At 32.9% G+C, this 57534-nt stretch carries 60 protein-coding genes and 1 pseudogene (2 of these 61 only partly in view); 34 read left to right on the top strand and 27 right to left on the bottom strand.

Translation table 11 applies throughout. The annotated features are described in order from the left end of the window. The 3 genes in view from MK851_RS03820 to MK851_RS03810 are tightly spaced (at most 58 nt apart) and all read right to left on the bottom strand, a layout consistent with a single transcriptional unit that may run on beyond the window. Window positions 1–399, bottom strand: partial view of a DUF3352 domain-containing protein gene (locus MK851_RS03820; protein ID WP_320241585.1) — the 5' portion only. The gene continues 1593 nt to the left of window position 1, outside the view; 399 of the gene's 1992 nt are visible here — the first part of the coding sequence; its start codon is at window positions 397–399; its stop codon lies off the left edge, out of view. A gap of 16 nt (window positions 400–415) precedes the next feature. Next, window positions 416–2059 (bottom strand): acyl-CoA carboxylase subunit beta, encoded by a 1644-nt coding sequence (locus tag MK851_RS03815; protein WP_115900681.1) that lies wholly within the window; start codon window positions 2057–2059, stop codon window positions 416–418. A gap of 58 nt (window positions 2060–2117) precedes the next feature. Continuing rightward, window positions 2118–3596, bottom strand: a complete 1479-nt coding sequence (locus MK851_RS03810) for a helix-turn-helix domain-containing protein (protein WP_320241690.1) — start codon at window positions 3594–3596, stop codon at window positions 2118–2120. 156 nt (window positions 3597–3752) lie between these two features. Here MK851_RS03810 and aceB point away from each other — a divergent pair, with 156 nt between their 5' ends. The 3 genes from aceB to MK851_RS03795 all read left to right on the top strand — a co-directional run bounded on the left by aceB (window position 3753) and on the right by MK851_RS03795 (window position 8888). Beyond that, window positions 3753–5348, top strand: coding sequence for a malate synthase A (aceB, locus tag MK851_RS03805; protein WP_320241582.1), 1596 nt, complete (start codon window positions 3753–3755; stop codon window positions 5346–5348). A 174-nt stretch (window positions 5349–5522) separates the two neighbouring features. Beyond that, on the top strand, window positions 5523–7154 hold the full coding sequence (locus MK851_RS03800) for an isocitrate lyase (protein WP_320241581.1): 1632 nt from the start codon (window positions 5523–5525) through the stop codon (window positions 7152–7154). A gap of 438 nt (window positions 7155–7592) precedes the next feature. Further along, window positions 7593–8888, top strand: coding sequence for a phosphatidylserine decarboxylase (locus tag MK851_RS03795; RefSeq protein ID WP_320241580.1), 1296 nt, complete (start codon window positions 7593–7595; stop codon window positions 8886–8888). A 100-nt stretch (window positions 8889–8988) separates the two neighbouring features. Here MK851_RS03795 and MK851_RS03790 read toward each other — a convergent pair whose 3' ends face one another. Then, window positions 8989–9366 carry a cupin domain-containing protein gene (locus tag MK851_RS03790; protein WP_320241579.1) on the bottom strand — a complete coding sequence of 126 codons (378 nt, stop codon included), beginning with the start codon at window positions 9364–9366 and terminating at the stop codon, window positions 8989–8991. 11 nt (window positions 9367–9377) lie between these two features. Continuing rightward, complete coding sequence (locus MK851_RS03785) at window positions 9378–10337, bottom strand: helix-turn-helix domain-containing GNAT family N-acetyltransferase (RefSeq protein ID WP_320241578.1); 960 nt, start codon at window positions 10335–10337, stop codon at window positions 9378–9380. 157 nt (window positions 10338–10494) lie between these two features. Between MK851_RS03785 and MK851_RS03780 the strand changes: the two genes are divergently transcribed. From MK851_RS03780 to ettA, 13 genes are all read left to right on the top strand, one after another. Next, complete coding sequence (locus MK851_RS03780) at window positions 10495–10845, top strand: DoxX family protein (protein WP_320241576.1); 351 nt, start codon at window positions 10495–10497, stop codon at window positions 10843–10845. After that, window positions 10845–11255: an OsmC family protein gene (locus MK851_RS03775; protein WP_320241574.1), complete on the top strand. Its 411-nt coding sequence runs from the start codon at window positions 10845–10847 to the stop codon at window positions 11253–11255. The genes MK851_RS03780 and MK851_RS03775 overlap by 1 nt, the downstream gene beginning before the upstream one ends. Continuing rightward, entirely contained in the window at window positions 11256–11786 is a 531-nt protein-coding gene (locus tag MK851_RS03770; RefSeq protein WP_320241572.1) for an NAD(P)H-dependent oxidoreductase, read from the top strand. A gap of 17 nt (window positions 11787–11803) precedes the next feature. Next, on the top strand, window positions 11804–12235 hold the full coding sequence (locus MK851_RS03765; protein ID WP_320241570.1) for a (4Fe-4S)-binding protein: 432 nt from the start codon (window positions 11804–11806) through the stop codon (window positions 12233–12235). A gap of 2 nt (window positions 12236–12237) precedes the next feature. Then, window positions 12238–12519, top strand: a complete 282-nt coding sequence (locus MK851_RS03760; RefSeq protein WP_320241568.1) for a GNAT family N-acetyltransferase — start codon at window positions 12238–12240, stop codon at window positions 12517–12519. A 95-nt stretch (window positions 12520–12614) separates the two neighbouring features. After that, window positions 12615–12863, top strand: a complete 249-nt coding sequence (locus tag MK851_RS03755; RefSeq protein ID WP_320241565.1) for a glutaredoxin family protein — start codon at window positions 12615–12617, stop codon at window positions 12861–12863. A gap of 57 nt (window positions 12864–12920) precedes the next feature. Beyond that, window positions 12921–13361 (top strand): MarR family winged helix-turn-helix transcriptional regulator, encoded by a 441-nt coding sequence (locus MK851_RS03750; RefSeq protein ID WP_320241562.1) that lies wholly within the window; start codon window positions 12921–12923, stop codon window positions 13359–13361. Between the two features lie 80 nt (window positions 13362–13441). Continuing rightward, window positions 13442–13744 carry a phosphoribosylpyrophosphate synthetase gene (locus tag MK851_RS03745; RefSeq protein ID WP_320241559.1) on the top strand — a complete coding sequence of 101 codons (303 nt, stop codon included), beginning with the start codon at window positions 13442–13444 and terminating at the stop codon, window positions 13742–13744. A gap of 169 nt (window positions 13745–13913) precedes the next feature. Beyond that, window positions 13914–14345, top strand: a complete 432-nt coding sequence (locus MK851_RS03740) for a hypothetical protein (protein ID WP_320241556.1) — start codon at window positions 13914–13916, stop codon at window positions 14343–14345. Between the two features lie 133 nt (window positions 14346–14478). Beyond that, a complete protein-coding gene (locus MK851_RS03735) occupies window positions 14479–16503 on the top strand; it encodes an NADPH-dependent 2,4-dienoyl-CoA reductase (protein ID WP_320241553.1) in 2025 nt (674 codons plus the stop codon). 142 nt (window positions 16504–16645) lie between these two features. Next, window positions 16646–16822 carry a CAL67264 family membrane protein gene (locus MK851_RS03730; RefSeq protein WP_099216284.1) on the top strand — a complete coding sequence of 59 codons (177 nt, stop codon included), beginning with the start codon at window positions 16646–16648 and terminating at the stop codon, window positions 16820–16822. Between the two features lie 30 nt (window positions 16823–16852). Continuing rightward, window positions 16853–17146 carry a four helix bundle protein gene (locus MK851_RS03725; RefSeq protein ID WP_320241550.1) on the top strand — a complete coding sequence of 98 codons (294 nt, stop codon included), beginning with the start codon at window positions 16853–16855 and terminating at the stop codon, window positions 17144–17146. 203 nt (window positions 17147–17349) lie between these two features. Next, the gene (gene ettA, locus MK851_RS03720) at window positions 17350–19041 is read left to right on the top strand and encodes an energy-dependent translational throttle protein EttA (RefSeq protein ID WP_303507539.1); all 1692 of its coding nucleotides are present in this window, start codon (window positions 17350–17352) and stop codon (window positions 19039–19041) included. Window positions 19042–19474: 433 nt separating this feature from the next. Here the strand turns inward: ettA and MK851_RS03715 are convergent, their stop codons facing one another. From MK851_RS03715 to argS, 4 genes are all read right to left on the bottom strand, one after another. Continuing rightward, window positions 19475–19663 (bottom strand): hypothetical protein, encoded by a 189-nt coding sequence (locus MK851_RS03715; protein ID WP_303507537.1) that lies wholly within the window; start codon window positions 19661–19663, stop codon window positions 19475–19477. 94 nt (window positions 19664–19757) lie between these two features. Further along, window positions 19758–20204, bottom strand: coding sequence for a hypothetical protein (locus MK851_RS03710; RefSeq protein ID WP_320241547.1), 447 nt, complete (start codon window positions 20202–20204; stop codon window positions 19758–19760). A gap of 63 nt (window positions 20205–20267) precedes the next feature. Next, window positions 20268–21656: a dihydrolipoyl dehydrogenase gene (gene lpdA / locus MK851_RS03705; RefSeq protein WP_320241544.1), complete on the bottom strand. Its 1389-nt coding sequence runs from the start codon at window positions 21654–21656 to the stop codon at window positions 20268–20270. A gap of 33 nt (window positions 21657–21689) precedes the next feature. Next, window positions 21690–23462, bottom strand: coding sequence for an arginine--tRNA ligase (gene argS, locus MK851_RS03700; protein ID WP_320241542.1), 1773 nt, complete (start codon window positions 23460–23462; stop codon window positions 21690–21692). 121 nt (window positions 23463–23583) lie between these two features. Here argS and MK851_RS03695 point away from each other — a divergent pair, with 121 nt between their 5' ends. Both MK851_RS03695 and MK851_RS03690 read left to right on the top strand, forming a co-directional pair. Next, window positions 23584–24099 carry a YkgJ family cysteine cluster protein gene (locus tag MK851_RS03695; protein WP_320241540.1) on the top strand — a complete coding sequence of 172 codons (516 nt, stop codon included), beginning with the start codon at window positions 23584–23586 and terminating at the stop codon, window positions 24097–24099. A 44-nt stretch (window positions 24100–24143) separates the two neighbouring features. Continuing rightward, window positions 24144–24974: a sterol desaturase family protein gene (locus MK851_RS03690; RefSeq protein ID WP_320241538.1), complete on the top strand. Its 831-nt coding sequence runs from the start codon at window positions 24144–24146 to the stop codon at window positions 24972–24974. 49 nt (window positions 24975–25023) lie between these two features. Here MK851_RS03690 and MK851_RS03685 read toward each other — a convergent pair whose 3' ends face one another. Continuing rightward, window positions 25024–25254 carry a hypothetical protein gene (locus MK851_RS03685; RefSeq protein WP_320241536.1) on the bottom strand — a complete coding sequence of 77 codons (231 nt, stop codon included), beginning with the start codon at window positions 25252–25254 and terminating at the stop codon, window positions 25024–25026. A gap of 267 nt (window positions 25255–25521) precedes the next feature. On the opposite strand from MK851_RS03685, the gene MK851_RS03680 reads away from it, so the two are divergent. The 3 genes and pseudogenes from MK851_RS03680 to MK851_RS03670 form a co-directional block, all read left to right on the top strand. Further along, complete coding sequence (locus tag MK851_RS03680; RefSeq protein WP_320241534.1) at window positions 25522–26052, top strand: hypothetical protein; 531 nt, start codon at window positions 25522–25524, stop codon at window positions 26050–26052. Window positions 26053–26118: 66 nt separating this feature from the next. Next, the gene (locus MK851_RS03675; protein ID WP_303507517.1) at window positions 26119–26898 is read left to right on the top strand and encodes a hypothetical protein; all 780 of its coding nucleotides are present in this window, start codon (window positions 26119–26121) and stop codon (window positions 26896–26898) included. 243 nt (window positions 26899–27141) lie between these two features. Next, window positions 27142–27633, top strand: a pseudogene (locus MK851_RS03670) (IS982 family transposase); the annotation flags it as partial. A gap of 122 nt (window positions 27634–27755) precedes the next feature. Here MK851_RS03670 and MK851_RS03665 read toward each other — a convergent pair. Then, window positions 27756–28013 carry a hypothetical protein gene (locus MK851_RS03665; protein ID WP_320241532.1) on the bottom strand — a complete coding sequence of 86 codons (258 nt, stop codon included), beginning with the start codon at window positions 28011–28013 and terminating at the stop codon, window positions 27756–27758. 109 nt (window positions 28014–28122) lie between these two features. Continuing rightward, window positions 28123–28701 carry an adenylosuccinate lyase gene (locus MK851_RS03660; RefSeq protein ID WP_303507513.1) on the bottom strand — a complete coding sequence of 193 codons (579 nt, stop codon included), beginning with the start codon at window positions 28699–28701 and terminating at the stop codon, window positions 28123–28125. A gap of 45 nt (window positions 28702–28746) precedes the next feature. On the opposite strand from MK851_RS03660, the gene MK851_RS03655 reads away from it, so the two are divergent. From MK851_RS03655 to MK851_RS03640, 4 genes are all read left to right on the top strand, one after another. Continuing rightward, window positions 28747–29454 (top strand): toxin-antitoxin system YwqK family antitoxin, encoded by a 708-nt coding sequence (locus MK851_RS03655; RefSeq protein WP_320241529.1) that lies wholly within the window; start codon window positions 28747–28749, stop codon window positions 29452–29454. A gap of 88 nt (window positions 29455–29542) precedes the next feature. Beyond that, window positions 29543–30793, top strand: coding sequence for a tRNA 2-thiouridine(34) synthase MnmA (gene mnmA / locus MK851_RS03650; RefSeq protein WP_413788380.1), 1251 nt, complete (start codon window positions 29543–29545; stop codon window positions 30791–30793). Between the two features lie 68 nt (window positions 30794–30861). Beyond that, a complete protein-coding gene (gene tnpA, locus MK851_RS03645) occupies window positions 30862–31308 on the top strand; it encodes an IS200/IS605 family transposase (RefSeq protein ID WP_320241527.1) in 447 nt (148 codons plus the stop codon). Between the two features lie 111 nt (window positions 31309–31419). Continuing rightward, window positions 31420–32358 (top strand): NAD(P)H-dependent flavin oxidoreductase, encoded by a 939-nt coding sequence (locus MK851_RS03640; RefSeq protein ID WP_320241525.1) that lies wholly within the window; start codon window positions 31420–31422, stop codon window positions 32356–32358. 429 nt (window positions 32359–32787) lie between these two features. Here MK851_RS03640 and MK851_RS03635 read toward each other — a convergent pair whose 3' ends face one another. Continuing rightward, complete coding sequence (locus tag MK851_RS03635; RefSeq protein ID WP_320241523.1) at window positions 32788–34353, bottom strand: hypothetical protein; 1566 nt, start codon at window positions 34351–34353, stop codon at window positions 32788–32790. 132 nt (window positions 34354–34485) lie between these two features. Here MK851_RS03635 and MK851_RS03630 point away from each other — a divergent pair, with 132 nt between their 5' ends. The 5 genes from MK851_RS03630 to MK851_RS03610 all read left to right on the top strand — a co-directional run bounded on the left by MK851_RS03630 (window position 34486) and on the right by MK851_RS03610 (window position 39860). Beyond that, window positions 34486–35661 (top strand): 2-isopropylmalate synthase, encoded by a 1176-nt coding sequence (locus MK851_RS03630; RefSeq protein ID WP_320241521.1) that lies wholly within the window; start codon window positions 34486–34488, stop codon window positions 35659–35661. Further along, window positions 35661–37043 carry a 3-isopropylmalate dehydratase large subunit gene (gene leuC / locus MK851_RS03625; RefSeq protein WP_320241519.1) on the top strand — a complete coding sequence of 461 codons (1383 nt, stop codon included), beginning with the start codon at window positions 35661–35663 and terminating at the stop codon, window positions 37041–37043. Before MK851_RS03630 ends, leuC begins: the two co-directional genes overlap by 1 nt. Then, complete coding sequence (gene leuD, locus MK851_RS03620) at window positions 37043–37624, top strand: 3-isopropylmalate dehydratase small subunit (protein WP_320241517.1); 582 nt, start codon at window positions 37043–37045, stop codon at window positions 37622–37624. Before leuC ends, leuD begins: the two co-directional genes overlap by 1 nt. Window positions 37625–37635: 11 nt before the next feature. Further along, on the top strand, window positions 37636–38751 hold the full coding sequence (gene leuB / locus MK851_RS03615; RefSeq protein ID WP_320241515.1) for a 3-isopropylmalate dehydrogenase: 1116 nt from the start codon (window positions 37636–37638) through the stop codon (window positions 38749–38751). Window positions 38752–38993: 242 nt separating this feature from the next. Then, entirely contained in the window at window positions 38994–39860 is an 867-nt protein-coding gene (locus MK851_RS03610; RefSeq protein WP_303507496.1) for a M57 family metalloprotease, read from the top strand. 62 nt (window positions 39861–39922) lie between these two features. Here the strand turns inward: MK851_RS03610 and MK851_RS03605 are convergent, their stop codons facing one another. From MK851_RS03605 to MK851_RS03590, 4 genes are all read right to left on the bottom strand, one after another. After that, complete coding sequence (locus MK851_RS03605) at window positions 39923–40291, bottom strand: nuclear transport factor 2 family protein (RefSeq protein WP_303507494.1); 369 nt, start codon at window positions 40289–40291, stop codon at window positions 39923–39925. An 11-nt stretch (window positions 40292–40302) separates the two neighbouring features. After that, on the bottom strand, window positions 40303–41046 hold the full coding sequence (locus MK851_RS03600) for an SDR family NAD(P)-dependent oxidoreductase (RefSeq protein ID WP_303507492.1): 744 nt from the start codon (window positions 41044–41046) through the stop codon (window positions 40303–40305). After that, window positions 41036–41245: a tautomerase family protein gene (locus MK851_RS03595; RefSeq protein ID WP_115900639.1), complete on the bottom strand. Its 210-nt coding sequence runs from the start codon at window positions 41243–41245 to the stop codon at window positions 41036–41038. Before MK851_RS03595 ends, MK851_RS03600 begins: the two co-directional genes overlap by 11 nt. Before the next feature lie 117 nt (window positions 41246–41362). Beyond that, a complete protein-coding gene (locus MK851_RS03590; RefSeq protein ID WP_303507488.1) occupies window positions 41363–41926 on the bottom strand; it encodes a Crp/Fnr family transcriptional regulator in 564 nt (187 codons plus the stop codon). A 234-nt stretch (window positions 41927–42160) separates the two neighbouring features. Here MK851_RS03590 and MK851_RS03585 point away from each other — a divergent pair, with 234 nt between their 5' ends. Then, the gene (locus tag MK851_RS03585; protein ID WP_320241508.1) at window positions 42161–42862 is read left to right on the top strand and encodes a DNA-binding domain-containing protein; all 702 of its coding nucleotides are present in this window, start codon (window positions 42161–42163) and stop codon (window positions 42860–42862) included. A 242-nt stretch (window positions 42863–43104) separates the two neighbouring features. On the opposite strand, the gene MK851_RS03580 is transcribed toward MK851_RS03585, so the two are convergent. The 3 genes from MK851_RS03580 to hutI form a co-directional block, all read right to left on the bottom strand. Further along, window positions 43105–44112, bottom strand: a complete 1008-nt coding sequence (locus tag MK851_RS03580; protein WP_320241505.1) for a formimidoylglutamase — start codon at window positions 44110–44112, stop codon at window positions 43105–43107. Window positions 44113–44153: 41 nt separating this feature from the next. Continuing rightward, window positions 44154–44456: a GIY-YIG nuclease family protein gene (locus MK851_RS03575; protein WP_303507481.1), complete on the bottom strand. Its 303-nt coding sequence runs from the start codon at window positions 44454–44456 to the stop codon at window positions 44154–44156. 159 nt (window positions 44457–44615) lie between these two features. Then, window positions 44616–45848 carry an imidazolonepropionase gene (gene hutI, locus MK851_RS03570; protein WP_320241500.1) on the bottom strand — a complete coding sequence of 411 codons (1233 nt, stop codon included), beginning with the start codon at window positions 45846–45848 and terminating at the stop codon, window positions 44616–44618. A gap of 49 nt (window positions 45849–45897) precedes the next feature. Between hutI and MK851_RS03565 the strand changes: the two genes are divergently transcribed. Beyond that, window positions 45898–46323 (top strand): DUF3995 domain-containing protein, encoded by a 426-nt coding sequence (locus MK851_RS03565; protein ID WP_320241497.1) that lies wholly within the window; start codon window positions 45898–45900, stop codon window positions 46321–46323. Window positions 46324–46366: 43 nt separating this feature from the next. Here the strand turns inward: MK851_RS03565 and MK851_RS03560 are convergent, their stop codons facing one another. Beyond that, complete coding sequence (locus MK851_RS03560; protein WP_320241495.1) at window positions 46367–47101, bottom strand: NAD(P)-dependent oxidoreductase; 735 nt, start codon at window positions 47099–47101, stop codon at window positions 46367–46369. 677 nt (window positions 47102–47778) lie between these two features. Between MK851_RS03560 and MK851_RS03555 the strand changes: the two genes are divergently transcribed. Then, window positions 47779–49185, top strand: a complete 1407-nt coding sequence (locus MK851_RS03555; RefSeq protein WP_320241493.1) for a glycosyl hydrolase family 18 protein — start codon at window positions 47779–47781, stop codon at window positions 49183–49185. A gap of 82 nt (window positions 49186–49267) precedes the next feature. Here MK851_RS03555 and MK851_RS03550 read toward each other — a convergent pair whose 3' ends face one another. From MK851_RS03550 to MK851_RS03535, 4 genes are all read right to left on the bottom strand, one after another. After that, complete coding sequence (locus MK851_RS03550) at window positions 49268–49618, bottom strand: hypothetical protein (protein ID WP_320241491.1); 351 nt, start codon at window positions 49616–49618, stop codon at window positions 49268–49270. A gap of 785 nt (window positions 49619–50403) precedes the next feature. Beyond that, window positions 50404–51027 carry an FMN-dependent NADH-azoreductase gene (locus MK851_RS03545; protein WP_320241489.1) on the bottom strand — a complete coding sequence of 208 codons (624 nt, stop codon included), beginning with the start codon at window positions 51025–51027 and terminating at the stop codon, window positions 50404–50406. A gap of 66 nt (window positions 51028–51093) precedes the next feature. Continuing rightward, entirely contained in the window at window positions 51094–51675 is a 582-nt protein-coding gene (locus MK851_RS03540; RefSeq protein WP_320241487.1) for a Crp/Fnr family transcriptional regulator, read from the bottom strand. 167 nt (window positions 51676–51842) lie between these two features. Continuing rightward, window positions 51843–52316, bottom strand: a complete 474-nt coding sequence (locus tag MK851_RS03535) for a nucleoside deaminase (protein WP_303507457.1) — start codon at window positions 52314–52316, stop codon at window positions 51843–51845. Window positions 52317–52532: 216 nt separating this feature from the next. On the opposite strand from MK851_RS03535, the gene MK851_RS03530 reads away from it, so the two are divergent. Further along, the gene (locus MK851_RS03530; RefSeq protein ID WP_303507455.1) at window positions 52533–54038 is read left to right on the top strand and encodes a hypothetical protein; all 1506 of its coding nucleotides are present in this window, start codon (window positions 52533–52535) and stop codon (window positions 54036–54038) included. A gap of 200 nt (window positions 54039–54238) precedes the next feature. On the opposite strand, the gene MK851_RS03525 is transcribed toward MK851_RS03530, so the two are convergent. Further along, the gene (locus MK851_RS03525) at window positions 54239–55378 is read right to left on the bottom strand and encodes an NAD(P)/FAD-dependent oxidoreductase (RefSeq protein WP_303507453.1); all 1140 of its coding nucleotides are present in this window, start codon (window positions 55376–55378) and stop codon (window positions 54239–54241) included. A gap of 5 nt (window positions 55379–55383) precedes the next feature. After that, window positions 55384–57534: the 3' portion of a LodA/GoxA family CTQ-dependent oxidase gene (locus tag MK851_RS03520; RefSeq protein WP_320241486.1), read on the bottom strand. Its footprint extends 1038 nt past the window's final position; the window shows 2151 of its 3189 coding nt (coding positions 1039–3189); its start codon lies off the right edge, out of view; its stop codon occupies window positions 55384–55386.

Raw genomic sequence — 57534 nt, 5'->3', positions numbered from 1 at the left:
TCTTTTTAAAAAGATGAGTTTAGAGAACTTTTGTAAATCAGCAACGTATAGTAACCCATATTTTCTGGGACTAAATACATGTACTGAAATAACCAGATTACGTTCCCCTATAAAGTCAAAAATTTCCTTTTTTGCTTTAAAGGTTTCATCTAAACTATTGAGCCCTTCAGATAGTTTATTGATTTGTTGATTGGATTGAAGATGCGTCCAAATTTCACTTGAGCTTATTTCATCCCAAGTGTCAATAGGTCTTTCAGTATCAACTATAAAAACAGCATCATCAGGAACTAAGTAAATAGACTTGATATTATCATTTTCAGATAAGGTAAAAATATAAACTTGATAGACAACAAAGCCAATAACAAGGGCAATAATGCCCCAAAACACTCTTTTTTTCATGCTACTTCCTGTGCTTTTAAACCTGTAAAACTCCCAAATTGAATTTCTTTTCAATAGGTGCGTGGTCAGCAGCTTCAATTCCCATAGAAATCCAAGTTCTAGTATCTAGTGGGTTGATAACTGCATCTGTCCAGATTCTTGCCGCAGCATAATATGGAGATATTTGATTATCGTATCTCGATTTTATTTTATCGAATAATTCCGCTTCTTTTTCAGGAGTAATTTTTTCGCCTTTTTTCTTTAAGGCAGCTGTTTCAATTTGTAACAATACTTTTGCAGCAGAAGCTCCACTCATTACTGCTAACTCAGCACTTGGCCACGCAAAAATAAGACGCGGATCATACGCTTTACCACACATAGCATAGTTTCCTGCTCCATAAGAGTTACCTATAACTACCGTAAACTTAGGAACTACAGAGTTGCTTACTGCATTCACCATTTTAGCTCCGTCTTTAATAATACCGCTGTGTTCAGATTTACTTCCTACCATAAATCCAGTAACATCTTGTAAGAAAACTAACGGAATTTTCTTTTGGTTACAGTTGGCAATAAATCGTGTAGATTTATCGGCTGAATCGTTATAAATTACCCCACCAAATTGCATTTCGCTAGGTTTAGTTTTTACTCCTTTCGATTTTACAATTTTACGTTGGTTAGCAACGATACCTACTGCCCATCCATCAATACGAGCATATCCTGTAATAATGGTTTGACCATAGCCTGCTTTGTATTCTTCAAATTCAGAATTATCTACCAAACGCTTGATGATTTCCATCATATCGTATTGCTCATTACGAGCTTTTGGTAAAATCCCGAAAATATCATCTTCATTTTCTTTTGGAGGAAACGCTTCTTTACGATTAAATCCAGCTTTGTCATAATCTCCAATTTTATCCATTAGGTTTTTAATGGTGTCTAAAGCATCTTTATCATCTTTTGCTTTATAATCGGTAACCCCAGATACTTCACAATGTGTAGTTGCTCCACCCAATGTTTCATTATCAATAGTTTCACCAATAGCAGCCTTAACTAAATAACTACCAGCTAAGAAAATACTTCCTGTTTTATCTACGATAAGCGCTTCATCACTCATAATAGGTAAGTAAGCACCACCAGCAACACAACTTCCCATAACGGCAGCAATTTGGGTAATTCCCATGCTACTCATTACAGCATTGTTTCTAAAAATTCTTCCGAAGTGTTCTTTATCAGGAAAAATCTCATCCTGCATTGGTAAATAAACTCCAGCAGAATCTACCAAATAAATAATAGGCAATTTATTTTCAATAGCTATTTCTTGAGCTCTTAAGTTTTTCTTTCCTGTAATAGGGAACCAAGCACCCGCTTTTACCGTAGCGTCATTAGCAACAACAATACATTGCTTACCACTAACATATCCCATTTTTACAACCACACCACCAGAAGGACATCCACCGTGTTCTTGATACATGTCTTCACCAGCAAAAGCAGCGATTTCAATAGAGTTAGATTTGTTGTCTAATAAATAATCAATACGTTCACGAGCGGTTAATTTTCCTTTCTCATGATGTTTGTCAATACGTTTTTGTCCGCCACCTAATTTAACTTTGGCAAAGCGTCTACGTAAATCTGATACTAAAAGTTTATTGTGGTCTTCGTTTTTGTTGAAGTTAAGATCCATGGTAAGTTATTTGTTTGCGTGTGCTAAAATAAGAAAAAGGACGTATAAAACAAGGTGTTTACCTATACGATTGAATGATGTTTTCAACAGTTTTTTCTATTTCTTTGTTTCTAGATTGTTTTAGTAAAATATACGGTTCAGCTACACGTTCATTACAGTTTTGTACAGCACAAGTTTCACAGGTAATACCAACTGTTTTTTTAGTGAAAGTATCTTCATTAAAAAAATGAAGCTTGCGTTTTAAATGTGGAGAAAGTAACATGCCTATACTCACACTGCGATTAATCTTATTCTTAAAAGGATCAGCAGTAGCTGCAGATAGTACTAAATATTCCTTTTGAGAGTTTTCGTATGATGATATTTGAATTCCATAAGCCGAATTTTTTTCTTCTGAAACTTCTAAATCTTGTATCGTTTTAATGGCAATCCACCTTCTACAATAATGTTCGTTATTACGATTGGCGTGGGGTGACTGTTGTTGTGTAATATGTAGTTCTTTTGAAAGTCTATGTGCTGGAGAACCTTCTTTATGTGTAAAACGTAAAAAGAATAGGTTTTTAATGTTAAAATATTTTGGTAAAATGTTAGTTAAACGTTGATAAAACGTTTCGTCAGAACAATTATAACTTCTAATAATTTTATGCAACTGTAAAGGTTGCCAGGTTTCTAAAGAAAAAAGTTGTGTTAGTTTTTGAATTAAATCATCTTTCGGAATAATTAAAGCACCCGCAAAATAAGAAGCAATAAAATTATTTAATACTTCATCAAAGCTGTCAAATTTAATCCATGGAAATGTATATAACCTGTTTTCTATCTGCAAATAATTATAAGCTATTTCTTTAGCGAAAATGAATGTTTTTTGTGCTTCGTTTATATCGTTGTATATAAGAAGTGTTTTGTTTTTTGGAATATAGATGTTTCTGAGTTCAGATAACTTTTGATGTTTAGATAGTTCTTTACTATCAATAGTGTAACTATATTCCTCAATTAAAATCTCTTTTAAATCTTTTGAAGTAATAGGAGCATTTGGATTAATTTGATATGCTTTGATAAAGTTGGTAACCTTCGTTTCAATATCCTCAAAATAGTTGTTATGTGCTTCTTGGTACGAACGCAATGCAGCAAGAAAAAAGCTCTCTCTTGTTAAATTATAGTTTTGAGAAATCTTAATAATAGTACTAATAAACGCATTAACCTTTGCAGGAGCGTTGGCAATGATGTCAATTAGATTATTTTCTTTAATACCAAATAGGTCAAGAGGAATCTCTTTTAAAATTTTAGATTGTAAAATTTCACCAATTGGTGCTAAGTTTTTATCTAACTTTAAGGAAACTAAATGGTCATAAGGTACTTCTAGTTTCTCGGAAAGAATAACAATTTTATCAGTTTTTGGGTACTTTTTTCCCTTTTCAATTTCGTTTAAATACGATTTTGATAAACCTGTTAGTTTGGATAATCCAAAGAGTGATAGGTTTTTATCTGTGCGTATTTGTTTCAGTTTTAATCCAAAAACTAATCTGATATATTCTTCTTCCAAGGTGTTTTTATTAAAAGATTCGTAATTCAAAGGTATAAAAATTAGCGAATTAATAAAAATTAGTGTTTTTAATATTTTTAGCGAACGTTCGCTTTTTTATTTAAGTTCTTTTTTTTAATATTGAACTGTAAATCAATAAAAAAAAAATAAATAGATATGAATCAAGATGTTTTAGCAAAAGAAATTCAATGTGTAGGTTTTGATCAAACCGAGTATAAAAGTGTTTTGACCAATGAAGCCAAAGCATTTTTAATTCAACTTCAAGAAAAATTTAATACTCAAAGACTTCAATTATTAGCTGAAAGAGAAATTGAACAAGCTTATTTTGATGCAGGAAACTATCCTTCTTTTCCTTTGGAAACGAAAGAGATTAGAGAAAGAGATTGGGTGTGTGCTCCGTTACCTGAAGACTTGTTAGATAGGAGAGTAGAAATTACAGGGCCAGTAGAACGTAAAATGATTATCAATGCTTTAAATTCTGGAGCAAAAACATTTATGGCAGATTTTGAAGATAGTAATTCACCAACTATTCAAAATATTTTAAATGGTCAGGTGAACTTACGAGACGCAGTAAATAAAACAATTTCATTTTATAATGCAGCAAAAGATAAAAGCTACGAGTTAAATGAGAAAGTAGCTACCTTGTTAGTAAGACCAAGAGGGTTACATTTAAATGAAAAACATTTGTTGATTGATGGCGTAGAAATGTCAGGTTCTTTGGTTGATTTTGGGTTGTATTTCTTCCATAATATCAAAACGTTACAAGAGCAGGGAAGTGCAACCTATTTTTATTTACCTAAACTAGAACACTATAAAGAAGCACGTTGGTGGAATGATGTTTTTATATTTGCACAAGAGTATTTGGGCGTACCACAAAAAACAATTAAAGCAACAGTATTAATCGAAACAATCACTGCAAGTTTTCAGTTAGATGAAATTATTCATGAGTTAAAAAATCACATGGCGGGCTTAAACTGTGGACGTTGGGATTATATTTTCTCATACATTAAAAAGTTTAGAAACCATACCAATTTTATAGTACCAAATCGCTCACAAGTAACGATGAGTAGTCCGTTTATGAAAGCGTATTCGTTACGAGTTATTCAGTCGTGTCATAAACGAGGTGTACATGCTATGGGAGGAATGGCAGCACAAATTCCAGTAAAGAACAACGATGAGCTAAATAAAGAAGCCTTTGTAAAAGTGAAGAACGATAAAGAGCAAGAAGTAAAAAATGGACATGACGGAACTTGGGTTGCACACCCAGGATTAGTAGAGGTTACGATGGATGTTTTTGATAAAGTAATGCCAAATGCTAACCAGATAGATAAAAAGTTAGAAGACTTATTTATTTCTGAAGAAAATTTAGTTGAATTACCGGAAGGTACTATAACTGAAAAAGGAATAAGAGAAAATATTAATGTTGGAATTTTATATATAGAATCTTGGTTAATGGGACAAGGAGCTGCTGCTTTGTATAATTTGATGGAAGATGCAGCAACTGCTGAAATCTCTAGAACGCAAGTATGGCAATGGTTACATAAAAGCGTGATGTTAGAAGATGGTAGAACATTTACTGAAGGAATGTACAAGCAATTTAAAAAAGAAGAATTAAAAAAAATAAAAAGTTATGTAGGTGAAGACAGGTATAACAACGGAAAGTTTGAATTAGCTATTCAATTGTTTGATAAGTTGATTTTAAACAAAGAATTTGTTGAATTCTTAACCTTACCAGCGTATAAATATTTATAGAGTAAGCCGTTTAGGTGTATGCTTAAAAGATATTTGTAGAGAAAAGCAATTTAAATTAAAGACTAAACTTAAAATATTTAAATCTCGATTATCGAGAAAAAGCCCTCAAAAATGCGGCAACATTTAAGAGGGCAAGCTATCAATAAAATTAATAACCTTATCAATTACAAAATTATGAAAAATTTAGCACACGCTAATTATAGTTCTGCTTTACAAACTGTGAAAGAGTTAAAAGAAAAGTACGGAACGACATGGAACTCAGTTTCTCCTGAAAACGCCGCTAGAATGGTAGCGCAAAACCGTTTTAAAACAGGTTTAGATATTGCTAGGTATACCGCTGCTATCATGAGAGAAGATATGGCAGCTTATGATGCAGACTCATCTAATTATACGCAATCATTGGGGTGCTGGCACGGATTCGTAGCACAACAAAAAATGATTGCAGTAAAAAAACATCACAAAACAACAAGTAAACGTTATTTATATCTTTCAGGATGGATGGTAGCAGCTTTGCGTTCAGAGTTTGGACCATTACCAGATCAATCAATGCATGAAAAAACAGCAGTACCATCATTGATTGAAGAAATTTATGACTTTCTACGTCAGGCAGACGCTATTGAATTAAACGATTTATTCCGAAGGTTAGAAAACGGAGAAGATGTACAGAGTGAAATTGATAATTTCGAAACACATATAGTTCCAATTATTGCTGATATCGATGCAGGTTTTGGAAATGAAGAAGCTACATACTTATTAGCGAAAAAGATGATTCAAGCTGGTGCTTGTGCTATTCAAATAGAAAACCAAGTTTCAGATGCCAAACAATGCGGACATCAAGATGGAAAAGTAACCGTGCCACATGAAGATTTTATAGCAAAACTAAATGCAATTCGATATGCCTTTTTAGAGTTAGGTGTTGAAGACGGAGTTATTGTTGCAAGAACCGATTCGGAAGGAGCAGGATTAACTCAAAAACTACCAGTAAGTCAAGAACCAGGAGATTTAGCCTCTCAGTATTTAGCGTTTGTAGAAGCAGAAGAAATTACGATTGATGAAGCAAGAGAAGATGATGTGTTATTAAAACGTGATGGAAAGCTAGTACGTCCTGTGCGTTTAGCAAACGGGTTGTATAAGTTTAGAGAAGGAACGAATATAGACAGGGTTGTGTTAGATTGCATAACAAGCTTACAAAACGGAGCAGATTTATTATGGATTGAAACACCTACACCTCATGTGGGACAAATAGCAAACATGGTAAATAAAGTGAGAGCAGTAGTACCAAATGCAAAATTAGTATACAACAACTCACCATCATTTAATTGGACGTTAAACTTCCGTAATCAAGTGTATGATGAAATGGTTGCTGAAGGTGAAAACATGACAGGGTACGACAGAAATAATTTAATGAATGCGGCTTATGATGGTACAGAATTGTGTCACAGAGCAGATGATAAAATCCGTACTTTCCAAATAGATGGAGCAAGAGAAGCAGGAATTTTCCATCATTTAATAACCTTACCAACATACCATACGACAGCACTACATATGAACGATTTAACCGAGGGTTATTTTGGAGAAGATGGTATGTTAGCATATGTTAGAGGGGTGCAACGACAAGAAATTAGAAAAGGTGTATCGTGTGTAAAACATCAGCGAATGGCTGGTTCTGATTTAGGTGATGATCACAAAACATTTTTTGCAGGAGAGATGGCATTAAAAGCGGGAGGAGGAAAAAATACATCTAATCAGTTTGAAGTTAAAAATGAAAATAAAGTAGAATTACAAAAAGCATCAGTTATTGCTTAATTTTATGTAATGCAGCTGTTTTTTAACTGTATAAAAATTTTAATTTTTCTTCTTTTTTAGTTACATAGTTTTATGCTGTTTTGAAGTAGAACTCCACTTGTACAAGTGGAGTTTTTATAGAGATAACTACTTCAAATACCATTTATATTGTTGTAAAACATAATTAACCTGTTTTTTTATTACTTGAATTACTGCTTTTGTGTTTGAAAATCATCGGCTTATGGGCTTTTCTCTAAGATTAATGGATAAAATCTTCAAATTTGAATAATCTGATAGTATGATTAATGATGGTTACTATATCATAATTTTTAGGGGGATTAAATATTTGTAGTGTAACGATATGATATTTAATGAGCTATTATCAATTTTTATTTGGACAGGTGGTATCCGAAAAACCTCTAATAAAAGAGTAGGAGTTATGTAATAATTTAACTAATTATGGAAACAGGTACAACTATTAAAACTCATAAAGCAGTTGTTGAACAACTGAAAAGTATTTTAGATGGTAACCCAGCAATGGCAAAAAGTCTTGGAGATTCATTAAAAAAAGCGGTAGAATTATCAAAAAATGGAAGCCCAGATAAAACGATACCACCTTTAAATAAAGACCTTTACAAAGCAATTGATAAAGAATTTAAAGGAAAAGGATGGCCAGAAACCGTCGCTGCATATTATGATTACTTAGATATTTATGTACAGATGATTCCCAATGAAAGTAGGGATCCAGAATACCCTAATGCTTGGACGAGTGATGGAACTAAAAACGGATACAATCAAAAAGTATACGATTTACTTTGTCAATCCTATTGGTTGATTGATCAAACAGATTCAGAAGGAAAAACGATGCAAAGTTATCCTGAGTTTGCTAATTGGTTAGTGAGTTTTGCAAATGCTTGGGGAACTTTCTTAGATACGGAAGCTTCTTTAACAGACGAAACGTTACAATCATTTAAAGATGATAAAAATGTTCAAGGTGAAAGTGTTTATAATTTTCCTTTGTATTCTGATAATGAAAGTAGTTGGAAAACGTTTAATCAATTTTTTTATAGAGAATTTAATCATGCGGATCCTAAAACGGGAATTTCTCCTTTACGTCCTATAGCGGATCCAAATGACAATACGACTATTGTTTCTCCTGCAGATTGTACTTTTAAAGCATATTATCCAATTGATAAAAAAGGGAATGTAGATAAAATTACGTTGAAAGGAACGCATACTATTGGTAGCGTAGATGAGTTGTTGGAGTATAGTAAGTATGGAGAAAGTTTTTATGGAGGTACATTTATTCATTATTTCTTAAGTCCTTTTGATTATCATCGCTTTCATACACCAGTTAGTGGAAAAATTTTAGAGATTCTACCAGTAGAAGGAAAAGTGTATTTGAATGTTGAAACAGCATCTGATGGGCAGTTTGATGCTCCTGATGGTGGAGAAAACGGATATGAGTTTTCACAAGCTAGAGGATTAGTAATTATGGATGCGGGTACTGAAGTAGGAAAGGTTTCTATTTTACCAATAGGAATGTGTCAGGTTTCTGGTGTAGATATGTATACTGAACTACAAGGACAAACAGTAGTGAAAGGTCAAGAGTTTGGTAAATTTAGATTTGGAGGTTCAGATATTATTATGTTATTTGAAAAACCACCTCATGAGCTGTATATGTTCCAAAGAGATCCTTCGCTAGTGCCTATTCATTTTCAATACGGACAAACTTCAGTTTATTGGAATAAGTAGTATATTTTAAAGGAAAGGTAGTAGTTTTTGACTAACTACCTTTTTTTATTGTAATAGTTTTTTAATAAAGATGAATGTATGTAGTATTTATGGTGATACATTAATGTCTTTGATTCTCAATAGATTTAGTAATAGGAGTTATTACCTTTCCAGTATGTTTGGTAGATTTTGTTTCAATAAGCATAATTAAACAGTCTATAGAAGAACTAACTCTATGATTAATGCCCTTAGGAACTACAAACAAATCCCCTTTTTTCATTGTAAAACTAGGTTGATCTTCTAGCTCCATTAAAAGGTTTCCGTCAATAATATAAAAAAGCTCATCCTCATTTTCGTGATTATGCCACGGAATATCCTGTCCGTTAATTTTAGCGAGTTTAACATATTCATTGTTAACTTCAGAAACTATTTTAGGAGAAAAGTAATCTTTTAGCTTTTCAGCTTCTTTTTGAATATTAATTGTTTGAGTTGTATCCATATCACACATTATTAAAACTTTGTTTTTAGTTCCATTTTAATATTACAGCGCTCATAAGGACAACCTTCTTCCACAGGAATTTCTAAAAAGCCAAATTTTCTATAAATATAAATAGCGTTTTCAAGTTTCGTGTTTGAGTATAAAACTAATTTATCAAACTGTTTATCTTTTGCAAAATCAATACAATGTTGCATGAGTTGTTGTCCTATTTTGTAATCCCTGTGTTTTGGTGAAACAGCCATTTTTGTTAATTCATAAACATTAGGTTCATTCATAGGCATCAAAGCAACAGTGCCTACAATTTCATCATTCAATTTTGCAAAGAAAATATGTCCGCCTTTGTTAATAATATATGTATGAGGGTTACTCAAAACTTCCTTATCATAAGGTTCTACGTAGAAAAATGTTTGTAACCATTCAATATTTAAATCATAAAAAGAAGTGCTATACTCTTCTTTAAATGTGGTAATTGCTACTGTGTTTTTTGTTGTATTCATTTTTATGTGTTCTATAATAGCTTCGCTGAAAGATTTTTTATTAAACTTAGTATCTAATTCATTTATAAGTTCGGTTAATGATTCAGACTTAATGTTCGTGTACTTTTTAATAATGTGTTCAATACTGTTCCAAATAGGAGTTACATTCTCTATAAGTTGCTTTCCTTTGTTAGAAACGAAAATAACTTTTTTTCGCTTATCCAATTTGTCTTCTTTAAGGGTGATAAGTCCTTTTTTATAAAGCTTATTAATAGCTTGTGTTGTAGCAGGTTGTGATGTTTTTAAGCTATTGGTAATCTCAGTATTAGTAACACCATCTTTATTTTTAATAATTTTAAAAGTAGGAAATAGGTAAGGGTCAAAATCAATATTAAACTCATCGTACACCAATTGTGTTTCACGCATCATGTAATCACTAGTTCTTTTTAACCTAGAACCTAAACCAATTTCTCCTAATCCTTTTAAAGCATCCATAATAAAAACATAAGTACTTATATAAACACAAATATATATATGTTTTCTTGATTTAAAACAAACCTTCTGTAATCAAATAAATACCTAGATAATATATACCATGGAAAATAATTAAATATTTTTTATATATTTGTACAGAAATTTAACAACAAGTAAAATGAAAAAAGACAAAATTATTTTTTATGTAGCTACAGGGTTATTAACATTATTAATGTTTTTTTCAGCAGGAATGTATTTTTTTAACCATGCAGAAGTAGCTAAAATGTTTACAGCTTTTGGGTATCCAACATATATTATTTATCCGTATGCAATAGCTAAATTATTAGGGGTAATAGCCTTGTGGTTTTTAAGAGGGAAGTTTTTAAATGAATGGGCGTATGCAGGTTTTTTCTTTGCATTTACCTTAGCTTTTTTTGCTCATCTTATGATTGGAGATGGAGAACAAATAGGAGCTGTAATAGCACTAGTACTATTAATAGTTTCGTATATTTATAGTAAAAAAATATAATGAGCAATAATCCAACAGCAACAGTTACTTTAACTGAACGAAATTACTTAGCAGAAGGTAAAATGAGAAATCATTTTGCCGTTATTGATGAACCTTTGGATAAAGGAGGAGACGATAACGGACCAACCCCAGTAGAATATTTATTAACTGCAATTGGCGGTTGTGTATCAATAACACTACGAATGTACGCAGAAAGAAAAGGGTGGGACTTAGGAAGAGTTACAGTAAATGTCAGTCAAAAAGAACAATTAACTCCAGAAGGAATAAAAAAATCATTAGTAGAAGAAATTTCTTTTGAAAAAGAAGTTACTGATGAGCAACGCACTAAACTATTAGAAATTGCAGGCAAATGTCCTGTAGCTAAAATGGTGAAAGGAGCAACAGAAATTGATACAAAAATAACAACATAAATGAAGAAAATAATCGCTTTTGCAGGAAGTAATAGTAAAAAATCAATTAATAAACAATTAGTAATATACGCATCAGTTTTACAACAAAAGGCTGAGGCTTCTGTATTAGATTTAAATGATTATCCATTACCTATATATGGAATTGATGAAGAAATGGAGAATGGTATACCAGAAAATGCAGTAAAATTTCTAGAAAAAATTAAAGAAGCAGACGGTATAATTGTATCGTTAGCAGAACATAATGGGAATTTTACTGTAGCATTGAAAAATATAATAGATTGGATGTCGCGTATAGAGCAAAAAGTATGGCACAACAAACCTATGTTGTTGTTATCAACCTCTCCAGGAGCTAGAGGAGGGGCATCTTCTATGGAAATTGCAAAAAATGGATTTCCACATATGGGTGCAAATGTTATAGCCGATTTTTCTTTACCAAAATTTTATGATAACTTTAAAAGTGGAAAGATTGTAAATGAAGAGTTTGATATAAAAATAAAAGAAGCAGTTGCAACTTTCCAAAAGGCAGTATAAACATAAAATTTTAAATTATGTCAAAAGCAAAGGAAATTGTAAAGAACTACAGTAATAATGATATTACTGTAGTATGGAAACCCAATAAGTGTATCCACTCAAAAAAATGTTGGAAAGGCTTGTTACAAGTTTTTAATCCGCAAAATAGACCGTGGATTAATATGGATGGGTCAACTACTGAAAGAATAAAAAAACAAGTAGAAGAATGCCCTTCAGGAGCGCTGTCGTACATTTCAAAAGAGGAAGGTAATCAAGCTGCAGCTCACACAGAAACTAAAGTAGAAGCATTAGAAAACGGCCCTTTATTAATCTACGGAACTCTGCATGTTACGAATCCAGATGGTAGAACAGAAAAGAAAAATAAAACAACAGCTTTTTGCAGGTGCGGAGCTTCTCATAACAAACCATATTGTGACGGTACACATGTAAAAGTTGAGTTTAAAGGATAATTATGAAAATACAACAAGAAGATAACGGTAAGAAAGGAGAGTTCTTTATCGAAATTGATGGAAATAGAGACGGATTAATGACATATACATGGGCAGGAGATGATAAACTAATTATCGATCATATTGAAGTAGGAGATAGTTTACGAGGAAAAGGAGTAGGCTATAAGTTAGTAGCAGCTTCTGTAGAGTTTGCTAGAACTCAAAACATTAAAATCCTTCCATTATGCCCATTCGCTAAATCAGTTTTTGATAAAAAGTCAGAATATTCAGATGTTTTAGCGTAATAAAAATTCCTTTTCAGTATTTGTAAATAATTTATGTTCCTTGGTATATAAATGTTGTTTTTGTATTTTTGTATTCTAAAAATAAGGAAGTTAAAATGAAGATAGTTTTATACGGTAGAAAAGGACATGCACATACAGTTGCATATAAAAACTTTCTAAAATCTGCAGAAGTACCGTTTGAGTACAAAGATGTTTCTATAGATGAAGAAGCAAAAAAACACAGCAAAGAATTGTATGAAGGACAAGTAAAGTATCCAACTTTATTTGTTGATGATGAAGTGTATTTAACACCCTCATCAGATACATTCAATAAGTTAATGCAAGACTTAAAATTAAAAGGATAATCTTATTTTAGTTAAACAACAAAACAAGGCTAGTAGCTAAGGCTAATAACCAGAACAATGGGAGATATTTCAAAAGACATCAATTCAAAGTTTCAAAATGATAAAATCAAAGCTTTTATCAATATTAAATACACTGCTAATTGGATAAGCAGTAAAGAAAATGAGTTTTTTAAACAGTACAGTATTTCATCACAACAATTTAATATTCTTCGTATTTTAAGAGGAGCTAAAGAAGCTATAAAAGTTCAAACAATAAAAGATAGAATGATAGAACGAGCTCCTAATGCTACAAGGCTAATGGATAAACTGTATGAAAAAAAATTAATAGACCGTGTAAGGTGTGAACATGATAGAAGAGTAGTCTATATAAGTATTACCCAGCAAGGAAAAAAGCTATTAAAAGTAATAGATGATAATTTACATTTAGACTTTATTGATAATTTAACAGAAGAAGAAGCCACTCAACTTAGTGATTTATTAGATAAAATAAGGCAGTAAACTTTAGTATTATCTATAAAACAACTAGGAAATCTAGTTTAAATATTGTATCTTTTAAGAAAGTGAAACAGATAGAAATTATGTATACATACGATACACTTTCGGAAGCATTAAAAGATTTACAAAAAAGAGGATTTACTCTTGATTTTAACCTGAGAGAAAATGAAATAGAGAGTAAAAATACTCGAGAAATTTTCTCTCCGGATTTCTTTGAAGTAGTTGAGATATATCGATTTGAAGGAATGAGTAGCGCAGGAGACAATTCTGTTGTGTATGCAATTCAAACAAAAACAGGTATTAAAGGAGTTTTAGTTGATGCTTATGGAGTGTATGCTAACTCTCTTTCTCTAGAAATGATTCAAAAATTGAAAATAGTACGATAATAAAAAAGAGTTATTCTCCTTATCAAATTAAGGTGTTTTCCTTATATAATAAATAACCTTTTACCTATGAGTTTCTAAATAGGGTTAAGATATATTTGGGTTGATTAATTAACCCAAACTAAATTTTATGAAGACTTTAAAAACCCTAATGTTTGTAAGTATCTTTTTTATGGTATTTACATCATGTCAAAATGAAGAAACTGTACTGCCAGGTGAAAGCCAAACAGAAGCAGTAGATGCTAAGGCTGCAAAATCCAGAGATGATCTTAAATTAGATTATCATGAAGATTACGGAGTAGTCAAAGCGGATGAATACCCAATGAATCCAGAAGGAGTTAAAGAACCTACTTTAGACTTATTTTTAGAAAAAGGAAATCTTAAAAAAGAAGAATTAAAAAGCTATCGTATTGTAAAAGATGAATTTTCTGGTATAGGTTTGGCTGAACATAGAATGGACGATGGTAATGTAATACAAGTACCACATGAGTTTCAAAGGCAGCCAGTTTATAGATTTGAAGCGGAATTAAATGACGGAACAAAAGTTAGAATTATAATAATTATAATATGTTCAAATGGTTTAATTATAATCATTTGGTGGTAATAAAATAACTGAATAGTTCTAAAAAGACCTTATACTTAGTGTAGGGTCTTTTTTTTATGTGATAAACATATTATAAAAAATATGTATCTTGCAATTTATTATGCACGCATAATACTTTGATAAAAACACGACAATGAAATACAAACATATTTTTGAACCCTTAGATCTAGGTTTTACCACTTTAAAAAATAGAATTTTAATGGGGTCAATGCACACAGGTTTAGAAGAAGAGAAAAATGGGATTGAGCGTATTGCTACATATTATGCAGAACGTGCAAGAGGAGGTGTAGGTTTGATTGTTACTGGAGGAATTTCTCCTAATATCCAAGGATGGACAGCCCCTTTTTCTGCTCGTATGAGTACAAAAAAACACGCACGTGAACATAAAGTAATCACAGAAGCAGTTCATAAAGAAGGAGGTAAAATTTGTATGCAAATTTTACACTCAGGTCGTTACGGATATCATCCATTCAATGTAGCACCTTCAAAAATTAAATCACCAATAACCCCTTTTAAACCTTTTGCTTTAAAGCAATCGGGAATACGAAGAACTGTAAAAGACTTTGTAAATTGTGCTAAATTATCTCAAGAAGCAGGATATGATGGAGTAGAAATAATGGGATCTGAAGGATATTTAATCAACCAATTTATAGTAACAAGAACAAATAAACGAACTGATGATTACGGAGGAAAATATGAAAACAGAATCCGTTTAGCAGTAGAGCTAGTCCGTAAAATTAGAGAAGTTGTTGGTGAGAATTTTATTATAATCTATCGTTTATCAATGTTAGATTTGGTAGAACAAGGAAGTTCTTGGGAAGAAGTAGTGCAATTAGGAAAAGAAATAGAAAAAGCAGGAGCAACTATTATTAATACAGGAATTGGTTGGCATGAAGCACGAATCCCTACCATTGCAACCTCAGTTCCTAGAGCAGCGTTTACTTGGGTAACCAAAAAAATGAAAGAAGAACTATCTATTCCATTAATTACTTCTAACCGAATTAACATGCCAGATACTGCTGAAAAAGTATTAGCAGAAGGACATGCAGACATGATTTCAATGGCACGTCCATTTTTAGCGGATCCAGAATGGGTAAACAAAGCAAAAGAAGAAAGGATAGACGAAATAAACACCTGCATAGCTTGTAATCAGGCTTGTTTAGACCATGCTTTTCAGAAAAAAGTAGCAAGTTGCTTGGTAAACCCAAGAGCATGCCATGAAACAGAGTTAAATTACAATCCAACTTCAAAAAAGAAGAAAATAGCAGTTGTAGGTGCAGGGCCAGCTGGTTTAGCAGCTTCAACAGTAGCAGCTCAAAGAGGACACGATGTAACCTTATTTGATGACAATAAAGAAACTGGAGGTCAGTTTAATATAGCAAAACAAATTCCAGGAAAAGAAGAGTTTTATGAAACCATTCGTTACTTTAATAAGCAATTAGAATTGCATAAGGTAAATGTAAAGTTAAACACAAGGATTACTGCTGAAGATTTATACAATGGTAATTTTGATGAGGTTATTTTAGCAACAGGAATTACGCCAAGGACTCCGAGGATAAAGGGAATAGAACATGAAAAAGTATTGAGTTATATTGACGTTGTAAAACTAAAGAAACTTGTAGGTAAACGTGTTGCTGTTATTGGGGCAGGAGGAATTGGTTTTGACGTTTCAGAATACTTGGCTCACGAAGGAGAGAGTACTTCTTTAAATGTAGATGCTTGGTTAGCAGAATGGGGAATTGATAAAACTTTAGAAGCCCGTGCAGGAATTGAAGGAATTACACCAAAAAATCATCCTTCACCTAGAGAAATCTTTATGTTTAAGCGTAGTAAAGGAAAGTTTGGAGGAAATCTAGGGAAAACTACAGGTTGGATACATCGCGCAGTACTAAAGAAGAAAAAAGTACAATTTATAGGAGAAGTACAATACACAAAAATAGATGATGAAGGTTTGCACTATGTTCAAAACGAAGAACAAAAAGTATTACCGGTTGATAATGTAATTATTTGTGCAGGTCAAGTTCCATTTAAAATATTATTAGAACCGTTAGAAGCTAAAGGAATGAAAGTTCATGTAATTGGAGGAGCAGATGTTGCGGCTGAATTAGATGCTAAGAGAGCCATAAACCAAGGAAGCAGGTTAGCTGCTGAACTCTAGTTTTATATAAATTTAAAAACACTAAAAAAGTCTTGCTATAGCAAGACTTTTTTTATATGTATTAAGATTAAGAGCATGAATAAGTCTAAATAATTACCGATATTTGTAGCTCACATTTTTTTGAAAAAAGTAAATTATGGCAATGAACAAAAACACTGTCCTAGGCTGGGCAACGCTTATAATGGTATTAATGGGAATTTTACTTATATGTTTAGCAGTATTTAAGTACGATGAAATAGCCGGATATGGTTTTGGTGCTGTTGGTTTAGGTTTTTTTGCTAATGCATGGGTGTTTAACGCCTTAAAAGGAAGAGTTTAAAAAATAAGTTTATGGTTTGTAGTTTATTCATTGATAAATTCTAATCAAACTTCAAATCATGAAATTATAAAATCAAATTATGGAAAGATTGAAAAGTTTGAAGATTTAGAGGTTTGGCAAAGAGGAAGGTTGATTTATCAATATGTTGAAGAACTCTTTCTAAAATCGAACTTATCAAAGAATTATAGCTTAAAAGATCAAATGGAAAGGAGTTCTAGGTCAATAATGGATAATATTGCAGAAGGTTTTGATAGAGATGGAAATAGTGAGTTTCATAATTTTTTAAGTTATGCAAAAGGTTCGGCAGGAGAACTAAAGTCATAATCCTATAGAACTTTTGATAAAAAATTAATTAAGAAAAAAGAACAATTTGAAAAATTATCTGAAATGTGTGAAGTTGAAAAGAAAAAATAGGAGCTTTTATGTATTATCTTAGGAATTCAGGTATCAAAGGACAAAAATTTAACAGAAAATCGTAACCCCAAAAACTATAAACTCCAAACAACAAACTATAAACAATAAAACAAATGAGCGACGATAAAAAAGTCATTTTTTCAATGAATAAGGTCTCTAAGACCTACCAAAGTACAGGAAAACAAGTTTTAAAAGATATTTATTTAAGTTTCTTTTACGGAGCTAAAATTGGTATTTTAGGTTTAAACGGTTCAGGTAAATCTACCTTATTAAAAATTATAGCAGGAGTAGAAAAAAACTACCAAGGTGACGTTACTTTTTCTCCAGGATATAAAGTAGGCTACTTAGAGCAAGAACCTAATCTAGATGAGAATAAGACAGTGATGGAAGTTGTAAAAGAAGGAGTTGCAGAAACAGTTGCCATCCTTGATGAATACAACAAAATCAATGATATGTTTGGTTTAGAAGAAGTATATTCTGATCCTGATAAGATGGAAAAGCTGATGAATCAACAGGCTGAGTTACAAGATAAAATTGACGCTTCTAACGCATGGGAACTTGATACAAAATTAGAAATAGCCATGGATGCGTTACGTACACCAGACGGAGATAAGAAAATTGGAGTATTATCAGGAGGAGAGCGTCGTCGTGTAGCTTTATGTCGTTTGTTGTTACAAGAACCAGAAATTTTATTATTAGATGAACCTACCAACCATTTAGATGCAGAATCTGTACACTGGTTAGAGCATCATTTAGCACAATATAAAGGAACCGTAATTGCTGTAACGCACGACCGTTACTTCCTAGATAACGTTGCAGGATGGATTTTAGAGTTAGATAGAGGAGAAGGTATTCCATGGAAAGGAAATTATTCATCTTGGTTAGACCAAAAATCACAACGTTTAGCGCAAGAAAGCAAAACAGCATCTAAGCGTCAAAAAACGTTAGAACGAGAGTTAGACTGGGTTCGTCAAGGAGCAAAAGGTCGTCAAACAAAGCAAAAAGCCCGTTTGAAGAACTATGAAAAATTAATGAGCCAAGACCAAAAGCAAACGGAAGAGAAATTAGAAATTTACATTCCTAACGGACCACGTTTAGGAACCAATGTGATTGAAGCTACAGGCGTTTCTAAAGCTTATGAAGATAAATTATTATATGAAAATCTAGAGTTCAATCTTCCGCAAGCAGGAATCGTAGGTATTATTGGTCCAAACGGAGCAGGTAAAACTACTATTTTCAGAATGATAATGGGAGAAGAAACTCCTGATGCAGGAAATTTTAAAGTAGGGGAGACAGCTAAAATTGCCTATGTTGATCAATCACACTCAAATATAGATCCTGAAAAATCTATTTGGGAGAACTTCTCAGAAGGTCAAGATTTAGTGATGATGGGAGGTAAGCAAGTAAACTCTCGAGCTTATTTAAGTCGTTTTAATTTTTCAGGAAGTGAGCAAAATAAAAAGGTAGCAACCTTATCAGGAGGAGAACGTAACCGTTTGCATTTAGCAATGACCTTAAAAGAAGAAGGTAACGTATTGTTATTAGATGAGCCTACGAATGATTTAGATGTGAATACTTTACGAGCTTTAGAAGAAGGTTTGGAGAATTTTGCTGGATGTGCTGTGGTAATTTCGCATGATAGATGGTTTTTAGATCGTGTTTGTACGCATATTTTGGCTTTTGAAGGAGATAGTCAAGTATATTTCTTTGAAGGTTCTTTCTCTGATTATGAAGAAAACAAGAAAAAACGTTTGGGAGGTGATTTAATGCCAAAACGTATTAAATACAAGAAGTTAATCAGATAAATTTATTATCTAATATTTTATAAAAATAAAACTCGAAGTTAGCAGCTTCGAGTTTTTTCTTTTTCTATAACAATTGTCCCCTCAATGCAAAACTGTTTAGTAGATAGTTTTTCATAGTATGATAGTTTATGTTAAAGTTTTCTTAAATACAATTATCATGCCGAAATTATAAACTTTTTTTGTCTTTATTGATTAATCCGTGGCTTTAAAGAGTTTTTACTGTTAATGAGTAGGTTTGTTGTGTGTTTTTCTTAAAATAAACCCTTTAAAGGGTAGAAAGTAATTTCTATTTATTAATAACTTTGTATCAAACAACACCTTTGTATGAGAAAAAGTATTCAATTGATTGTTCTATTTTAGGACGAGACAATTCAAATATAAAAAAGCCTCACCAATATATGGTGAGGTTTATAAGTATTTATATTTTATAAGTTTAGTAGCATCTTTCAAAGTAGCCATCAACACAGCAATATGGAACATCAGTAATACAGTGTACTGGAGAAGGATATTGACTGTTACAGGCTAAACCTTCTCTAGGGCATATACTAGTAATTCCACCAGTAATAGATTTTTGTTCAGAAGCTTTTAAGACAGACCCCATATTTGAAATATTTTTTAACATAATCATAAATTTTAAAGTTGATATAAATTTATGTAATAGGTCTCAACTAAACTTTAAAAAAGCCGTAATAAAAGTAAGGGAATTACGTACTTTTTTAACTATGAAAAGCAGCATTATGAACTAGTTTTCCTCCACAACTTTTACATTGTCCTGAATTATCTGAACCAACAGTACAACCGTTAGAACAAGTATAATGATATTGTCCAGCTGCATTTGGCCCAGAAGTGGGTGGTGTTGCAGGTGTTGATATTGGTGAAGTTTTGTTTTGGGTATTATGAAAGCCTTGGTTATGAGCAAGAGGAGTTTTACAAACAGGACAAGAAGTGCCTTGAACACTTGAAGTTCCTCCTTTACACTTTTTAGGACATATATAATGTGCGCCTCCAATAATATTAACAGAATTATTGTTATTATTTGGAAGTTGAGGAGTTGGACGTTCGCTAAAAGGAATTGTTAGTGGATTTACAGGTGCTTTCTTTTCTTCTGTTTTGCAAGAATAAAAACAACATAATAATACGAGTATAGGGAATATTTTTTTCATATTCAAATATAAAAAAACCTCGTCAAAAAAGACGAGGTTTTAACTATATAAAGTTTGTGAATCTTATAAGTGAATTACTTCATCATAAGCATCAGCTACAGCTTCCATAACAGCTTCACTCATAGTTGGGTGTGGATGAATTGCTTTTAATACTTCATGACCAGTAGTTTCTAATTTACGACCTAAAACAGCTTCAGCAATCATATCGGTAACACCAGCACCAATCATATGGCATCCTAACCATTCACCGTACTTAGCATCGAAAATTACTTTTACAAATCCGTCAGGAGTTCCAGCAGCTTTAGCCTTACCAGATGCAGAGAACGGGAATTTACCAACCTTTAATTCGTAACCTTTTTCCTTTGCTTGCTCTTCAGTTAAACCAACAGAAGCAATCTCAGGAGTAGCATAGGTACAACCAGGAATATTTCCATAGTCAATAGCTTCAGTATGTAAGCCCGCGATTTTTTCAACACAGGTAATTCCTTCTGCAGAAGCAACGTGAGCAAGTGCAGGACCAGGAGTTACATCTCCAATTGCATAGTATCCAGGAATGTTCGTTTGGTACCAATCGTTTACTAATATTTTATCTCTATCAGTAATAATACCTACATCTTCTAAACCGATGTTTTCAATATTAGTTTTAATACCAACTGCTGATAATACAATGTCTGCTTCTAAAACTTCTTCTCCTTTTTTAGTTTTAACGGTAGCTTTTACTCCGTCACCAGAAGTATCAACAGATTCTACAGAAGAGCTAGTCATTACTTTTATTCCCGCTTTTTTGAAAGAACGCTCCATTTGTTTAGAAACATCTTTATCTTCTACAGGAACAATCGTTGGCATAAACTCAACCACAGTTACATCAGTCCCCATTGAGTTATAGAAGTGTGCAAATTCAACTCCAATAGCACCAGAACCTACAACAATCATAGATTTTGGTTGTTTTGGTAAACTCATTGCTTCACGGTATCCGATAACTTTTTTACCATCTTGTGGTAAGCTTGGTAATTCACGAGAGCGAGCACCTGTAGCGATAATAATATTGTCTGCTGAATATTCAGTTACGTTACCATCTTTATCGGTAACATCAACTTTTTTTCCAGTTTTTACTTTACCAAAACCATCGATGATATCAATTTTGTTTTTCTTCATTAAGAATTGAACACCTTTGCTCATTCCTTCAGCAACACCACGACTACGCTTAATAACTGCTTCAAAATCTTTATCGATTGCTTCTGCCTTTAAACCGTACTCATCAACATGTTTTAAGTAGTCATATACTTGAGCAGATTTTAATAATGCTTTGGTAGGAATACATCCCCAGTTTAAGCAAATTCCACCTAAGTTTTCCTTTTCAACTACAGCGGTTTTAAACCCTAATTGAGAAGCTCTAATAGCTGTTACATAACCTCCGGGACCACTTCCGATTATTAGTACGTCGTATTTCATGTTGTTTACTTTTTACTTGTTGTTTGTTAATTATTACATTCTTTCAGGAACCTGAATTCCTAATAAATTGAATGCTGATTTTATCGTGTCAGCTACTTTTTTAGATAATTGAACTCTAAATACTTTTTTATCTTGATTTTCTTCTCCTAAAATTGATACGTTTTGATAGAGTGAGTTAAATTCTTTTACCAAATCATAGGTGTAATTAGCGATTACTGCAGGTGAGTAATTACTAGCTGCTTGCTGAATTACTTCAGGGTACAATTCTAATTGTTTGATCAATTCTTTTTCTTTCTCGTGTAATTCTACAGAGACAGGAGCAGAGTAATCAAAGTCAGATTTACGTAAAATCGATTGAATCCTTGCAAAGGTATATTGTATGAACGGACCTGTATTTCCTTGGAAATCTACCGATGCTTGTGGATCAAACAAAATTCTCTTTTTGGGGTCTACCTTTAAAATGAAGTACTTTAAAGCACCTAATCCAATAATTTTATATAATTCTTCTTTTTCTTCGTTTGAATACCCTTCTAACTTCCCTAATTCTTGAGAAATTTCACGAGCAGTGTTCGTCATTTCATCCATTAAATCGTCGGCGTCAACTACGGTTCCTTCACGAGACTTCATTTTTCCTGAAGGTAAATCCACCATTCCGTAACTTAAATGGAATAATTGTTTAGCCCAAGAGTATCCTAATTTTTGTAAGATTAAGAACAATACTTTAAAGTGGTAATCCTGTTCGTTACCTACGGTATACACCATTCCGTTTACATCAGGAAAATCTTTAGAACGTTGAATGGCAGTTCCAATATCTTGTGTCATGTATACTGAAGTTCCATCCGAACGTAACACTAGTTTTTCGTCTAGTCCTTCGTCAGTTAAATCACACCAAACAGAACCATCTTCTTTTTTGAAGAAAACTCCATTTTTAAGACCTTCTTCAATAATATCTTTTCCTAATAAATAAGTATTGCTTTCGTAGTATAATTTGTCAAAGTTAACACCGATGTTTTCATAAGTTACGTCGAAACCTTTGTATACCCATCCATTCATCATTTCCCAAAGGGCAACAACGTCTTTATCTCCTGCTTCCCATTTACGTAGCATTTCTTGTGCTTCTAAAAATAATGGAGCTTGTTTTTTAGCATCGTCCTCAGAAACTCCTTCAGCAACTAACTCAGAAATTTCTTTTTTATACTCTTGGTCGAATTTTACATAGTAATTTCCAACCAGTTTATCACCTTTTAATCCTGTAGTTTTAGGAGTTTCACCGTTTCCATACTTTTCCCAAGCCAACATCGACTTACAAATATGGATACCACGATCATTAATAATTTGTGTTTTATATACTTTATGTCCAGCAGCTTTTAAAATCTCAGCAACCGAATATCCTAATAGCACATTACGAACGTGCCCTAAGTGTAAAGGCTTGTTTGTGTTTGGAGAAGAATACTCTACCATACGAGCATCTGTTTCATCTTCTTTTACAAAACCGTAGGTCGCATCAGCTGCAATTTCATTAAAAAAGTTCACGTAAAAAGAGTCATCAACTACCAAGTTTAAAAAACCTTTTACAACATTGTAGTTAGTAATTTCGTTGATGTTTTCAACTAAATACTTACCTAAATCTTCACCAATTTGAACAGGATTTCCTTTTTTGTACCGTAGTAAAGGGAAGACAACAACAGTAATGTCACCTTCAAAATCTTTACGGGTTGCTTGAAATTCTACACTTGGAATTTCTACATCATACAAGGCTAAAAATCCTTCTTTTACTTTCGTTTCTATTAACGATTGAATATTCATTGGTTCTTTTTAATTGTCGCACAAAATTAGTGTTTTTAATTTTTTCTTCCCACGATTTACCATAGGATTTTTTAAGACACAATAATGTTAGACTTCAAAGGTGCTTTCGTACCTTTGCGCTATGGATAAAGACCTTGAAAACTTACCAAAATTAGCAAAAGACGCTTTACAAGAAAATAAGAAGTATTTTCAACGATTAAAGAGAAGAACACCCAAACGTTTGGATTTATTGATGCAGGAGTTGCATGAGGAAGAATTTGAACGTACGGATTGTTTAGAATGTGCAAATTGTTGTAAAACGACTTCACCGATATTTACCGAAAAAGATGTAGAGCGTATTGCGAAGCATCTAAAAATGAAGGTGATTGATTTTACCAATCAATATTTACAGCGAGATGAAGATAATTTCATGGTCTTACAATCGGCACCGTGTACTTTTTTAGATGAGCGAGATAATACTTGTTTTATTTATGATGTTCGCCCGAAAGCTTGTTCTGAGTATCCACATACCAATCGAAAAAAGTTTATCCAGATAGCAGATTTAACGATTAAAAACACGGAAGTTTGTCCTGCTACGTATAGAATAGTAGAGGAGTTGAAAAAACGTTTACCACAATCGGGAAGTTCTAAAAAATAAGTTGTTATGGATATTTTTTCTATTTTTAGGAAAAATATATCATAGTGGAAACTCTTATACATTATTTTGAAACCATTCCTTCTAGTCACAGAAGTATTATTTTAGTAGGCGGAATAACCTTTTTTTGGTTATTGGAGGGTGCTATGCCTTTATTTGGCTTTAAGTACAATAAATGGAAACATGCATGGCCTAACTTGTTTTTTACAAGTACTACCATAATTATCAATTTTGCACTGGCTTTTCTTTTACTAAAAACTGCAGATTGGGTACAAGCGAATCATTTTGGATTGATTAATTGGCTTCCTAAAATGCCATTATGGTTGTATGTGTTATTAGGAGTTTTGTTCTTAGATTTCTTTGGAGCATATCTGGCACACTTAGTAGAACACAAAGTAAAACCTTTATGGATGGTGCATTTAGTACACCATTCTGATCATAAGGTAGATACAACTACAGCAAATAGGCATCATCCAATAGAAAGTGTAATCCGTTTTACATTTACATTGCTAGGTGTTTTTTTAGTGGGAACACCAATAGGTATAATTATGCTATATCAATCTATGTCGTTAGTGTTTACGCAACTAACACATGCTAACATTAAAATGCCTAAGAAATTAGACAAAGTATTAAGTTACGTTATTGTTTCGCCTGACATGCATAAAGTACACCACCATAACATATTACCTTATACCGATTCCAACTACGGGAATATTTTTTCTATTTGGGATCGATTATTAGGAACGTACATGGAGTTAGATAGAGAAAAAATAGTGTATGGAGTAGATACGTTTCCGGATGAAGAAAAAAATTCTAGTTTAAAAGAGCTACTTAAACAGCCTTTTCAAGGATACCGTAAACCAACTAATTTAAGGTAATTATAATAGAATAAAAAAGAAACGAGCCTAGGCTCGTTTCTTTTTTATTCTATCCTGCTTTTATAGGTGTTCCTTGAGAATCTATTACGTTTGGTGCACAAACAATACCATCGCCTGATACATCAATACTTGATTGATAATTGTCACTTGTTCCAACTGCAGAATCCCAACATAAGTATGGATAAATTTCATTGTTTTCGTTTATACCTCCTTTAATTTTTTTTTGACTTAAAGTGTTCAACTCTAAAACACCGCTTAACTTTAAAATCTTTTTTAACATAGTTTTTATTTTGATTTATAAGTTGGCAAAACTATACGTGAAAGACAAGAGAAAATCTAGGTTTTAGACTGTATTTAATAAAGGAATAAACACTTTATTTATATAGGAAATAAATTAATGTATTTAGCAATACTAGGAAAGGAAGAGTAAAAGTAGTTTTACCTAAAGGGTGTTTTTCTTGCAGTGTAAATAATTGTTAACCTGATGATTATGTTTTATTTTTCGTGTATATTTGAGTTTGTAATTAACCCCGAAAACTATTATTTTATGAAACGACTACAAAACTTTGTACTTGTAGGTATCGCTTTTATGATGCTACAAGCATGTCAAAATGAAGACACTGCAAATGAATTATTAAACGACAAAAACTTAGAGGTAAAACAAGCTCGTCTGTACAACCCACCATGGGTATATGTTATGGATTGGCGTTTTAGTAGAGGAACTTGTACTACAGGCCCAGGAGTGTGTTTTAAAAATGATTATGGAGATATACTTGTATATGGAAATGCTAGTTCAGGCTCATCAGAAGAAGTAAAAGAAACTTTTATAAAACTTATGGAAGGAAATAATGATGAAGATAATGGAGTGATAGCATTTAGGAATGAAGAAGAGTCAGTGCGATTAGTATTTTCAAGAAGTTTAGAAGAGGAAGGTTTCATTATTTCAGAAGATGTAACTCTAAGAGAAAACGTTGCAGCAAAGTTAGGTAAAACTAATATTGTTTTACAAGCAGGTAAATACGTTGTAGATTATTCACGTTTTAAAAACGGAGAGGTTTTAATACCTGTAAAAAATTAAAAAACTAACTAATCAAACTAATAAACTCTTAGTAAAAGACTAAGAGTTTTAAAAAAATAAGAAAAAATGAAAAAACAAAATTTTTTATGGATAGCAGTGATGTGCTTTACATTACTTTTTAGCTGCCAAAGCGAAAGTATAATTGAAAATGAATCGAAAAATGAAGAAGCAAAATTAGCTAAAGAAAATGTAGTAACTATTAATCACACTTATGATTATTACGGTAAACAATTCAAGGTGTCTTATGTATATAATGAAGAAAGCGGAGAGGTAGTTAAAGCTGAGGGAGATGTGAATCTTGCTCAAGAAATCTTTGGAGATGAAGAAAGAGCTCCAAAATCATTATTCTTCGATAATCCAGAAGAAGGAAGTACTGATATTAAAGTTAAGGTTTTTGATAATGGAGAAGACTTACAAGAATATGGAGCGAAAGTAGCAGAAGAATTTCCTGGAGATCAAGAAGGAACAGAAGGTAGAGCTGCTAAATGTGATAGCTATGATTTATATGGTACAGGAGACTTCTACTTCTATAAACATGCTTATTATAACTCATATATGAGTGGAATGAGTAGAATGAACCGTTATTATTATAGAGATCATTGGGTAGGAAGTGGTTATAACGACCAATTATCTTCTTTAATTGTAAAAAAACCATGGAATAGAAGAGCTTTGGTGTATTTATACCAACATTCTTGTTATGGAGGAAAAGTAATAGGATTCTATCAAGGAGCAGGGTACACAGGTTTTGGGGTAGCTAATCTTAAATGGTATACTATGTCAGGTTGGTGGTTCTGGAGAAAATCTTGGAACGATCAGGTTTCATCTACTAAAGGATGGGCATGGTAATAGAATAAACTACAACTATTTCGTTGTTTGTAAAATAATAGAAAACCTCAGGAGACTTTTCTTCTGAGGTTTTATAATTGTTTTTGGTTTTTCTGTTTCTCTATTAGCTCCAATATTTTTTTACCTCTAGCTTTACAACCTTTACTTTCATGAAACCCGTTGTGCATTATGATTTAAAATAAAAAAGTTGTTCATTTTACTGATAATTAGTAAATTGTTTTAACTACAGAAAGTTTCTATGCTCATCCTGATAAGGGGTATTGTGCCTCACAAGGTTCAAATTATTATGGCTATAAACTACACGCTGTATGTTCTGTAAGTGGTGTTTTTCAAAGTATAGATTTGAGCCCTGCATCTGTTCACGATGTAAATTACCTTAAAGACATTAAAACACAAATTAACGATTGTACTTTAATTGGAGATAGAGGCTATTTGTTTGCAAAAATTCAACTCAATTTATTTGAAACTTACAACATAAAACTAAATACTCCTATGAGGAGCAATCAATTGAATTACAAAATGCAACCATATATCTTTAGAAAATCAAGAAAAAGAATAGAAACATTATTTTCTCAACTCTGTGATCAGTTTATGATAAGACGTAATTACGCCAACTCTTTTAAAGGGTTTAAGACGAGAATACTATCTAAAATAGCTGCCTTAACAACAATTCAATACATCAATAAATTTGTTTTTGATAGAAATATTAACAATATTAAAATTAGCATTATCTAAAATGCACAACGGGTAAGAAGAGTAATTTTTTATTTCATAGTTTTACTGAAATATACAAAAGCGGCATAAAAAAAGCGAACTAATTGGTTCGCTTAAAAAACTTTTAGTAATGAAACCTAAATTTAAGAATAATAACTAGAACGATAACACTTAATATTGTCTCCGTTTGACTCATTAATACTTGAGTAGTGAGAAAAATACAAGGTTAATCCAATATGTGTAAAATAGCATTCATATTTTTTACTAGGGTCTCCAACTTCTGTTTTGTCTAGTTGTGCACTAGTAGCTGAAGTTGCTAAATTACGCCCTCCTTCAATCTCAATTAGCTCAAATTTTGTTAATTCCTTAACTCCTTTTAAATTTAAAATGTCTTTTTTCATTAATTAATATATTTTATGGTTAACACCTTAAAGATATATTTAAAACAGAGTGGAAGTAGTTATGATTTTCTGAAAAGCCTTTAAGAGTTTCTAATTGGTTAAATTTTTCTTATAATCTATGCTTCTCAATCAACTCCAATATTTTTTTTCCTCTAGCTTTACAACCTTTACTTTCATGAATTACTTTAGTGCGAATTAGGTGTTCTAACTCAGGAAGAACCCAGTCTCTCTGTAAGCCAAATAAATATAAAGTATTCATGGTGTATGCTTTTACTGCTATTTTTTGATCAGTAATCAACCAATCAAATCCAGTTTCTATAATTAAATCAATATCAGTCTCAGTTAGCTGTCCCTTTGTTTTATTAGCTGTTTTAGAAGTAAAAGCAGTTGCTAAATGCTCACAAATTTTTGCACAAGGCCTTACAGCACTATCAAAATGTACTTTAGATATATTTTTTGTAAAAATAGCTAAGAAAGGTGTAATATGTTCAATTCCATTATGTGTACAAATCCATTCCAATACCCAAGCAGCTTTAATAGATAGTTTGTTATCAACATCGAAAGTAATATCAACTAAAAACTTTACTAATTCAGGTTGCTTTAATACAATATTTGCAGCATTATCTCTGTTTACTCTAGCAGGATTATCAACATTTTCTAGCACAGAAATTAAAAAATCAAGACTCATATTGGTATGGTTTATGTAAATTTGAAATGTAAAAGAAATTATAGCATGATAAATATAAAAAGGATATTTTCAACAGGACTTTTATTATCAGTCTTTTTTACAATGGCTGCACAAGCACAAAAAATTAATCAGTTTGATGCAAATGGTAAAAGAGATGGAGTATGGAAAAAGTATTATAACGATAATAAAAATAAAATAAGATACTCAGGTGAATTTAAAAACGGAAAAGAGGTAGGAACATTTAATTTTTACGAACCCAACTCTTACGGAGTGCCTTCTATGACTAAGGAGTTTTCTATAAAGTCAGATAGTGCTTTTGTGCAATTTTTTACTCCAAAAGGAAAAGTAAAAACAAAAGGATGGATGATAGGAAGAAAGAGAGTAGGTAAGTGGACGTATTATTTTTCAGATGGAAAGCTTTTTTCTGAAGAAGAATATGTTGATGGTAAATTAGACGGTGTGCTAAAAAACTACTATAGAAATGGTAAATTAACCGAAGAGAGTATTTATAAAGACGGTAAGAAAAATGGACTTTCTAAGGTTTTTACTGAAGAAGGAGTGATGATTGAAGAAGTGTATTATGTAAATGGTAAATTAGAAGGAGAAGGAAAATACTACGATTTAAAAGGAGATTTAAAAGAAAAAGGGATGTATAAAAATGGTAAAAGAGACGGTAAATGGCAATTTTACATGGATGGAGAAGTTGTTACCGATAAGAGAAAAAAAGAAGCGTTTTCAATTCCTAAAAATTAAACTCTAAATATAGAGAATTTAAATAAGATTCTAAAATAAGGTAATAAACTAAGCCATATCAGAGTCCATCAATTTTAGTAATGAAATCATCAATTATTTCCATCATAAAAATGTTTATTATTTCGTAAATTTGCGGCTTCAAAAGTATAAAATGCAAAGAGTAGTAGTAGGACTTTCAGGAGGGGTAGATAGTAGTGTAACTGCTTATTTATTAAAAGAGCAAGGTTACGAAGTTATTGGCTTATTTATGAAAAATTGGCACGACGATTCCGTAACCATTTCTAATGAATGTCCATGGTTAGAAGATAGCAATGATGCCATGATTGTTGCAGAAAAATTAGGGATCCCTTTTCAAACAGTTGATTTAAGCGAACAATACAAAGAACGTATTGTTGATTATATGTTTAACGAATACGAAAAAGGTCGTACACCTAATCCAGATGTATTGTGTAATCGAGAAATTAAGTTTGATGTGTTTATGGACATCGCATTAAGTTTAGGAGCTGATTATGTAGCTACAGGACATTATTGTAGAAAAGCAGAAGAAATTATTGATGGAAAGCCTGTATACAAGTTGTTAGCAGGAAAAGATACCAATAAAGATCAGTCATACTTTTTATGTCAATTATCACAAGAACAATTGTCTAAAGCATTGTTTCCTATTGGAGAATTGACAAAACCAGAAGTTCGTGAAATAGCTAAAGAAGCAGATTTAATTACAGCCGATAAAAAAGATAGTCAAGGACTGTGTTTTATTGGAAAAGTAAGACTTCCCGACTTTTTACAACAAAAACTACAACCTAAAGAAGGAGATATTGTTCGAATTCCAGATGAATTTGAGCAGTACAATCGTCCAGTTCCAGAATTTGAGAATAAAGAAGAAGAGTTAGCATATTTTTCAACAAAGTTTTCTTATAACAAAGAGGATGGAAAAATAGTAGGAAAACACCAAGGAGCACATTATTTTACAAAAGGTCAGCGTAAAGGATTAGCAGTTGGAGGAACCAAAGAACCATTGTTTGTAATTGAAACTGACGTAGATACCAACATTATTTATACTGGAGAAGGAAAAAATCACCAAGGATTGTATAGAAGTGTATTATTTGTATCAAATGAAGAACTACATTGGGTACGTGAAGATGTAGCTTTACAAACTGGTGAATCTATGGAGGTAGAAGCACGTATTCGTTACCGACAACCATTAGAAAAAGCTACTTTATATAAAGTTGATAACGGAATTTATGTAGAGTTTGAAAATCCACAGTCTGCTATTCAAGAAGGGCAATTTGTTGCTTGGTATACAAATGAAGAGCTGTTAGGTTCTGGTGTTATTTCGTAATTTTTTAATCAATAGAATTCCCCGATGCTTGCGTCGGGTGTAGCGTAAAGATATGTAATTTTGGATTTATGAGTGAGCATATTCATAAAAGCCATAATAAGAGTTTGCTGTTGTATCATTTGGTTTGTCCAATTAGATATAGAAGAAAAGTTTTGAGCGAAGAAGTCTCTGAGACCTTACGAGAAGTTTGTTTAGAAATATCACATCGTTACGAGGCTCATTTTTTGGAGATAGGTTGTGATGAAGATCACGTACATTTTTTGATTCAAAGTGTACCGATGTTATCACCTCAAAAGATAGTTAATACCATAAAAAGCATAACAGGGCGTGAGATTTTCAGATTACATCCAGAAGTAAAGCGATTTTTATGGGGCGGTAAATTTTGGACAAGTGGTTATTACATCAATACTGTTGGTCAATATGCGAATGAAGAGGTTATAAAGAAGTACGTTCAAGGTCAAGGAAAAGGACAAGAGTATCAAAAGATACACAAGTCACAGCTTAAATTGTTTTGATACCTCGTACCCTTGGGTCGAGGTAGTTCATTACATAAGAATATAAATATATAGCCTCGATTTTTTCGAGGTTTTTTTGTGCTTCCTAGCTAATGATTGTACATTTACGCTATGCAAAACAGAATTACCAAATTATTTAATATACAATATCCAATTATTCAAGGAGGAATGATTTGGGTTTCAGGATGGAAGCTAGCTTCTGCAGTGTCAAATGCAGGTGGATTAGGATTAATTGGAGCAGGATCTATGTATCCAGAAGTACTTCGTGAACACATTCAAAAATGTAAAAAAGCAACAGACAAACCTTTCGGGGTAAATGTGCCAATGTTGTATCCTGATATAGAAAAAATCATGGATATTATCGTTGAAGAAGGAGTGAAAATTGTGTTTACTTCCGCAGGTAATCCAAAAATATGGACCTCTTTTTTAAGGGAAAAAGGAATTACGGTAGTTCATGTGGTAAGTTCAGTAAAATTTGCCTTAAAAGCGGAAGCAGCTGGAGTAGATGCTGTAGTTTGTGAAGGTTTTGAAGCAGGAGGTCATAACGGACGTGAAGAAACTACTACGTTTACGTTAATTCCTATGGTAAAAGAGCAAGTTAAAATTCCAGTAATTGCCGCAGGGGGAATAGGTTCGGGTAGAGGAATGTTAGCAGCAATGGTGTTAGGAGCAGATGGAGTGCAAATAGGAAGTCGTTTTGCTGCGACTATAGAATCTTCAGCGCATGATAATTTCAAGAAAACGATTGTAGATGTAAAAGACGGTGGCACACAATTAACATTAAAGGAGTTAGCACCTGTACGTTTGGTAAAAAATAAATTCTTTCAAGAAGTTCAAGAACTATATCAACAAAATCCAACGATAGAACAATTAAAAGAATTGTTAGGACGTGCGCGTGCTAAGAGAGGTATGTTTGAAGGAAACCTAGATGATGGAGAACTTGAAATAGGTCAAGTAGCAGGGCTTATCCATGAAATTAAACCAGCAAAAGAAGTGTTAGAAGCAATTGTAGAAGAATATCAGCAAGTGAAAAAAGAACAGTTGTTTTAATCGCAGGGCGATTATCAATAAAATAGAACGTCATTCCGACGAGGTAGGAGGAGGAATCTTATAAAGATGAGTTATAAACATGCTCTTATCGTACTAACGAGTGAAAATTAAGGTAAAACAAAATAGTAATGCTTAAACAATTAATCAGTATTCTGTTTTTAATTATAGGTATTTACCAGCTATTTAAATTAGTTAACTTAATTGAAAGCAATAAGGAGTCTTTTAAGATATTTATAGGTGATAGTAAAAATAAGTTATCCTATCCAAAAGGTTCAGAGATGTTCTTCAAGTTATTTTTTAGATACTTTTTACTTTTTTTAATTAGCATGTTTATATTTAGTCAACTTGTTTAGCTTTCCTAAAGGAGACGAGAATTAGTAATTAGATTTTTTTAATCAGTACTTTACAAGGATAAATCTAATACTATTTTCAACACTTTTGAGAACTAACAAATTTCTCTTTAATAATTTGAGCAACAGGTTTATTTTCAATCTTGCTTTCAAGCCACGAAAGGATGTCTAAATATAAAAAAGCTCTTTTTTCATAAGGATGATTCTCATAAACCTTGAGGCGACTGTGTACTTTTTTTAACTCCTTTTTTATTTGATGCGGAAACACATCTCCCAACGCTTTTATAGAAGAAATAAACTCTTTTTGAACCTCTTGTAAATTCTCCATTTTTAGTAAAAAGCGATAGGTATCTTTAAACTGTCGCTCCAAATCATAATCCAATCCACACTCGTAATGAGCAATTAAAGAAAGTACCCTCGCAAAACACTGTAAGTCGTTAGCTACCTGAATATTTTTAGGCTTAATAATCTTATTTAAATATAAAATACATTCCTTGTTTTTACCCATACCGAAGTACAAACAGGCGATTTTATAGTAAAATACGACGATATGATGATTATCAAGACGACTCTTATAACTATTAATCTTATCATTAATAATAGCCACTAAATATTCGCCTTCAGAAAAACTACCCTCTAAGAAGTGTAAGTGCAATTTGTTAGCATAATAATATAGAAAAGTTAAGATTTCAGTATTGCTATTTTGCGGAATACTTTTTTCTTCAATTTCCTTTTCAAAAGCAGAAAGCTCTTCTTTAAACTTATCATAATGCTTTATAAAAAATAAGCTCTCTAATAAGTAGTTTTTCCCTTTTAAATAAAAAACAGGATGCAAAGAAATATTCTTAGTATCATGTTTAAATAAATCTATCCATTTATTAGCATACTTATAACTCTGTAAAAAATCTTGCGTTAAAAAGCTGTGCCACAAATGTGCTTTGTATAACCATAGCTTTTCTCTAAAACCTAGATTTTCATACGTATATTCAGGAAGTTTAGAATAAAAGTAAGTATTCACTCGTTGTAATTCCTCATCATTTTTTACATAACCATTTTTCAACAAAGTTCCGTATAGTTGTATCGACAAGTTTGATAATTTACTGGCGATAACATTTTGCATGCTAAGTCCTTTCGCTTGGATAGTTAACTCGTCAGAACGTGTATCAATACTTCGGGTTATGTATTGACTTTCAATAACCTTTTCAAGCTCAACAATTTCATAAGCAACATTTTTTTCTTCATTTTCAACTGCCATATTTTTTGCTTTGTCAAGCAGTTTTAAACTTTGCTTGTACAACCCTTTTTGATATAAAACTGTAGCAAAATCTAATTGCTCACGTATTTGAATTCGAATATTTTTATGAGCAGGATTCATACGAAGACTAGTTAGTATTTGCTTGTATAAATGAGCTTTTAAGTTAGATAGCTGTTGTTTGCTCACTACACCGCTATCTATAATAGCCTTCTCGTTATAACTTTTCTGTTTTTCAAGCAATTTAAAAAGTGCAAAAAATTTAGCGTCTACATTACCCCCTAAACGACCAACATATAAATTAAACTGACGTTTTTCTGACTTCGATAAAGACTTTATCAAAACAAACAACGCGTCATTTTGTTGGTTGGAGAATGTAATTGTTTTACGCATAACTTTTTGTTTTTCAGTGTTTTATTTTTGTTTTTTATCGTTTTGATATCGTAACTAACCCATTAAAAAAGAGCTTGCTAGAAAAGCCAATATATACATTTGGTTTTTATTTTGATAATCATAGTTAGATTTATGCAAAGCGATAAAATTCAAATTTTCGATACCACATTACGAGACGGAGAGCAAGTCCCAGGATGTAAATTAGATACCCAACAAAAACTAATTATTGCAGAAAGACTCGATTTTTTAGGAGTTAATGTAATAGAGGCAGGTTTCCCTGTGTCCAGCCCAGGAGATTTTACATCAGTACAAGAAATAGCTAAATTAGTTAAAAATGCTACTGTTTGCGGATTAACAAGAGCCGTAAAAAAAGATATTGAGGTAGCAGCTGACGCTTTAAAATTTGCTTACAAGCCTAGGATTCATACGGGGATTGGTACCAGTGATTCACATATTCAGTATAAATTCAATGCTTCGAAAGAAGAAGTAATTAGGCGAGCAAAAGATGCTGTTTCGTATGCCAAAAACTTTGTAGACGATGTAGAGTTTTATGCAGAAGATGCAGGTAGAACCGATAATGCTTTTTTAGCCAAAGTTTGTGAGGAAGTTATAAAATCTGGAGCAACAGTGTTGAATATTCCAGATACTACAGGATATTGTTTGCCTGAAGAATATGGAACAAAAATAAAATACCTAAAAGACAACGTAAAAGGCATTGAAAATGTAATTATTTCTTGCCATTGCCATAACGATTTAGGATTAGCCACAGCAAACTCTATTGCAGGAGCTGTTAATGGCGCGCGTCAAATAGAGTGTACCGTCAACGGGATAGGAGAGCGAGCAGGAAATACGGCTTTAGAAGAAGTAGTAATGATTTTAAAGCAGCATCCATACTTAAACCTTCAAACAGATATTAACACTAAGTTACTGTACGATACAAGTATCATGGTTCGTGAACGTATGGGAATGCCTGTGCAACCTAACAAGGCTATTGTAGGGGCAAACGCTTTTGCGCATAGTTCAGGAATTCATCAAGATGGAGTTATCAAGAATCGTGAAACCTATGAAATTATCAATCCAGCAGATGTAGGTGTAACCGAAAGTGCTATCGTATTAACCGCAAGAAGCGGAAGAGCAGCCTTAGCATATCGCGCAAAAAAGATAGGATATGAGCTAACCAAAATTCAGTTAGATACAGCTTATAAAACGTTCTTACAGTTTGCTGACAGACAAAAAGAAGTAATCGATGAAGACATTCATCAGATTATGAAACAAGTTAATAAAATTTCAAAAATAGCCATAGCTTAATGGGAAAGACATTATTTGATAAAGTATGGGATGCGCATGTGGTAGATACTGTTAAAGACGGACCACAAATTTTATATATAGACAAACATTTAATTCATGAAGTAACCAGTCCACAAGCATTTAACGAGTTAAAAGAACGTAATATTCCAATTGCACGACCAGACAAAACAGTAGCAACAGCCGATCATAATACACCAACCGTAAATCAACATTTACCAATAAAAGACGAACTGTCAAGGCATCAACTAGAGCAGTTAACACAAAATTGTAAGGAAAACAATATCACTTTATACGGATTAGGACATCGATATAACGGAATTGTGCATGTAATGGCTCCCGAGTTAGGAATTACGCAACCAGGAATGACCATGGTTTGTGGAGATAGCCATACATCAACACATGGTGCTTTTGGTACCATTGCCTTTGGTATTGGAACAAGCCAAGTAGCCCAAGTATTTGCAAGCCAATGTTTGTTGTTAGAAAAACCTAAAAGTTTACGCGTAACTGTAAACGGTAAGTTGAAAAAAGGAGTGTTGCCTAAAGATGTAATCTTGTATATCATAGCACAATTAGGAACAAATTCAGGTACAGGATATTTCTGCGAATATGCAGGAAATGTGTTTGAAGAAATGTCTATGGAAGGACGTATGACCGTATGTAATATGAGTATTGAAATGGGAGCAAGAGGAGGCATGATAGCTCCAGATGAAACCACTTTTGAGTATGTTAAAGGACGTGAGTTTGTACCAAAGGGAGAAGAGTTTGATAAAAAAGTAGCCTATTGGAAAACATTAAAGACTGATAAAAGTGCAAAGTTTGATAAAGAATACACTTTTAAGGCAGAAGATATTGAGCCAATGCTTACTTATGGAACCAACCCAGGAATGGGAATAAAAATTTCAGAGAACATTCCCCAATTTAATGATGCTTCCTTTGAAAAATCATTACAATATATGAACTTTAAAAAAGGAACATCATTAATAAATACACCCGTTAACTATGTGTTTATTGGAAGTTGTACTAACTCAAGAATAGAAGATTTTAGAGTTGCAGCAAACTATATAAAAGGAAAACAAAAAGCAGCGAATGTAAATGCGTGGTTAGTACCAGGTTCTCAACAAGTAGCAAAACAAATAAAGCGAGAAGGTTTGCAAGAGGTTTTTGAAGCAGCAGGATTTCAATTAAGACAACCAGGTTGTTCAGCATGTTTAGCAATGAATGACGATAAAATACCAGAAGGAGAATACTGCGTGTCAACTTCAAATAGAAACTTTGAAGGACGTCAAGGACAAGGAGCAAGAACCATTTTAGCAAGTCCGTTAATGGCTGCAGCAACAGCAGTAGAAGGAAAAATTACTGACTTTACAAAACAATTAAACTAATGGATAAATTTGTTAAACTAATAGATACCGCTGTACCATTACCAACGGAAAACATAGATACCGATCAAATTATACCTGCACGATTTTTAAAATCAACCAATAAAGAAGGGTTTGGAGACAATGTGTTTAGAGATTGGCGCTACAATAAAAATGGTAGTTTAAATGAAGACTTTGTTTTAAACAATACAAATTATACAGGAAGCATTTTAATAGCAGGAGATAATTTCGGATGTGGCTCAAGTAGAGAACATGCTGCATGGGCATTAGCAGGCTACGGATTTAAAGTAGTCATCAGTAGTTTTTTTGCAGATATTTTTAAAGGAAATGCACTTAATAACGGAATATTACCAGTACAAGTACCCAAAGAATATTTAGCAAAACTGTTAAAAAAAGTAACAGAATTACCTGATACAACGATTATAGTTGATTTAGAAAACCAAAAACTTAAAACACCAGTTGGTAATGTAGATTTTGAAATCAATCCATACAAAAAGCTATGTATGATAAATGGTTATGACGATATAGATTTTTTAATCAGTAAAAAAGACACAATAACAGCTTTTGAAGCAACAATGATATAAAAAATAAAAAGATGAAGTATAATATTACAGTAATACCAGGAGATGGAATTGGACCTGAGGTAACAGAACAGGCAAAAAAAGTGCTTAAAGCTGTTGGTAATGTATTTGACCATACATTTTTATTTACAGAAACATTAATGGGTGCTTGTGCTATTGATAAAACAGGAAACCCGTTGCCAGAAGAAACTGTTGAATTATGTAAAAAGAGTGATGCTATTTTATTTGGAGCTATTGGAGATCCAAAATACGATAATGATCCTACAGCAAAAGTGCGTCCAGAGCAAGGGTTATTACGTTTAAGAAAAGAGCTAGGATTGTTTTGTAATGTACGCCCAGTAAAAGCGTATGATACCTTAATTCATAATTCACCATTAAAAAAAGATAGGATTGAAGGAACAGATATTACTATTTATAGAGAATTAACTGGAGGAATCTATTTTGGGATTAAAGAGTTAAGTGATGACGGACAGCATGCTTTTGATGGTTGCTCTTATACAGTTGAAGAAATTGATCGAATGGCACATTTAGCTTTTCAAGCAGCTCAAAAAAGACGAAAAAAACTAACATTGGTAGATAAAGCCAATGTACTAGAAACGTCAAGGTTATGGCGTAAAGCAGTAACAGCATTGGCAACACAATATCCAGATGTTGAACTAGATTTCTTATTTGTAGATAATGCTGCAATGCAATTAATTTTAAAACCAAAACAGTTTGATGTAATACTAACAGAAAACCTTTTTGGAGACATTCTTTCTGACGAAGCAAGTGTTATAGGAGGTTCTATAGGTTTGTTAGCCTCAGCTTCAGTAGGAAAAGAAAATGCGTTGTTTGAGCCTATTCATGGATCTTTTCCACAAGCAAAAGGGAAAGATATTGCAAATCCACTAGCATCAATACTATCATCAGCGTTATTATTAAAACACTTAGGGCTACATGCTGAAGCAGATACAATAGAGCGTGCTGTTCAAAAATCATTAGAATTAGGAATAACTACAGAAGATATCAATTCAGAAAACCCGTTTTCCACTAGTAAAGTAGGAGATTTTATAGCAGATTATATCTATAATCAAGAAGATAGTGATATGAACTTCCAAAATATACACATGGGGCAAAGCACCATTATATAAGTAGTAAAAACTATAAATAATTATATAAACTTCCTTTAACTATCATAGTTAAAGGAAGTTTTGTTTGTAAGTAGTTGCTAGCCTGTTTGTTAGTTGTTTAAAACTACCCTTTATTGTTAAATATTTAATACTTTATGATTTTTCTGTTTAAATATTCTTTTTTTTAACATTTTTTTGGGTTTTGTTTTAGGTATTTGAATCTAAAGTGTAGATTTACAGCGAATTATAAAACCCTTCATATTATGAGAAAAACAAAGTTAGCCCTAATTATGGGCTTGTCGGTAGGTGTATTCTTCACCTCATGTTCAAGTGAAAACGAACAAATTAAAGAATCAGATGCTATACTACAATATAGCGATAACCCAGGACTTAAACCTGTACCTCAAGAGGTTGTTGATGCTGCAGCCAAATTGGAGTTAAATGTAGATCATATTCGTTATGATAATTTTTATTTTCCTGACGGAACATCAGAAGTGCGCTTATTTTTAGAAGAAGATGTAGTAATGACAGAAGATCAGTTGTTTGCTATGGCTAAAGCTAAAGATCAATCTGCTCGTCAATACTCAACCAATAATTTAGTGTCTCAAGGTAGAAATATTTCTATTATTGGATATACAGGTGGTGGTGGATATGGTCTTTCTAGTAAAGAGCAAACAGCACTTCAATGGGCAGTAGATAATTACAATAATTTAAGTGGAGTTTCTATTAGCTTTACATTAAGTTTTGGTACCAACTATGATACTAAAGATATGGTGGTATATCATAATCCAACTCAATCTGGAGCAGGTGGTAGCGCAGGTTTTCCAAGTAATGGCTTACCTTATAAGTTTGTACAAATATATGGTTTGAACAGCTACGATACTAATGTTGTTGAGCATGTTATTACACACGAAATTGGGCATTCAGTAGGGTTTAGACATACTGATTGGTTTAGCCGTCAAAGTTGTGGACAAAATAGTAACGAAGGTACGGCAGGTGTAGGAGCTAACCATGTGTCTGGTACACCAACAGGATACGATTCAACTTCAGTTATGTTAGCTTGCTTTAGCTCTAACGAAGACGGAGAGTTTAATGGTAACGATATTACAGCATTACAAAACATGTACTAAGAAATAACTAACCTTAATACATATTTTTAAACCACCGAATTAAAGTCGGTGGTTTTTTGTCTTTATATTACATGTGTAAAAATCTTAGCTACAATTTTCCAGTCAGTATCTATTTTAGTTAACGATAAATAGTCGTAGTAATTATACCCTAACATTGGTACATGTAATTTAGCCATGGCAATTTCCCCCATAATATCAACTCCAATAATTTTCATGTTAAAAGATTCCTTCAAATCATTTGGACTTTGTCTATTAGCAACACCATCAATATAATCTTCAGAACTTTTAAAATAATCAACTCCCTTAATGTCTCCATAAATAGGAGCATTGTTATGAAAGCATACTTTAAGTTTTTCAGTATCTCCATAAAAAATACCCTCAAAGTAGTTCGTTACTAAAAGCTCTATTGCTGTTATATTCTCTTTATACATCTTTTTATTTTTTAAATAGCATGACCAACGGTGTGTCCACCAGCTACATTCATAGTTTCTCCTGTAACAAAATTTGAAAAAGCTAAATAGTAAGCAGCTTCAGCAATATCAGTAACCTCACCAATACGGTTTAACAAGTGTAATCCAGCTAAACTATCAGCATCTTCAATGCCTATTTTATTTTGTAACGGACTTCTAATAATACCAGGAGCAATCGTATTTACTTTAATATTATCATTTCCAAATTCAGCAGCTAACTGTCTGGTTAAGGCATGAATTGCACCTTTGCTAATTAAAGGAGCAGTAGCAGGAAAACCAGCAATAGCATGATCTACCAAAACGGTTCCTATATTTATAATAGCTCCACTTTTTTGTGCTACCATACTAGGAATAACAGCCTGAGAAGCAAAGTAAGTTCCTTTTAAATTTACATTCCAATACAACTCTAAATCACTTTCTTCAACCTCTAAAAAAGGCTTAGGAGCAAAGATTCCAGCATTGTTAATTAACACATCTATAGCGTTAAACTTTTCCAAAGCCAAGGCTACTAATCGCTTACTTGTCTCCTGTTTACTAATGTCTCCAACAAGAAATGCTGCGTTTGAAGGACTTCCTAGTTCTTTATAAGCATTTCGTAAATTTTCTTCGTTAGAAGCATTCATTACTACATTGCATTCTTTTTCAATAAAAAGTTTAGCAATTTCTTTACCAATACCCGTTGAAGCTCCTGTAATAATTACGGTTTTATTTTTCATGAGTCTTATTTTTAGTTCCTAAGTATTGTTTACCATCATGTCCCCAATTACCCATAGGAACTTCTTCAATAACAATATGGGTAGTTGCAGGGTTTTTCTGAAGCACATCAACTAAAAGTTGTGTAGTTCCTTCAATAAGTTGACGTTTTTGTTCTTGAGTTACTTGTTCGTCAGTAATCTTAATATTTACAAAAGGCATAATAATATGTTTTAAAATTATGCTACAAAGTTGCGGTGGATACACAACTCTACACAGGAACTATGTCACACCTTTAAAGTGATGTATGTCACATACAAATAATAAGAAGTACTAAAACTAAGAATTAAGTCTGCTAAGCGTTTCTCTAGAAACGCCTAAATAAGCAGCAATCATTTTTTTAGGAACCCGTTGAAAAAGGGTAGGGTATTGTTCTAAAAGTCGGTCATATCTTTCTTTTGCAGAATTTTGTAAGAGTGATACAATTCTTTTTTGAAGAGCTATTCTGCCCATTTTACTCTTTTTAGCCCAAAATCGTTCCATTTTGTGCATAGAGGCAGTTAGTTTATCACGGTTTTCGTAAGTAATGTATAGTAGTTCGCAATCTTCAATACAGTTAATTGCAGTTTTAGAAGGTAGTTGCTTTACAAATGACTCGTAATCGGTAATCCACCAATTTTCCATAGCAAATTGAAGAATATGCTCTTTACCGCTATCCTCAATAAAATAACTTTTTACACAACCTTTAACTACCCAATACTCTTTATTGGCAGTTTCGCCTTCTTGCAATAAGTATTGATGTTTACGTTTAGTAATAGGCTGAAAAAAACTTAGAATATAGGCAAATTCCTCATCAGTTAAAGGTATAATCTCTTCAATATGCTGTCGTAAAGGATGTGTCATTAAGGCTATACTATTTTTCTTTTTTCTGTATGCAAATATACTTGTAAAGTAAGTAGTATTTAGAAAATGTTTTTGTACATCGTCATTACAGAAATGACGCAAACTAATAGCAAACCCAAACCGTCATTCCGAACGGTAGTGAGGAATCTCATTAAAAGGAGTAACTCTTATTGTAAGTGTTACTACCCAAAAAAGTATTCAAAAGGAAAAGTAAATAATTTAAAAATCAATATGATGAAGTACTATTTAATTAAAAACAAGTTAACCGATGAAACCAACTACTCAGCACGCATATTAACAGAGCGTACTATTAATCAAGATGAGTTGATTGATAAAATGTTGAGCAAACGTAACCTAGTAAGTAAAACCAATATTGTAGCGGTGCTTAATTCTTACTATGAAGAAATTATCGAGTCGATAGAAGAGGGCGATAACATTAACCTACCTTTACTAAACATAGGCTACTCTATTTCTGGAGTTTTTGATACCGAGGAAGATGGTTTTAATCCTGAAACTCATAAACTACACGTAAACCTCAACAGCGGAAAGTTAATCAACGAAATTAAAGACGATATTCCGCTACAAAAAGTAACTGCACCTATTACCAACGCGGTTATTACTAATTTAAAAGATATTACTACAGCAACTACGAATACTACCTTATCTGCCAACGGTTTGTTTGAGCTGAACGGTTTGCGTTTAAAGGTTGCGGGTGACTTACCTGAAGTTGGTTTGTATTTTGTTGCCGAAGATGGTACCGAAACCAAAGTTTCTTATTTAGCACAAAATAGCTATAAGAAGATTATTGGTCAAGTTCCAGCCCTTGCTACAGGTAACTACCATGTTAGAGTTAAAACGCAAGTAACAGGAAATTCTGAACGCTTTTTAAAGGATATTATGGTAGGTGATTCTACATTTAGCCTTACTGTTGCCTAAGTAACAACAGTACTGTTGTTTAATACCAAACACTACTGTTATGTAACAGGCAACAGTAGTGTTTGATGTTTCAAACAAAACCTATATACCATAAAAAGTACGAGCATCTGCTCGTACTTTTTTGTATTTCTTACCTAGTTATAAGTATCGTAGCCAGAGAGGAAAGCCGTAAAACTCAGTGTAACTAAACCTTCAAGTTTTTAATTGAGTTTTGTTGTATCTCGGTTCGTAATAACGTATAATTAATTACTCTTAGCCTTAATAAAATCAGAAATTAAGTAGCTAATATATTTTCCTACTTGTCCGTTAGCTATTTCATCTTTAACAACTGCAGGGGCTCCCTCACAAATATGTAAATAAGAAGCATTTTGTAGTGTTCCAAAATAATGTGTAAATCTACGAGCTTGTTGTGGAGTAAATCCGCTAGGAGTCATGGCACTACTTGGAAAATGCTGTACACAATCCAAATCGATTTCGATACCAAAAGGAGTATTTTCTATAAAGTTTTTAGCACGTTGTAATTCTCCATCAAAAGAAGTAGACTGATATACCTCTAACTCTTCAAACGTGTTGTATTCTAAGTTTAAACTATCATGAATCATTTCAAACACATATTGCGGTGTGTAGTTTTCATGCAACCCGAACATAAAGTAATGGTTGATAAAACCTTCTTGTAAGGCATACGAAAATCCGTTACCACTATGACGATCTTCCAAACGACGTAAATCGGTATGCGCATCTAAGTTAATCACATTTACAGGTTGATTTTTCCCTTCAGAAAGCCCTTTAATATTTCCGTAAGCATTGTTGTGTCCACCACCAATGATAATAGGAGTTTTACCACTCTCAACAATTATTTTAATAAGCTTAGAAAGCTCTTTGTCTATTGCTTTTACTAATAAATCACCTTTCTCTCTGTCAGAAACATCAAAACTATATACATCGTCCAAACAATCTAAATAGCCTAACACAAGGATGTCATTTCCATTAATAAATTGGTTTTGCTGGGTGTTTAAAAACGACTTTAAAGCAGGAACAAAAGCAGTGTGTGCACCACCATTTCCGCCATTCATACGAACACCAATATCTTCTGGAACTCCTAAAATAACAAAAGAAGCAGAGGAATTTTTAAGTTCTGATTGTAGGTCTTTTTTAGAGTCGATAACCGCAACGCACTCTCCTAATTTTGTTTCTCCTTCACGAGGAGCTACAAATTCTTGTATGTCTTTTTCGTTGAATATTGTTAGCATATTGTTGTATTGTCATTCCTGCGTAGGCAGGAATCTTTTTGTTAGTTATACCAGTTTTTAGCTAAATCATCCCAATTAGGGTTCTCTTTAATTACTAAGTTTATTTTCCATGCTCTTTTCCATTTTTTCATGTTTTTCTCTCTTTTTATAGCTTCCTTAATAAATTGGTGCTCTTCAAAGTAAATCAATTTATCCAGGTTGTATTTAGAAGAAAAACCTTTTACAAGTTTGTTTTTATGTTCAAAGATTCTTCTTTCAAGATTGTTAGTAACACCTATATATAAAACCCCATCTTTTTTATTAGTGATGATATAAATATAATATTGATGATTTGTTTTGTGCATCCTTTAATACCTTCTAAGAGATTCCTGCCTACGCAGGAATGACAAACGTTGTTAAAACGTCATTTTGAACTGGAGTGTAACTAAAGGAGAAACCTCAAGAATGTTCGTAACTCACCTTAATGAGATTATACGTTATTACTCGGAATGACAGTGTGCAATTTACACCTCTTTTCCGTTGATAAACACTGAATCAATTAAGTTACTTCCGAAGGAATACGGTAAAAACCCATACGAAGGAATCTCTTTAGTAAGGATTAAATTCGCTTTTTTTCCTTTGGTAATACTTCCAACCTCATCAGATAAATTCATTGCATAGGCTCCGTTAATGGTTGCTGCATTAATAGCCTCTTCTGGTGTCATTTTCATTTTAATACAAGCCGTTGCTACTACAAAGTTCATGTTTCCTGATGGTGTAGACCCTGGGTTGTAATCGGTAGCTAAGGCTAACGGCAACCCTGCATTTATAATATCACGAGCAGGGGTGTACGGAATACTTAAAAAGTACGAACAAGAAGGTAAGGCAACAGGCATGGTTTGCGTTCCTTTCAACGCTTCAATATCTTCTGTATTCATTACTTCTAAGTGATCTACCGACAACGCATTGTGTTTTATACTTACTTGTACACCACCAATAGTTGTAAATTGATTTACGTGTACTTTTGGTGTTAATCCGTATTGTTGCGCAGCGGTTAAAATTCTGTCAGTATCTTCTACTGAAAAGTATCCCGTTTCGCAGAAAGCATCTACAAAGTCTGCAAGCTTTTCTTTGGCAACTTTAGGCAACATTTCCTCAATAATTACATTGATGTATCCTTCTCTGTTGTTTTTGTATTCAGTAGGGAAGGCGTGTGCCCCTAAAAAAGTAGCTTTTATAGGGATGTTGTAGTTTTCACGTAGCTTTTTAATAACACGTAACATTTTTAACTCAGCATCTACGGTTAAACCATAACCTGATTTTATTTCAACAGCACCAGTACCTAAAGCAATTACTTCTTCTAAGCGTTTTGCCGATTGTTGGTACAACTCTTCTTCTGAAGTTTCTTGTAACTTCTTTGCCGAATTTACAATACCACCACCACGATTGGCAATTTCTTCATAACTCAAACCATTAATTCTATCTACAAACTCTTGCTCACGATTACCCGCATATACAATGTGTGTATGAGAATCGCACCAAGTAGGCAACATCATTTTACCAGTACAATCCACCGTTTTATCAGCAGAAATAGGGGCTTTTTTCATGCTACCATAATCGGTAATAATACCATTTTTAACCAATAAAAAAGCGTTTTTTATGGTAGGTAAAATACTCATGGCAGCTCCAGATACTTTTTTAGTACTTGTTTCTCTAATTTGTATTAATTCTTTAATGTTTATGAATAAAGTTGTCATGTTGAATGCTTAAATTTGTTAGACAAACTTACGGTAAAAACTACAATTTATGATACATTTTTTAGGAGTGATTTGCGTTTTAATTCTCTTTTTTATCTCGTTAATTCACGTTTATTGGGCTTTTGGTGGAACTTTATGGGTAGATGCTGTCATACCTACTAAAACAGCAAATGAAAAAGCGATAAACCCACCTAAAGCACTAACTTTTGTAGTAGCTATAGTAGTAGGTGCTTTTGCGGTTGTGTATGCAGAAAAAACACAACTATTTACGTTACCTTCAATGCCTACATGGCTACAAAACTATGGGCTTTATGTTGTAGCTAGTATTTTTCTCATTAGAGCTATAGGTGATTTTAAGTATGTAGGCTTTTTTAAGAAAACCAAGGCAACAGAGTTTGCCGTAAACGATACCAAGTTTTTTTCTCCATTGTGTTTGTTTTTAGGAGTGGTTGGGTTGTTAATAGCGTTTTCGTAACTAGTTTTGTACTAGTAATTATTTTTATATGGTATTGTAGTTTTTATTCCTTTATCAATTTAAACAATTCAAAAGCATCAGCTTTTGGTTGGTATCCGACTTTTTCTTTTGATTCCGTTATATCTAATCGTTTATATCTGTTATCTGAAATAGCATTCAAAACTTCATATTGTATGTTTTCTGTTTCAATGCATCCAACTAATAACTGATTAAAGTCATCAGGGTGTAAAAAAGCACTTAAATCTCTTGCGTTCATTTCTGTAAAGTCTTTTGGAAATTCGTAGGCTCCAATTCGCAAACAAATTGCAGAAATTCCATTATTATACGCGTGATAAGCGGCTAAAGCTTCTCCAAAGCATTTTGAAACTCCATAAATGTTTTTGGGTTTTACGAGCATATTTTTGTTTACTTGAATATCAGTTGGGTAACTTTCAATAGTTTGAGCACTGCTTGCAAAAATTAGTTTTTTACATTTTGCTTTTACGGCTGCTTTAAATATATTTTGAGTTATTTTTATATTCGTCTCCAAAATTTCATCTGATTCAGAAATTGGGTCAACTATTCCAGCTAAATGGATTACAATATCAACTTCTTTACATAGCTTTAAGCAAACAGAAAAGTCCATCAAATCCGCTTTTTCAATTTGAACTTTGTCGGTAAAAATTCCGTTACTTGTAACAATATCTGCAACGGTTATTTTATATTTATGTTCAAAGTTTTGGACAAAATGCTTTGCTATTTTTCCAAATCCTCCAGTTATTAGTATTTTTTTTATCAAACTCTATATGTTTCTTTAAATTGGTTACAATGGTTAGTATAAGAAAAGTAAGGGACAAAAAAAGTACTTACTTTTCGTTTAGAACTTAGCTAACTTTACAATTATATCGTTATATTTTTTTAACCTGAAGAGTTTCTACTTGCACTTTCATTAATTTATATAATATTCAATTTTTTGGCTTGTAGGTAACTCGTATATATTGTTTATATGATTGTATATGCGGACAGTTAGCAATTTTTACTCTTCCAAATATAAAAAATAAACACAAGAAAGGATACAACTTTTATAGGTACAACATCTTATATCTAAGAAGAGTAACTTCAAGAAAGTAAAAAGATAAAAATAGGTGTGTGTAGAAAAATGTTTGTTAATAGAGTATGTTGTGCTCTTTTAAAAATATTGTACATCAGTTAATTATGTGTTTTTTCTTTTATACATGTAAAACATGTGTTCGTGATTGATTATCAATCGTTTACTACCTTTTTTTTAAGCCATGTTTATTAATTTCTCAACTTTATAACAACAAATAATATGAAATAATAAGAGCAGTAGGGGACTTTAAAAAACTGAATTCGTACTCAGGTAAAGCCTAAAGGTTTGTTAGATATATAATGTATTTAATTAGGTTTTTAATCTGATGTCGAGAATAACTTAATAAACATTAAATACAATATATTATGAAAAACTCTCAATTCCCCTACGGCATTAACGCTTGGATCTTTTTAAATGAAGATGAACCACCTAAGACAAACTATAATAATCCTGATAGTTGTTTTCAATCACTTATTAAATACAACGTATATAACAGTGTATCATCTCTTGGAATTGCTTTTTTTGAGGTAGTTCCGGCTACTAAAGGTACTACCATTAAAATAGGTGACTCATCACACCCAGGTGGACTTACAAATCAAGATTATTTGAATTCTGTATTGAAGGATGCCCGACAAGTGAATCCGAATATTAAGTTTTTAACAACCATGGTTTATTCGGGAGATAACACACTAGCTTCAATTTTTTCATCTGGTGGAAACGAACAAGAAGAAGCAACTAATTTTGCAACTAATTTGGTAGCTTACTTAAAAGAGACTGGTATGAACGGATTGGACGTTGATTGGGAAGGTGATGTGTCTACACGCATGACTCAATCTCAATTTAAAATCTTGTTTTCTACGATTCGCTTAGTGTTTGATAAGCAGCCAGTAAAGTATTATTTGTCGTTTACTCCTGCATGGCCAACAAATTCGATTGATTATTCTACTGTAAATAACGCATTTGATTTTGTATCACCACAGTTTTATGATGGTATGCCATTATATGAATTTATAAGTGCTGGAATATCGCCAGAGAAAATTGGTTATGGTGCGCAATTTGAACCGGGAAATGCAGCACCTAACTCTAGTGCTCAACAAGTTTGGAGTGAGGTTTTTGATGGGTTTACTAGTAACGGGGGTTCTTATGATTATCAAGACATTTTTATGTGGCGTTTCAACTCTGGAAACTTCCAGTTTGAGCAAGCCCAATTTATGATTCTTAATCAGTTAGCCAATCCATTACCAAGTAACGCATTTGACGATACTCCGATAGTTGGCGCTGCGGGGAATCCAAACATTACTCAAATGACGATTCGTTCAGGTGATGTACTTGATGCTATCCAAACGGTAAATACAGGAACTGGACCTTATAATACGGGTACTCAAGGTAATAATAAAGGTGTGTTTACTTTGCTACAGCATGGTGGAAATAGTGGAGTAGCTAAAACGATAGATATACCGTTAAACGACCCAATTGTGGCTATTTCTGGTTATACGGACGTGTGGTATGGTTGGCAATGTGTATCACAAATAACTTTAACAGGTAAAAGCGGGGCTTCTTATGGTCCTTTCGGAACTATGAGTGATTCAGTTATGCAAACACCTTTTAAACAGTCTGCTGAGGCAGGACAAAGTTTAGTAGCGTTTAAAGGATCTACTATAACAGTTCCGCTGGCAAATGGTAGTTATACTGAAGTTATTGCCAGCTTAAATGCTGTTTTTGCTAAGCCTTTTGTGGCTCAGGAAATAAACGAAAAGACGCTTTCTATGTAAGAGTATATAGGATATTCAAAAATAGCATAAATAAAATAGGCTATGTGTCTTTAAAGCGGCACATAGCCTTTATTAATACAGTTTACTCTCTAAAAAATAAGTAAATATTGTTTTGGTTTATTGGCTTCCAGTTTTTAGCATGGAAACTGTTTTCTCTCCAGTAAATTATAAGATTTATATGGTCTATTTTTACAGAATCCTTTGTTTGTGTTAATAGGTTTAAAGTGTCTTTACTTTGAGTAATTCCGTTCATTTTAAAATGACCATCTATTTCTGAAATAAAGTCACTTAATTCTTCAATTCTTTTAATTTCAACCTGTTCACTATCAGCATTGGTAAGTTTATCCCATTTGTCTTCTAATTGTTTTTTTGAGTTACAGCCTAATAAACTTAAAGAGAAGAATGCGATTAGTAATGTGTTTGTTATTCTCATTTTATACTTTTTTCTTTCTAAATTTCTGTCTAAAATTAAAAATACCTATACCATTAGAATCATAATCTCTAATTATAAGTTCAGTAGGGGTTAACTTTTCGATAATGTAATCTCGATTTCCTAATTTTAGGATAGAGTCTTTTTTTTGATACCTAAAACTCAATTCACCAATTGATTCTTTACCAGTAAAGTCTGGTTTTAACTCGATTATTAGTCCGTCACAAGAATATTCAAATTCCTCTCCGCTAAGTAAATTGGTGCCTTTTTTGGTTCCGTCTTCAAGTTCTTTATGATAACATTCCTACTTTCCAGTTAAGTTATTAGAATTTTGTTGAAATTCTAAAGAAGAAGCCAAAAAAGTTATAATGATTATTGTTAAGGTTTTCATTTTTTTTAATATGTGTTAACTTATTTATATACAGTGTAAAACCATAATACAGCCTTAAAAAAGTAGAATAATTAGAGGGCATAGCAATTTCACTCTCCCAAATATAAAAAAAGGAAGATAAAATAGTGTAACTTTTTTATTGGGACGACACCCCAAGCCTAATCGGGACGACACTCCTTGCTTAAGGGGAGTGACACTCACTCGGTAAGGGGAACGATACTCCCCGCCTAAGGGGAGTGTCATTCACTGCCTAAGGGGAGCAACACCAAACAAGTAAAAAGATAAAAATAGATGCGTGTGTAGAAAAATGTTTGTTAGGTGCTGTGTTAAATAAAGAAGACATTAAAAAACGCTGTTAACATAAGTATTAACAGCGTTCGTTTGTAGAGGATATATTTTAAATTTCCCCAATTTCTTGATATATCTTCTTTTTAGAGTTTTCAAAAATAGCCCCTCCAAACTCCTCATTATCTAAAGAAATTATGGAAACATCTTTAATCCCCATAATTCCAAAAACAAACTTTAAATAGGTAGTTTGGAAGTTCATGTGCTCGTTTTTTTCATTTTCACCATAGCCAGTATCACCTCGGCTTGATAGGATAAATATTTTTTTGTTTTTCAAAAGCCCTACATAATCACCATCAGGTGTTCCTGAGCGGAACTTCCATGTTTCATTAATTCTCATAAGTTGATCTATGTAAGCTTTTAATCCGCTAGGTATAGACCAATTGTACATAGGTGTTCCAAGAACATATACATTGTGTTCTTTAAACTCTTTAATTAGCTTATCGCTCAAGTTAACTCCTAATTGATTTTCAGCTGTTCTGTCTTCAGGCTTAATAAACGCACTAGCAATCCATTTTTCGTTGATGTGAGGTATTTCTTTTAATCCAACCTCTCGGTATGAAAATGTATCGTTAGGATGCTTTTGTTGCCAATTTTTTACAAAGAGTTGAGTTAATTGCCTACTGTGCGATTTTTCATTTCTTACACTAGCATTAATAATAAGTACTTTGTTCATATCTTAATATAGTTTACATGATATGGCAAAGTTCGTTGTAGAAAAAGTAAAAAATATTGACCTAGTTTAAGATGGCTTGTGTTTTTTACGAACTCTACTTAAAAACTCAGGAGTTACCCCTAAGTACGAAGCAATTAAGTATTGAGGAACTTTCTCTGCTATTTTGGGGTAGTCTTTTATAAAATCAAGATACCGTTGTTCAGCATCATGCACATTGTTGTGAATAATTCTTCTTTGTAGGCTACCAAGATAATTTTCGAGTATAATTCTAAAAAAGCGTTCTAATTTAGGTACTTGCTTTAGCATTTCCTGAAAAGAGTCATAGCGTATTTGTAACAAGTTGGTTTTTTCTATTGCTTGAATATTGTAAATAGAAGGTTGTTGTTGTTGAAAGCTATCAATATCAGTTGCCCACCAGTTTTCTATGGCAAAGTATAATACCTCTTCAGTTCCTGTAGCAGCATTTATATAAAAGGCTTTAAGGGTTCCATTAACTACAAAATTATCGGTTCTACATACATCACCATTTCTTAAGAGATAGTCTCCTTTTTCAAGAGTCTTTTCAGTCCAAAAGCTTTTAATGATACTCTCTTCTTCTGAAGTTAACTTGATGTATTTTAAAATTGATGTGATTAACGGTTCTATCATAATACAATAAATGAAGCAAAGGTAAGAACTAAGCTTCAAGTTAGATTTAGAATAAAAAGAAACGTCATTCCAACTAGAGAAAAACATCTTTAAAATCGGTAGTTACTGATTGTAAGATTCCTCATAGTTATTTGGAATGACGGTGTTTTTAGTAAATCGCTAGTATTTTAATACTCAACTTTATCTTCTTTCTCAGACCATTTCTGGAAAGGTTCTAGCGCAATATCGCGTCCTATTTGTTCAAACGGAATACTTCTTTTTTCGTAAGGCAGTGGAATTTCTTTGTAAATAAACTCGTCATCAAAACCAATATCAGCAGCATCTTGTTGGTTGCTACCGTAAAAAACTTTATCAGGACGCGCCCAATAAATAGCACCTAAACACATAGGGCATGGTTCGCAAGAGGTATACACCACACAACCGTCTAACTGAAAAGAACCTATATTTTTACAAGCATCACGAATAGCAGTTACTTCTGCGTGAGCTGTTGGGTCGTTAGTAGAGGTAACTTTGTTATTTCCTCGGCCAATAATTTCTCCATCCTTTACTACAATGCACCCAAAAGGTCCTCCTTCATTGTTTTGCATTCCTTTTAAAGCTGCTTTTACAGCTTCACTCATATATTCTTCGTGTGTATTCATTGTTTAATTTTTATAAAAAAGGGTTACAAAACTAAGTCTTTTCTTTGGTTCAAGTTACTAAATAAAATATTTTTTAAAGTAGAAATATAAAGATTACTTACACTTGGTATCAAAAAACAGCTTTTTATAACTGTAATTTATGGGGTTATGACATCTTTTTTAATAGGCTAGTAAAATATTCTCTAATTTGTAACTATTATCAAAAACTAATCAATCATGAAATTAACAACCAAACTTATTTTAAATACAATGCTAGTAATGAGTGTTGTGTTTTTTTATTCTTGTAAAAAGGAGAAAAAAGGAAATGATGCTGTAGAGCAAGTAGCAAAAGTAGCTTACAACAAAACAGCAACCGAAAGTTTATGTGAAAGTGATTGGTTTCCTCACACACAAACCCCAGCCCCTGCTGAAGGAAAAGGAAGTCCGTTTGATGTATCGAGCACAACCAATGCAATTTTTCACCAATGGTCTTGGCAAAAGTTTTTATGGCTTACCAAACCAGAATATCAAATAGAAAAATTAGTAGTAAAACAAGAAGGAAAAGAAGTTCCTCTGTATGTAGGAGAAATGTTACCGTTATTTTTAAACCCTAAGAAAATGCACCAAGTAACATCGCATATGCAAGATGTAGTTCCCAAACAAGGAGCTGCTGTAGTATTAGAAGATACAGCCCAAGCAGGTTCAGGAGGAATATTAAAAACAAATCCTGAGTATAACAAAGAAGGAGTATCAGAAACAGTATTTTATTCAATTCACATAAGTTCTACCATGAGAGAGGCATCAAGAAAGTATAGAGATTCTATAGTTAACGGAACTTTGAGTCAAGATAATCAAGCATCTTTTCCTGTAGGTTCTTTAGAGTTAAAAGTATCATGGACACCTGTTACGGCTATTGCTGAAGAAGAAATTGATAACTACTATACAACGGTAGCGGCGTTGAGTACAGACGGAACAACATATACTAATACAAAGGTAGCACTGTTAGGAATGCATGTTGTAGGAATTGTAGAGAATCATCCAGAATTTATTTGGGCTACGTTTGAACATGACGATTTAGCACCAAACTATAACTGGAAAGAAAACAAAGCAACCTCTGCTACTGATAAATTACTTTTTGAAAAAATTAGTACTACTGGAATTGATGGAATTACATGGAGTAATGATAGTGTGAAGTTACCATACAAAGCGTATGATTTATTTAAGTATGGAGTTCCAAGAGATAGCGTAGGGAACTTTATGAACACAAGCCAAGAAGAACCTATAAACTTTAATAACATAGAGAATCTTAATCTTTGTGTAAAAGAGAATTTAACTGATGTATGGAAAAACTATTTCTACAACGGTTCTCTTTGGATTGATACAGATGGATTGACACCTGAAGAGCAAACTGCTACAATAAATAATTTAGGAGGAAACATAGGAAATGCAACACCAGACAGTACTTCAGTAGCAAGAGGATCGGTAAACTGTGCTAATGTTACTATGGAAACATATACACAAACTTTTAAAAGTAGCTTAAAAGACATTAATGCATCAAACCTAGCAAACTGTTTTAGTTGTCATAACGCTGTAAACTTTTCAACAGATAAGAAATCGCCATTGTATATAAGTCACATATTTAACGCATACTTATTAAGAGGAGAAGGAAAAACATTTAATCAAGTAGAAGCTTTAAAAGCAAAGCAAGAAGTAGAAGACTTTATGAAAAACAGCTTAAAGTAAAGTTTTTAAGATTGACTTTACAAAAAGCCTCTCCAGTCTATTTAGTTACTGGGGAGGTTTTATTTTTGTTAGTTGTTGGCATGTTTTACTCTAAATGATAGAGTAGGAGGCTAAAGCCAAAAGACTAACATAAAAGCCTTTATTCGAAAGCAATCGTCATTACGAGGAAGGTATAACGAAGTAACCTGTCCGTAAAATTATCAGCTAATACTGCGCCTTTTCCAAAAAGAAGCTTCTTTCCATCGAGTTTCAGTACTATAAAAAAAGTTTTTATGCTTTAGGTAATGATTCCAAACTTGTTGTATTTGTTGACTATATAATATATTGAATTGTTCCATCTTATCAGGATGTAAATCCTTAATAAAGTCAATATTTATAAGTAACTTTTGAAGCTGCATAGCATTCGCCATAGCGTTAAACATTCCCTGAGAAGAAAGTGGATCAAAACTCATAGCAGCATCGCCCAAAGCAACCCATTGTTTACCAGTTACCTGTTCTAAACGAGTAGAATTGGCACTTACCGTACCATGGAAGTTAATACTTGCTTCGTTACCTTCAACCAAAGAAGCAAAGAGTTCGTGTTGTTTGGTAAAAGCTAAAAAAGAATCTAGATGTTTAAACGTATTTCTATCTACTAAATCAGCATCTGTTTGAAAAGCTATGACTCTTTTGTTGTTAGGAACTATAGCACTATACCACCAACCTAATTCATTAGCAACAATGGTACTCATGGTATTTTCTTGTGTGTTAGGCAAGCTCATCCAACAAGAGATTAATTTATCATATCGTGTACGCTTTATATCTAAGCTTTTGGTAAAATGTGATTGTCTACCAGTGGCATCAACTACAAACTTAGCATGAGTGGTATGTGTAATTCTGTTTTTTAAATCATCAGACTTTGTTATTACTTTCCAGTGGTTATCTTCATAAGAACTACTAGAAAATCGTGTTCCCCAGATACAGTTAACCCCTCTTTCAGAAGCACTCTTTCTTAAGTAAACTTCAAAGTTCTTTCTATCTAAACTTCTTGAAAAACCATCGGGGTTTCTCAAATGATCAATAATTTGAAGTTGATTACTTCCCCAGTAAGATTGCATTCCTAAATTATTACGGAATATGGTTTGTTTTATAGAATCCGATTCGTTTTCTAATAGATTCAGCTCTTTTAAAATCCGTTGTGCAGAAGGAGCTAATGATTCTCCAATTCTATCAACAGGTTCAACCAGTTTATCCAGTAGAGTAACATTATAATGATTAACTAAAGAAATGGCGGCAATGCAACCTGCAATGCCACCACCTATAATTAGTATGTCAGTAGTACTATTATATTCTTTCAACATTTATATTATTTAGGAGTATACCTTGAAAAACGTGTCATTTTCTCAGGAATACCAACTTCAACTCTTTTTGGAGTAGTTTCTTGGTGTGAATCAGACTGTTTCATATGGTGTAACTTAGAAGCAATTAAATGTATGGTTTTAATAACATTTGGTGTTGCTTTAAAATCTTCTGCTAGTTCATCTTCAGTCAACGTTAATAAACTACGTTGAGCATCTTCCAATATATATTGCTCGTTTAATAAATTATCGTGTGATAGTTTGTCTACGGCTGCATCTATTGTATTTTGAACTCCTTTCTTTAATGTATGTTTAGCAGTTAAAACACCTTGTAAATCTTGTATGGTAGTTTTTAATAGTGCTGCTTCTTGTTCTGGAGTAGGAGTAATACCCACTTGCATTTCTTTAGGGAAATTAGGATCGTGTGCAACCCCTGGACGCTTTTGTACCACGGCTAACTTATCAAAATACTTAATCATGCTATTAATTTGATTTGTATAGGTAGGTGCTTCACCGTCTAACGGAAGATTATCTAGCCAGTCGGAACGGAAATTAAAGGCCTGAATACGGGTTTCTTCTGATAAATTAGGATCTACTGTCTCTTTATAACGTTCTTCATTTAAAACGTTATTCGGCACTCTAGCAGGCCAAAACGTTGGTAAATATGGATCGTATTCACTAGTGTATCCATCTCTACAACTTGCTGTATCTGTTTGCCAAGGAATTGCCATCCAACGCGTAATACTCCCAGCTACTTGTCCGCCTAAAATAGGACCTTTTGCTAATGGTAATATATCGTTATTCATCATCGGACCATAATATGTAGTATTAACAGGCGGTGTTTTAGGTGCATGTTTAATTCTAAATGGAGCCATGTACATACCAGAAGAACGCATAGGCCAGGTCATTTCACAGCCAGGGTGAAAAGCATCAGCTAAACAGAATTCCATAGCAGCTTTGGTTAACATATCAGGCTGTTCAGCAACAGGAAGTTCATCTATTGTTGGTGGTTTAGGTGTGTGTGGGCATCCGGTCATATCTACATAATCTGCATCAAAGTCACCTTGTACCCATTGATCTAAAAACTCTAATTGTAAATCAGATAACGTAGCATGTTGACGTACAGATCCTGTGGAAGGAATACTAATTGCATCACCATACAACCAAGGCCATAGTTGAGGAGCTTCTGCTCCTGACACATCAAAACGACGGAAGTTGTTAGAAATAGTTCTTCGCATTTCCATATAGGCAGGCGACGGATTTCCTAATCGCTTTATCCATTCGTTAGTGGTATAATCAAACTGACCTCCAAAACCAAAAGCTCCTGCAAAACCTGCATTTACCCATTGTAAATCGGTCATACGTTGGAAAATTGGTAATATGTCTTTGGTAAACGATGGTCTGGTAGGACGCACCAACATTTTAGACTTTACGGCTACATCACGCATTAAATCCCACATTGTACGTACCGATTTTTGCATAGGTGCATAATCTGGTGGAGCACAAATAACCCAGGCTGGATCTACTTTTAATTTTGTTCCTTCGTATTCAACTTCCGCAGTAACAGGACCGTCCGAAATATCATCGTACCAACCTTCGTTATTTGCAAACGTAATGGCAATATCACCGTTGATGTTTTCCGATTTCCCATGTCCGCCTAACATCACTAAACGTCCTTTTTCATCGGTACGCATTTCACCTAAGTACACTTTTTTTGAAAGAAATTCACCTTCAAAGAAAGGTCCTTCTTTAACATTGGTACCGGTAATAGATTTTGCGCCTCCGTCAATTAATAATGAATTACGATCTTTTACATCAATATTTCGTAACATAGAAGGAGGCACGTCAGCAGCTTCAGGAATATCTAAGGCGATATTAAATTGGTACCACGATGATTTTTGATTGGCTAAATGGCTATGCCATGTAATTTTGGCATTTTCAGCAGTTAATTCTTTTACTGCTTTTCCTGCAGCATTGAATCCGTAGATTCTAAACTGTGCTGCTTGTCTTTTTAAGGCACCTGTTTTATCGCGATAGGCATACGGATCGATTTGTGGTTCAGGATTGTCAACCAACGGACCAATAAAATATTCGTTTTCACTATTTCCTACACGCATCACGCCAATAGGAGGGTAGATACCTGCTTTTACGATACAGTC

It is taken from the genome of Tenacibaculum sp. 1B UA (assembly GCF_033978845.1).
GTDB lineage: Bacteria > Bacteroidota > Bacteroidia > Flavobacteriales > Flavobacteriaceae > Polaribacter.
Note: the sequence above shows the minus strand (reverse complement) of the source record. Positions and strands in the feature narration are given on the sequence as shown.

Bases quoted from the DNA above. Each gene is read 5' to 3' on its own strand.
- MK851_RS03660 (WP_303507513.1), bottom strand. From the start codon at position 28,701: ATGAGTCTTGATTTTTTAATTTCTGTGCTAGAAAATGTTGATAATCCT.
- MK851_RS03585 (WP_320241508.1), top strand. From the start codon at position 42,161: ATGAAGTACTATTTAATTAAAAACAAGTTAACCGATGAAACCAACTAC.
- MK851_RS03565 (WP_320241497.1), top strand. From the start codon at position 45,898: ATGATACATTTTTTAGGAGTGATTTGCGTTTTAATTCTCTTTTTTATC.
- MK851_RS03770 (WP_320241572.1), top strand. From the start codon at position 11,256: ATGAAGAAAATAATCGCTTTTGCAGGAAGTAATAGTAAAAAATCAATT.
- MK851_RS03775 (WP_320241574.1), top strand. From the start codon at position 10,845: ATGAGCAATAATCCAACAGCAACAGTTACTTTAACTGAACGAAATTAC.
- MK851_RS03530 (WP_303507455.1), top strand. From the start codon at position 52,533: ATGAAATTAACAACCAAACTTATTTTAAATACAATGCTAGTAATGAGT.
- MK851_RS03545 (WP_320241489.1), bottom strand. From the start codon at position 51,027: ATGAACAAAGTACTTATTATTAATGCTAGTGTAAGAAATGAAAAATCG.
- argS (WP_320241542.1), bottom strand. From the start codon at position 23,462: ATGAATATTCAATCGTTAATAGAAACGAAAGTAAAAGAAGGATTTTTA.
- MK851_RS03665 (WP_320241532.1), bottom strand. From the start codon at position 28,013: ATGAAAAAAGACATTTTAAATTTAAAAGGAGTTAAGGAATTAACAAAA.
- MK851_RS03815 (WP_115900681.1), bottom strand. From the start codon at position 2,059: ATGGATCTTAACTTCAACAAAAACGAAGACCACAATAAACTTTTAGTA.
- aceB (WP_320241582.1), top strand. From the start codon at position 3,753: ATGAATCAAGATGTTTTAGCAAAAGAAATTCAATGTGTAGGTTTTGAT.
- MK851_RS03640 (WP_320241525.1), top strand. From the start codon at position 31,420: ATGCAAAACAGAATTACCAAATTATTTAATATACAATATCCAATTATT.
- leuB (WP_320241515.1), top strand. From the start codon at position 37,636: ATGAAGTATAATATTACAGTAATACCAGGAGATGGAATTGGACCTGAG.
- MK851_RS03635 (WP_320241523.1), bottom strand. From the start codon at position 34,353: ATGCGTAAAACAATTACATTCTCCAACCAACAAAATGACGCGTTGTTT.
- MK851_RS03540 (WP_320241487.1), bottom strand. From the start codon at position 51,675: ATGATAGAACCGTTAATCACATCAATTTTAAAATACATCAAGTTAACT.
- MK851_RS03750 (WP_320241562.1), top strand. From the start codon at position 12,921: ATGGGAGATATTTCAAAAGACATCAATTCAAAGTTTCAAAATGATAAA.
- MK851_RS03555 (WP_320241493.1), top strand. From the start codon at position 47,779: ATGAAAAACTCTCAATTCCCCTACGGCATTAACGCTTGGATCTTTTTA.
- MK851_RS03680 (WP_320241534.1), top strand. From the start codon at position 25,522: ATGAAACGACTACAAAACTTTGTACTTGTAGGTATCGCTTTTATGATG.
- MK851_RS03785 (WP_320241578.1), bottom strand. From the start codon at position 10,337: ATGGATGCTTTAAAAGGATTAGGAGAAATTGGTTTAGGTTCTAGGTTA.
- MK851_RS03740 (WP_320241556.1), top strand. From the start codon at position 13,914: ATGGTATTTACATCATGTCAAAATGAAGAAACTGTACTGCCAGGTGAA.
- MK851_RS03735 (WP_320241553.1), top strand. From the start codon at position 14,479: ATGAAATACAAACATATTTTTGAACCCTTAGATCTAGGTTTTACCACT.
- MK851_RS03535 (WP_303507457.1), bottom strand. From the start codon at position 52,316: ATGAATACACACGAAGAATATATGAGTGAAGCTGTAAAAGCAGCTTTA.
- leuC (WP_320241519.1), top strand. From the start codon at position 35,661: ATGGGAAAGACATTATTTGATAAAGTATGGGATGCGCATGTGGTAGAT.
- MK851_RS03685 (WP_320241536.1), bottom strand. From the start codon at position 25,254: ATGTTAAAAAAGATTTTAAAGTTAAGCGGTGTTTTAGAGTTGAACACT.
- tnpA (WP_320241527.1), top strand. From the start codon at position 30,862: ATGAGTGAGCATATTCATAAAAGCCATAATAAGAGTTTGCTGTTGTAT.
- MK851_RS03790 (WP_320241579.1), bottom strand. From the start codon at position 9,366: ATGGATACAACTCAAACAATTAATATTCAAAAAGAAGCTGAAAAGCTA.
- MK851_RS03550 (WP_320241491.1), bottom strand. From the start codon at position 49,618: ATGAGAATAACAAACACATTACTAATCGCATTCTTCTCTTTAAGTTTA.
- MK851_RS03695 (WP_320241540.1), top strand. From the start codon at position 23,584: ATGGATAAAGACCTTGAAAACTTACCAAAATTAGCAAAAGACGCTTTA.
- MK851_RS03590 (WP_303507488.1), bottom strand. From the start codon at position 41,926: ATGACACATCCTTTACGACAGCATATTGAAGAGATTATACCTTTAACT.
- MK851_RS03780 (WP_320241576.1), top strand. From the start codon at position 10,495: ATGAAAAAAGACAAAATTATTTTTTATGTAGCTACAGGGTTATTAACA.
- leuD (WP_320241517.1), top strand. From the start codon at position 37,043: ATGGATAAATTTGTTAAACTAATAGATACCGCTGTACCATTACCAACG.
- MK851_RS03765 (WP_320241570.1), top strand. From the start codon at position 11,804: ATGTCAAAAGCAAAGGAAATTGTAAAGAACTACAGTAATAATGATATT.
- hutI (WP_320241500.1), bottom strand. From the start codon at position 45,848: ATGACAACTTTATTCATAAACATTAAAGAATTAATACAAATTAGAGAA.
- MK851_RS03710 (WP_320241547.1), bottom strand. From the start codon at position 20,204: ATGAAAAAAATATTCCCTATACTCGTATTATTATGTTGTTTTTATTCT.
- MK851_RS03755 (WP_320241565.1), top strand. From the start codon at position 12,615: ATGAAGATAGTTTTATACGGTAGAAAAGGACATGCACATACAGTTGCA.
- MK851_RS03795 (WP_320241580.1), top strand. From the start codon at position 7,593: ATGGAAACAGGTACAACTATTAAAACTCATAAAGCAGTTGTTGAACAA.
- MK851_RS03630 (WP_320241521.1), top strand. From the start codon at position 34,486: ATGCAAAGCGATAAAATTCAAATTTTCGATACCACATTACGAGACGGA.
- MK851_RS03600 (WP_303507492.1), bottom strand. From the start codon at position 41,046: ATGAAAAATAAAACCGTAATTATTACAGGAGCTTCAACGGGTATTGGT.
- MK851_RS03745 (WP_320241559.1), top strand. From the start codon at position 13,442: ATGTATACATACGATACACTTTCGGAAGCATTAAAAGATTTACAAAAA.
- MK851_RS03730 (WP_099216284.1), top strand. From the start codon at position 16,646: ATGAACAAAAACACTGTCCTAGGCTGGGCAACGCTTATAATGGTATTA.
- MK851_RS03580 (WP_320241505.1), bottom strand. From the start codon at position 44,112: ATGCTAACAATATTCAACGAAAAAGACATACAAGAATTTGTAGCTCCT.
- MK851_RS03800 (WP_320241581.1), top strand. From the start codon at position 5,523: ATGAAAAATTTAGCACACGCTAATTATAGTTCTGCTTTACAAACTGTG.
- lpdA (WP_320241544.1), bottom strand. From the start codon at position 21,656: ATGAAATACGACGTACTAATAATCGGAAGTGGTCCCGGAGGTTATGTA.
- MK851_RS03655 (WP_320241529.1), top strand. From the start codon at position 28,747: ATGATAAATATAAAAAGGATATTTTCAACAGGACTTTTATTATCAGTC.
- MK851_RS03715 (WP_303507537.1), bottom strand. From the start codon at position 19,663: ATGTTAAAAAATATTTCAAATATGGGGTCTGTCTTAAAAGCTTCTGAA.
- MK851_RS03595 (WP_115900639.1), bottom strand. From the start codon at position 41,245: ATGCCTTTTGTAAATATTAAGATTACTGACGAACAAGTAACTCAAGAA.
- MK851_RS03605 (WP_303507494.1), bottom strand. From the start codon at position 40,291: ATGTATAAAGAGAATATAACAGCAATAGAGCTTTTAGTAACGAACTAC.
- MK851_RS03610 (WP_303507496.1), top strand. From the start codon at position 38,994: ATGAGAAAAACAAAGTTAGCCCTAATTATGGGCTTGTCGGTAGGTGTA.
- MK851_RS03575 (WP_303507481.1), bottom strand. From the start codon at position 44,456: ATGCACAAAACAAATCATCAATATTATATTTATATCATCACTAATAAA.
- MK851_RS03675 (WP_303507517.1), top strand. From the start codon at position 26,119: ATGAAAAAACAAAATTTTTTATGGATAGCAGTGATGTGCTTTACATTA.
- MK851_RS03760 (WP_320241568.1), top strand. From the start codon at position 12,238: ATGAAAATACAACAAGAAGATAACGGTAAGAAAGGAGAGTTCTTTATC.
- ettA (WP_303507539.1), top strand. From the start codon at position 17,350: ATGAGCGACGATAAAAAAGTCATTTTTTCAATGAATAAGGTCTCTAAG.
- MK851_RS03525 (WP_303507453.1), bottom strand. From the start codon at position 55,378: ATGTTGAAAGAATATAATAGTACTACTGACATACTAATTATAGGTGGT.